This is a genomic window from Neobacillus mesonae (genome assembly GCF_001636315.1).
Classification (GTDB): domain Bacteria; phylum Bacillota; class Bacilli; order Bacillales; family Cytobacillaceae; genus Neobacillus; species Neobacillus mesonae.
The window spans coordinates 3,663,028-3,720,698 of record NZ_KV440949.1; the positions used below are offsets into that span (position 1 = coordinate 3,663,028).

The 57,671-nt window shown below is 40.5% G+C and carries 57 protein-coding genes and 3 pseudogenes (2 of these 60 only partly in view); 40 read left to right on the forward strand and 20 right to left on the reverse strand.

The window, feature by feature from the left end; all coding sequences use genetic code 11:
* From A6749_RS17015 to A6749_RS17060, 10 genes are all read left to right on the forward strand, one after another.
* Positions 1–126, forward strand: the 3' portion of a protein-coding gene (locus A6749_RS17015; RefSeq protein ID WP_084797879.1) for a helix-turn-helix domain-containing protein. It extends 1,206 nt beyond the left edge of the window; only the last 126 of its 1,332 coding nucleotides appear in the window; its start codon lies beyond the left edge, outside the window; the stop codon is at positions 124–126.
* A gap of 256 nt (positions 127–382) precedes the next feature.
* The gene (locus A6749_RS17020) at positions 383–901 is read left to right on the forward strand and encodes a flavin reductase family protein (protein WP_066392562.1); all 519 of its coding nucleotides are present in this window, start codon (positions 383–385) and stop codon (positions 899–901) included.
* Positions 902–970: 69 nt separating this feature from the next.
* Positions 971–2,434 carry a 4-hydroxyphenylacetate 3-hydroxylase family protein gene (locus tag A6749_RS17025; protein ID WP_066392564.1) on the forward strand — a complete coding sequence of 488 codons (1,464 nt, stop codon included), beginning with the start codon at positions 971–973 and terminating at the stop codon, positions 2,432–2,434.
* A 29-nt stretch (positions 2,435–2,463) separates the two neighbouring features.
* The gene (locus tag A6749_RS17030; protein WP_066392571.1) at positions 2,464–3,036 is read left to right on the forward strand and encodes an FAD synthetase family protein; all 573 of its coding nucleotides are present in this window, start codon (positions 2,464–2,466) and stop codon (positions 3,034–3,036) included.
* Between the two features lie 94 nt (positions 3,037–3,130).
* The gene (locus A6749_RS17035; protein WP_066392576.1) at positions 3,131–3,808 is read left to right on the forward strand and encodes a DUF1028 domain-containing protein; all 678 of its coding nucleotides are present in this window, start codon (positions 3,131–3,133) and stop codon (positions 3,806–3,808) included.
* A 55-nt stretch (positions 3,809–3,863) separates the two neighbouring features.
* Positions 3,864–5,138, forward strand: a complete 1,275-nt coding sequence (locus tag A6749_RS17040; protein WP_066392579.1) for a Zn-dependent hydrolase — start codon at positions 3,864–3,866, stop codon at positions 5,136–5,138.
* A gap of 216 nt (positions 5,139–5,354) precedes the next feature.
* A complete protein-coding gene (locus tag A6749_RS17045) occupies positions 5,355–6,794 on the forward strand; it encodes an amino acid permease (protein ID WP_066392582.1) in 1,440 nt (479 codons plus the stop codon).
* A gap of 203 nt (positions 6,795–6,997) precedes the next feature.
* The gene (locus tag A6749_RS17050; RefSeq protein ID WP_066392589.1) at positions 6,998–7,468 is read left to right on the forward strand and encodes a RidA family protein; all 471 of its coding nucleotides are present in this window, start codon (positions 6,998–7,000) and stop codon (positions 7,466–7,468) included.
* A gap of 128 nt (positions 7,469–7,596) precedes the next feature.
* Positions 7,597–8,169: a hypothetical protein gene (locus A6749_RS17055; RefSeq protein WP_066392593.1), complete on the forward strand. Its 573-nt coding sequence runs from the start codon at positions 7,597–7,599 to the stop codon at positions 8,167–8,169.
* A gap of 118 nt (positions 8,170–8,287) precedes the next feature.
* Positions 8,288–8,947: a hypothetical protein gene (locus A6749_RS17060; RefSeq protein ID WP_066392601.1), complete on the forward strand. Its 660-nt coding sequence runs from the start codon at positions 8,288–8,290 to the stop codon at positions 8,945–8,947.
* A gap of 85 nt (positions 8,948–9,032) precedes the next feature.
* Here the strand turns inward: A6749_RS17060 and A6749_RS17065 are convergent, their stop codons facing one another.
* Together A6749_RS17065 and A6749_RS17070 are read right to left on the reverse strand one after the other, a co-directional pair.
* A complete protein-coding gene (locus tag A6749_RS17065; protein ID WP_066392611.1) occupies positions 9,033–9,947 on the reverse strand; it encodes a phosphotransferase in 915 nt (304 codons plus the stop codon).
* Positions 9,948–10,595: 648 nt separating this feature from the next.
* The gene (locus tag A6749_RS17070; protein ID WP_066392617.1) at positions 10,596–11,579 is read right to left on the reverse strand and encodes a glycerophosphodiester phosphodiesterase family protein; all 984 of its coding nucleotides are present in this window, start codon (positions 11,577–11,579) and stop codon (positions 10,596–10,598) included.
* 517 nt (positions 11,580–12,096) lie between these two features.
* Between A6749_RS17070 and A6749_RS17075 the strand changes: the two genes are divergently transcribed.
* Together A6749_RS17075 and A6749_RS17080 are read left to right on the forward strand one after the other, a co-directional pair.
* Positions 12,097–13,392, forward strand: coding sequence for an ATP-binding protein (locus tag A6749_RS17075; RefSeq protein ID WP_066392621.1), 1,296 nt, complete (start codon positions 12,097–12,099; stop codon positions 13,390–13,392).
* A gap of 160 nt (positions 13,393–13,552) precedes the next feature.
* Positions 13,553–14,623 carry an LLM class flavin-dependent oxidoreductase gene (locus tag A6749_RS17080; protein WP_066392626.1) on the forward strand — a complete coding sequence of 357 codons (1,071 nt, stop codon included), beginning with the start codon at positions 13,553–13,555 and terminating at the stop codon, positions 14,621–14,623.
* Positions 14,624–14,701: 78 nt separating this feature from the next.
* On the opposite strand, the gene A6749_RS17085 is transcribed toward A6749_RS17080, so the two are convergent.
* The gene (locus tag A6749_RS17085; protein ID WP_066392635.1) at positions 14,702–15,781 is read right to left on the reverse strand and encodes a BMP family lipoprotein; all 1,080 of its coding nucleotides are present in this window, start codon (positions 15,779–15,781) and stop codon (positions 14,702–14,704) included.
* Positions 15,782–15,990: 209 nt separating this feature from the next.
* On the opposite strand from A6749_RS17085, the gene A6749_RS17090 reads away from it, so the two are divergent.
* A complete protein-coding gene (locus tag A6749_RS17090; protein WP_066392638.1) occupies positions 15,991–19,164 on the forward strand; it encodes a DEAD/DEAH box helicase in 3,174 nt (1,057 codons plus the stop codon).
* Between the two features lie 585 nt (positions 19,165–19,749).
* Here the strand turns inward: A6749_RS17090 and A6749_RS17095 are convergent.
* Complete coding sequence (locus tag A6749_RS17095) at positions 19,750–20,169, reverse strand: GNAT family N-acetyltransferase (RefSeq protein WP_066392642.1); 420 nt, start codon at positions 20,167–20,169, stop codon at positions 19,750–19,752.
* Positions 20,170–20,416: 247 nt separating this feature from the next.
* Positions 20,417–20,698, reverse strand: a complete 282-nt coding sequence (locus A6749_RS17100; RefSeq protein ID WP_066392652.1) for a YggT family protein — start codon at positions 20,696–20,698, stop codon at positions 20,417–20,419.
* 382 nt (positions 20,699–21,080) lie between these two features.
* Between A6749_RS17100 and A6749_RS17105 the strand changes: the two genes are divergently transcribed.
* On the forward strand, positions 21,081–21,671 hold the full coding sequence (locus tag A6749_RS17105; protein WP_066392654.1) for a VanZ family protein: 591 nt from the start codon (positions 21,081–21,083) through the stop codon (positions 21,669–21,671).
* 612 nt (positions 21,672–22,283) lie between these two features.
* Positions 22,284–22,637 carry a hypothetical protein gene (locus A6749_RS28150; protein WP_153043034.1) on the forward strand — a complete coding sequence of 118 codons (354 nt, stop codon included), beginning with the start codon at positions 22,284–22,286 and terminating at the stop codon, positions 22,635–22,637.
* 96 nt (positions 22,638–22,733) lie between these two features.
* Here the strand turns inward: A6749_RS28150 and A6749_RS17115 are convergent, their stop codons facing one another.
* The 6 genes from A6749_RS17115 to A6749_RS17140 form a co-directional block, all read right to left on the reverse strand.
* Entirely contained in the window at positions 22,734–23,249 is a 516-nt protein-coding gene (locus A6749_RS17115) for a type 1 glutamine amidotransferase domain-containing protein (RefSeq protein ID WP_066392658.1), read from the reverse strand.
* A gap of 169 nt (positions 23,250–23,418) precedes the next feature.
* Positions 23,419–23,952 carry a GNAT family N-acetyltransferase gene (locus tag A6749_RS17120; protein ID WP_066392665.1) on the reverse strand — a complete coding sequence of 178 codons (534 nt, stop codon included), beginning with the start codon at positions 23,950–23,952 and terminating at the stop codon, positions 23,419–23,421.
* A 2-nt stretch (positions 23,953–23,954) separates the two neighbouring features.
* Positions 23,955–24,539: an HAD-IA family hydrolase gene (locus tag A6749_RS17125; protein ID WP_066392671.1), complete on the reverse strand. Its 585-nt coding sequence runs from the start codon at positions 24,537–24,539 to the stop codon at positions 23,955–23,957.
* A gap of 263 nt (positions 24,540–24,802) precedes the next feature.
* Entirely contained in the window at positions 24,803–25,393 is a 591-nt protein-coding gene (locus tag A6749_RS17130) for a guanylate kinase (RefSeq protein ID WP_066392677.1), read from the reverse strand.
* A 340-nt stretch (positions 25,394–25,733) separates the two neighbouring features.
* A complete protein-coding gene (locus A6749_RS17135; RefSeq protein ID WP_066392684.1) occupies positions 25,734–26,312 on the reverse strand; it encodes a M15 family metallopeptidase in 579 nt (192 codons plus the stop codon).
* Positions 26,313–26,387: 75 nt separating this feature from the next.
* Complete coding sequence (locus A6749_RS17140; RefSeq protein ID WP_066392692.1) at positions 26,388–27,782, reverse strand: MATE family efflux transporter; 1,395 nt, start codon at positions 27,780–27,782, stop codon at positions 26,388–26,390.
* Positions 27,783–27,937: 155 nt separating this feature from the next.
* Here A6749_RS17140 and A6749_RS17145 point away from each other — a divergent pair, with 155 nt between their 5' ends.
* From A6749_RS17145 to A6749_RS17175, 8 genes are all read left to right on the forward strand, one after another.
* Positions 27,938–29,473 (forward strand): multicopper oxidase family protein, encoded by a 1,536-nt coding sequence (locus tag A6749_RS17145; protein ID WP_066392694.1) that lies wholly within the window; start codon positions 27,938–27,940, stop codon positions 29,471–29,473.
* Between the two features lie 102 nt (positions 29,474–29,575).
* A complete protein-coding gene (locus A6749_RS17150; RefSeq protein ID WP_066392695.1) occupies positions 29,576–31,123 on the forward strand; it encodes a spore germination protein in 1,548 nt (515 codons plus the stop codon).
* On the forward strand, positions 31,124–32,233 hold the full coding sequence (locus tag A6749_RS17155) for a GerAB/ArcD/ProY family transporter (RefSeq protein ID WP_066392697.1): 1,110 nt from the start codon (positions 31,124–31,126) through the stop codon (positions 32,231–32,233).
* Positions 32,208–33,446 carry a Ger(x)C family spore germination protein gene (locus tag A6749_RS17160; protein WP_066392699.1) on the forward strand — a complete coding sequence of 413 codons (1,239 nt, stop codon included), beginning with the start codon at positions 32,208–32,210 and terminating at the stop codon, positions 33,444–33,446. The genes A6749_RS17155 and A6749_RS17160 overlap by 26 nt, the downstream gene beginning before the upstream one ends.
* A 9-nt stretch (positions 33,447–33,455) precedes the next feature.
* Complete coding sequence (locus A6749_RS28445; protein ID WP_161487155.1) at positions 33,456–33,611, forward strand: hypothetical protein; 156 nt, start codon at positions 33,456–33,458, stop codon at positions 33,609–33,611.
* Between the two features lie 83 nt (positions 33,612–33,694).
* Complete coding sequence (locus A6749_RS17165; protein ID WP_066392705.1) at positions 33,695–34,120, forward strand: DUF1801 domain-containing protein; 426 nt, start codon at positions 33,695–33,697, stop codon at positions 34,118–34,120.
* A gap of 131 nt (positions 34,121–34,251) precedes the next feature.
* Positions 34,252–34,506: a YiaA/YiaB family inner membrane protein gene (locus A6749_RS17170; RefSeq protein WP_066392708.1), complete on the forward strand. Its 255-nt coding sequence runs from the start codon at positions 34,252–34,254 to the stop codon at positions 34,504–34,506.
* A gap of 153 nt (positions 34,507–34,659) precedes the next feature.
* Positions 34,660–36,255 (forward strand): FMN-binding glutamate synthase family protein, encoded by a 1,596-nt coding sequence (locus A6749_RS17175; RefSeq protein WP_066392711.1) that lies wholly within the window; start codon positions 34,660–34,662, stop codon positions 36,253–36,255.
* A 45-nt stretch (positions 36,256–36,300) separates the two neighbouring features.
* Here A6749_RS17175 and A6749_RS17180 read toward each other — a convergent pair whose 3' ends face one another.
* Complete coding sequence (locus A6749_RS17180; RefSeq protein ID WP_236719691.1) at positions 36,301–38,253, reverse strand: FUSC family protein; 1,953 nt, start codon at positions 38,251–38,253, stop codon at positions 36,301–36,303.
* Positions 38,254–38,446: 193 nt separating this feature from the next.
* Here A6749_RS17180 and A6749_RS28980 point away from each other — a divergent pair.
* The 5 genes and pseudogenes from A6749_RS28980 to A6749_RS17200 all read left to right on the forward strand — a co-directional run.
* Positions 38,447–38,536 (forward strand): annotated as a pseudogene (locus A6749_RS28980) (hypothetical protein); the annotation flags it as partial.
* Between the two features lie 17 nt (positions 38,537–38,553).
* On the forward strand, positions 38,554–39,741 hold the full coding sequence (locus A6749_RS17185; protein ID WP_066392719.1) for an amidohydrolase: 1,188 nt from the start codon (positions 38,554–38,556) through the stop codon (positions 39,739–39,741).
* 26 nt (positions 39,742–39,767) lie between these two features.
* Positions 39,768–40,955, forward strand: a complete 1,188-nt coding sequence (locus A6749_RS17190) for an amidohydrolase (protein ID WP_066392722.1) — start codon at positions 39,768–39,770, stop codon at positions 40,953–40,955.
* A 163-nt stretch (positions 40,956–41,118) separates the two neighbouring features.
* Positions 41,119–41,826: an MOSC domain-containing protein gene (locus tag A6749_RS17195; protein WP_066392725.1), complete on the forward strand. Its 708-nt coding sequence runs from the start codon at positions 41,119–41,121 to the stop codon at positions 41,824–41,826.
* Positions 41,827–41,857: 31 nt separating this feature from the next.
* The gene (locus tag A6749_RS17200) at positions 41,858–42,262 is read left to right on the forward strand and encodes a flavoprotein (RefSeq protein WP_066392736.1); all 405 of its coding nucleotides are present in this window, start codon (positions 41,858–41,860) and stop codon (positions 42,260–42,262) included.
* Positions 42,263–42,555: 293 nt separating this feature from the next.
* On the opposite strand, the pseudogene A6749_RS28985 reads toward A6749_RS17200, so the two are convergent.
* Positions 42,556–42,720: pseudogene (locus A6749_RS28985) on the reverse strand (DNA mismatch repair protein MutT); the annotation flags it as partial.
* Between the two features lie 165 nt (positions 42,721–42,885).
* Between A6749_RS28985 and A6749_RS17205 the strand changes: the two are divergent.
* The 8 genes from A6749_RS17205 to A6749_RS17240 all read left to right on the forward strand — a co-directional run bounded on the left by A6749_RS17205 (position 42,886) and on the right by A6749_RS17240 (position 49,254).
* The gene (locus A6749_RS17205) at positions 42,886–43,398 is read left to right on the forward strand and encodes a GNAT family N-acetyltransferase (protein WP_066392756.1); all 513 of its coding nucleotides are present in this window, start codon (positions 42,886–42,888) and stop codon (positions 43,396–43,398) included.
* 4 nt (positions 43,399–43,402) lie between these two features.
* Positions 43,403–43,744, forward strand: coding sequence for a hypothetical protein (locus A6749_RS17210; RefSeq protein ID WP_161487156.1), 342 nt, complete (start codon positions 43,403–43,405; stop codon positions 43,742–43,744).
* Between the two features lie 58 nt (positions 43,745–43,802).
* Positions 43,803–45,182 (forward strand): FAD-binding oxidoreductase, encoded by a 1,380-nt coding sequence (locus A6749_RS17215; protein ID WP_066392760.1) that lies wholly within the window; start codon positions 43,803–43,805, stop codon positions 45,180–45,182.
* A gap of 80 nt (positions 45,183–45,262) precedes the next feature.
* Positions 45,263–46,225, forward strand: coding sequence for a peptide-methionine (S)-S-oxide reductase MsrA (gene msrA / locus A6749_RS17220; protein ID WP_066392762.1), 963 nt, complete (start codon positions 45,263–45,265; stop codon positions 46,223–46,225).
* 780 nt (positions 46,226–47,005) lie between these two features.
* Positions 47,006–47,812, forward strand: coding sequence for a protein phosphatase 2C domain-containing protein (locus A6749_RS17225; RefSeq protein ID WP_066392765.1), 807 nt, complete (start codon positions 47,006–47,008; stop codon positions 47,810–47,812).
* Between the two features lie 16 nt (positions 47,813–47,828).
* Positions 47,829–48,488, forward strand: a complete 660-nt coding sequence (locus tag A6749_RS17230) for an alpha/beta family hydrolase (protein ID WP_066392767.1) — start codon at positions 47,829–47,831, stop codon at positions 48,486–48,488.
* 68 nt (positions 48,489–48,556) lie between these two features.
* Positions 48,557–48,985, forward strand: coding sequence for an SRPBCC domain-containing protein (locus A6749_RS17235; protein ID WP_066392770.1), 429 nt, complete (start codon positions 48,557–48,559; stop codon positions 48,983–48,985).
* Positions 48,986–49,047: 62 nt separating this feature from the next.
* Positions 49,048–49,254 (forward strand): bifunctional (p)ppGpp synthetase/guanosine-3',5'-bis(diphosphate) 3'-pyrophosphohydrolase, encoded by a 207-nt coding sequence (locus tag A6749_RS17240; RefSeq protein WP_066392772.1) that lies wholly within the window; start codon positions 49,048–49,050, stop codon positions 49,252–49,254.
* Between the two features lie 27 nt (positions 49,255–49,281).
* On the opposite strand, the pseudogene A6749_RS17245 reads toward A6749_RS17240, so the two are convergent.
* Positions 49,282–49,509, reverse strand: a pseudogene (locus tag A6749_RS17245) (HD domain-containing protein); the annotation flags it as partial.
* 47 nt (positions 49,510–49,556) lie between these two features.
* Between A6749_RS17245 and A6749_RS17250 the strand changes: the two are divergent.
* Both A6749_RS17250 and A6749_RS17255 read left to right on the forward strand, forming a co-directional pair.
* The gene (locus tag A6749_RS17250; RefSeq protein WP_066392787.1) at positions 49,557–49,937 is read left to right on the forward strand and encodes a TGS domain-containing protein; all 381 of its coding nucleotides are present in this window, start codon (positions 49,557–49,559) and stop codon (positions 49,935–49,937) included.
* Positions 49,938–50,032: 95 nt separating this feature from the next.
* Positions 50,033–50,743 (forward strand): YjjG family noncanonical pyrimidine nucleotidase, encoded by a 711-nt coding sequence (locus A6749_RS17255; RefSeq protein WP_066392792.1) that lies wholly within the window; start codon positions 50,033–50,035, stop codon positions 50,741–50,743.
* 58 nt (positions 50,744–50,801) lie between these two features.
* On the opposite strand, the gene A6749_RS17260 is transcribed toward A6749_RS17255, so the two are convergent.
* The 6 genes from A6749_RS17260 to A6749_RS17285 all read right to left on the reverse strand — a co-directional run bounded on the left by A6749_RS17260 (position 50,802) and on the right by A6749_RS17285 (position 55,248).
* Positions 50,802–51,728, reverse strand: coding sequence for an alpha/beta hydrolase family protein (locus tag A6749_RS17260; RefSeq protein WP_066392794.1), 927 nt, complete (start codon positions 51,726–51,728; stop codon positions 50,802–50,804).
* 44 nt (positions 51,729–51,772) lie between these two features.
* Positions 51,773–52,561, reverse strand: coding sequence for an ABC transporter permease (locus tag A6749_RS17265; RefSeq protein ID WP_066392810.1), 789 nt, complete (start codon positions 52,559–52,561; stop codon positions 51,773–51,775).
* On the reverse strand, positions 52,558–53,463 hold the full coding sequence (locus A6749_RS17270) for an ABC transporter ATP-binding protein (RefSeq protein WP_066392813.1): 906 nt from the start codon (positions 53,461–53,463) through the stop codon (positions 52,558–52,560). Before A6749_RS17270 ends, A6749_RS17265 begins: the two co-directional genes overlap by 4 nt.
* Complete coding sequence (locus A6749_RS17275) at positions 53,460–53,699, reverse strand: PLD nuclease N-terminal domain-containing protein (RefSeq protein WP_066392816.1); 240 nt, start codon at positions 53,697–53,699, stop codon at positions 53,460–53,462. The genes A6749_RS17270 and A6749_RS17275 overlap by 4 nt, the downstream gene beginning before the upstream one ends.
* Positions 53,700–53,761: 62 nt before the next feature.
* On the reverse strand, positions 53,762–54,853 hold the full coding sequence (locus A6749_RS17280; protein WP_066392827.1) for a DUF1648 domain-containing protein: 1,092 nt from the start codon (positions 54,851–54,853) through the stop codon (positions 53,762–53,764).
* Positions 54,854–54,861: 8 nt separating this feature from the next.
* The gene (locus tag A6749_RS17285) at positions 54,862–55,248 is read right to left on the reverse strand and encodes a GntR family transcriptional regulator (RefSeq protein ID WP_066392829.1); all 387 of its coding nucleotides are present in this window, start codon (positions 55,246–55,248) and stop codon (positions 54,862–54,864) included.
* A gap of 785 nt (positions 55,249–56,033) precedes the next feature.
* Between A6749_RS17285 and A6749_RS17290 the strand changes: the two genes are divergently transcribed.
* The gene (locus tag A6749_RS17290) at positions 56,034–56,816 is read left to right on the forward strand and encodes a FixH family protein (RefSeq protein WP_066392832.1); all 783 of its coding nucleotides are present in this window, start codon (positions 56,034–56,036) and stop codon (positions 56,814–56,816) included.
* Between the two features lie 69 nt (positions 56,817–56,885).
* Positions 56,886–57,671, forward strand: partial view of a YncE family protein gene (locus A6749_RS17295; protein WP_066392836.1) — the 5' portion only. The gene runs 186 nt beyond the window's last position; 786 of the gene's 972 nt are visible here — the first part of the coding sequence; it begins with the start codon at positions 56,886–56,888; its stop codon lies beyond the right edge, outside the window.

The following is a 57,671-nucleotide window of genomic DNA, read 5'->3' on the forward strand; positions in this document are numbered from 1 at the left end:
GATTTAACAAGAGTCGGCATTGCTGAAGAGGTAGGGGAAGAAGCCCCAACAACAAGAGGAAGACCACGAAAAATTTATCAGGTGGGCTTAAACTTTTTAGCTAGTATTCAATCATCTTCAGAGTGATTCTGAGGAGCATCCATTTTACATACGTAATTCAATATTGCGAAGCGGCAATTTCAATCCAGTTAATTCACTGGATGAAATAGCCGCTTTTTATTTCTTAAACCTCTTAGATTCCTCTATTAACCCCCTTTTTAGTTAATTCAAATAAGGATGAATTTTTAGAAAATTTTGTTGACATTTTAAAAAGGAATTTGTATAGTTTTAATTAAGGAATATAAAGAGAATAATTCCCTAATTAAAAGGAGGAATTTTTTAGATGAGTAACGTTTCTGCTGAAGAAAATAAGCCTAATCAATTAGTCAGTTCCGAAGAATTTAGAAATGTAATTGGCCACTTTGCCAGCGGAGTATCGATCATCACAGTAAGAGAAAGTGAAGTGAATTATGGGATTACAGCTAGTGCGGTGAGTTCAGTATCTCTTGAACCCCCAATGCTGCTCATTTGTGCCAATAAAAGTACAGGAACATGTCACGCCATTTCAAAAGCAGGTTCTTTTACTGTGAATATCCTTGCCGAGAACCAGATTGACCTGGCATTGCAGTTTGCCAGAGCTAATACAGATAAGTTTCAGGATATCAATATGTCTTACGGTGAACTTGGTAACCCAGTATTAAATGACACTCTTGCTCAAATTGAATGCCGGGTTGTGGAGGAAGTAATAGGCGGCACCCACTCTGTATTCCTTGCCGAGGTCCAAACAGCTAAAGCGGCAGAAAAGGACCCTTTAGTGTATTTCAGAGGGAAATTCGGCCAGTTCAATCAAACTAGCAGATAGTGAGAAAACTATTGGAGTAAGCCCTTAATAAAAAAATGAAGAATAATAGTTTATAAGGAGGAAACAGTTATGGCATTAAGGACAGGTAAAGAATATCGTGAATCATTGAATGACGGACGTGAAGTATATATCGATGGAGAGCGAGTCACAAATATTACGGAGCATCCCGCGTTTAAACCCATTATTGATGTGAAATCCAGAATGTATGACATGGCTTTTGAACCTCAATATAAGGATAAATTAACCGCAACATTAGAAGATGGCGAAGTGGTTTCCCGCGCTTATAAACCGCCTACAACAAAAGAAGATTTGAAAGCCATCCGTACTCACGTAGAAACAGTGCTGGATGATCTTGGCGGTGTGGTGTACCGAGTTGGTGACGAAACTATCGGTGAAATGTGGTCTTTATACGATGCGAAGGATCGATTAAATGAAATAGATCCTACCTATGCAAGGAATATTAATTATCACATCGACCGGATTGCAAGAGAAGACATCTTCCACGTTTCCGCGAACACGGATCCAAAAGGGGACCGCAGCAAATTATTCAGCGGTAAAGATGGCGGAACATTGCTTCATGTTGTAGAGGAAAATGATAAAGGGATTGTGGTGACAGGTGCAAAATTTGAAACAGCTGCGGCTTACGCGAACCAAGCCTTCGTAAAACCGACTATTTTGGACTGGGCTGCTGGAGCAGACAGCATGGCTCCATTTGCCTGTGGATTCATTGCAAATATGGGAGCGCCGGGATTAAAACACATTTGCCGCAGCTCTTTAGGAACAACTAACAATAAAACCGATTATCCAATTTCTACAAAATTCCAAGAGATTGATACTTTACTTGTTTTTGACAACGTGTTAATTCCTTGGGAAAACGTGTTATTCCATCGCTCTTTAGAATCTGCCGCTTATATTCGCGCGACAGTGCATCGCTATTCTGCTTTCAACTATACGCTTAGACTATTACGCAGAGCGGATTATTTACTTGGAACAGCTCTTTTGAATGTTGAGCAGACAGGTCTTACACAGCTTCAGGCAGTAAAAGAGAAAATTTCGCAGCTAATCAACTATAGAGAAGGGATAAATGCCCATTTAACGGCAGCTGTTGCCGAAGCTGAAGTCAGTGCAGGCGGCTTAATGATGCCAAATCAATCACTTCTTTATACCGGCCGTGTATTTGCCCTAGAAAACTTCCCTGCGATGGCTCATTTAACAAGAGAGCTGGTGGGCGGACAATTAGCAGTTTCACCTGACTCTGATACAATGGCCGATCCGGCAATTCAAAAATATATGGATAAGTACTATTCTGTGGGTCAGTGGACTCCGGAAGAGAGAGGGAAATTATTATACTTTGCAAGAGATCTCCTAAACTCTTCTTATGCCGGCCATTTAACAACCTTCGAATTGTTTGCGCAAAGCCCGCCTTTCGCGCAGCAAATGGCTGTCTTTAATAATTTTGATGCCGAAAAGCAGCGCGAATTAGTTCGTAAAGCTGCAGATCTTCAACAAAAAAAATCAGCAGTAACAGTGTAATTTTTTAAAATAGAAAGGGGAAGGTTTCATTGGAAATTCATACTCCAGGCACTTTAAAGCTTTCTGCATCTGTTCTGACAATCGGTGCACTTGACGGTATTCATAGGGGTCATCAGGCATTACTTTTAAAAGCAAAAGAACGAGCCGAACAGCTTGGAGTTCCTTTTGTAGTTTATACCTTTGATCCTCCTCCGAAAGTTTTTTTGCGAAACAGCCGGCAGCTAATGTCATTGGAAGAGAAGCTTCACCGCCTTATGGCCATCGGAGCGGACCATGTGATTGTAGGCTCATTTAATGAAGCTTTTATGAAACAGGAGGTTCCAGATTTTATTGCAGAATTACAAAAAATGAATCCTGTTGAAATCTGGGAAGGTCCTAATTTTTTGTTCGGGAAAAATCGGAAAGGGACAATCGAAGTGTTACGTAGGTTTTTTAAGGTTGAGATTTTGCAGCCTTTAACTTGCGAACAGGGTGAAATGATTTCTTCTACACGGATCCGTAAGCTTTTGCAGGAAGGCAACTACTCTCAAGCTCACAAGCTGTTGGGAGAGGATTATTTCACTTCATTCTTGGCAGCAAGTCCCTTTTCTTTACAAGCATAAATAAATTATTTTAAAAAAATTATATGACCGGAGCTGCAAAGATGAGAACAGTCATGTTTGTCGCTCCTTATTTTTTCTAAGGAGGAAATTTAAAATGACATTTTCAGTAGCAGGCCGATGTGCCAAGACAGGGGCATTAGGAGCAATCGTTACTTCCAGCAGTCCGTCCGTTGGAGCAAGATGCGCTTGGGTAAAGTCCGATGTAGGGGCAATCCTTACTCAGAACGTAACAGATCCCCGCCTTGCGGATATTGGGATTGGAACATTGCATCAAGGCTATGATGCAGAGTCAGCTATTCGGACAATGAAAGCCGCTTCGGAATATCCGGAATTTAGACAACTGGCTGTTGTAGATAGAAATGGCTCGTCAAGTGTATTTACAGGTGAAAGAGCGCTTGGTACAAATGGCGAATTTTACGCTCAAGATGTAGCCAGCATTGGCAATCTGTTAAGTGATCCTGCCATTCCCACAGCAATGGGCCAGCGTTTCCTTGAACTAAGCAATCTGTCATTGCCTGAACGTTTAATTGCGGCAATCGAGTGTGGATTTAATATGGGCGGAGAACTAGATCAAGAACATTCCATTGGTCTATTAGTTTATCATTCAGACGCATCCTTTGCTTTTGTGGACTTACGTGTGGATTACAGTGATGATCCTCTTGGAGATTTGAAAAAATTATGGGAAATTTACGGACCGCAGGCAAAAGATTATAAAACTAGAGCAATTGAACCAGAGTTAGCGCCTTCCTATGGAGTCAAAGGGGACGAATAAACAGTGATTTCGCAGGGCTTTACATACTACAGGCGAATGGAGGTGATCGTTCATCATGCATGTAAACATTCAACGATTAATGGCTGACATTGAAGAGTATGCTGAATATGGAAAGAACGATCAGGGAGGAATCACTAGGCCGAGTTTTTCTCCAGCTGATTATGAAGTACGGGAGCGCTTTATTAAAGAAATAGAAGATATGTGTTTAGAAGTTACCGTTGATGGGGCTGCTAATATATGGGGAAGACTCAAAGGGACGGGGAAAAAACAAGGCAGCCTCGTCATTGGCTCTCATTTGGATTCCGTTCCCAATGGCGGCAAATATGATGGGCCGCTAGGTGTTTTAATGGCGAAAGAAATTATTAAGACACTTATTGAAAATAATGTGACACTCGATCATGATATAGAGATTGTTTCCTTTACAGCGGAAGAGTCGAATGATTTTAATTTATCCACATTTGGCAGCCGTTCGTTTGTCGGCCGTTTGACCGCAGAGATGCTGGAGAATGCAAGTGATTCGATAGGAACAAGTCTTAATGCAGAACTAATGAAAGCGGGCGGGGGCTTGAACCTTTTTCCTTTGATGAAGGAAATGTGGAAAGAGAAACGGGCTTTTATTGAACTGCACATTGAACAGGGCCAGCGCTTAGAAAGTGCGGATATTGCAGTTGCGGTAATAGACAAGGTTGTTGGTACGTATCGCAGCAACGTGAGGGTAATCGGACAATCGAATCACTCTGGTACGACTATGATGGAACACAGGCAGGATGCTTTAACAGCAGCATCGGAAATGATCCTGGCAGTGGAGCGTCAATGCAAAGAATATAATAGCGGTGTTGTAGGAACGGTCGGTAAATTAAATGTCTCCCCAAACGCAGCCAATATTATTCCGGGGCAGGTTGATTTTGTCTTTGAAGTCAGGGGAGAATCAGAGGATAAAATTCAACAAACAATCGATGCTGTTCAGCAGGTTTGGAGTGAAATCGCTCAAAGAAGACGGGTAGAAGTAGAGCAGCAAACCTTCCTAGATCAAAAACCAGTTCTGTTAGATGAAGAGATTGTTCATCTTTTACAAGATACGGCCAAACAGATGAAAGAACCTTTTATGACTTTACCAAGCATGGCGGTGCATGATGCTGCCCATATGGCAAAAATCACAAAGTCAGCGATGGTATTCGTGAAGAGTATTGATGGAAAGAGCCATTGTCCAGAAGAATATAGTCTTCCTGAGGATATCGAAAAGGCAGGTAACTTAATCTTGCAGGGAATTATCAATATCGATCGGAAATTGTCTCAAAAACCACGTCTATCAAGGAAATCAAGAAAATAGTTCCAGTTAATATATGGGGTGCTGTTGTTTAATGTGAAGACCAGCACCCTGTTTTTATTAGTTAATTTGCTATACAAGGATAATATTTGTACTATTCCAAATATTATAAAAATATCGTTGACAATTTATTTTATGGAATGTATTATTCTTTTAAGGAATATTTAAGGATATATTCCATTTATTTCGGATTTCAAACAATATAAGGATGGTGGAAATATGGGAAATACTCATAAGCAGCAAGAACCCTCTACACAAGGTCAATTACAAAACACGCTGAAAAATCGGCATGTAACCATGATTGCCCTCGGCGGAATCATTGGGGCAGGGCTTTTCGTTGGAAGCGGGGCTGTGATTAACTCTACAGGACCTGCGGCGGTTGTTAGTTATGTTTTGTCTGGTACTCTTATGTTTTTAGTTATGCGAATGATTGGTGAAATGGCAGTGGCCAATCCAACAGCTGGTTCCATCTCTGAATATGCACGTGCAGGATTAGGAAACTGGGCAGGATTTAGTGTCGGCTGGCTTTATTGGTACATGTGGGTCATCGTTGCTGCAATTGAGGCGGTAGCAGGAGCTGGAATTCTAGTAAATTATTTTCCACATATACCACCTTGGTTTTTATGTCTAGTATTATTAGTGATACTTACGTTAACTAACCTATATTCGGTAAAGTCCTTTGCGGAAACTGAATTTTGGTTTGCTTCGATCAAGATATTTGCCATCATCTTCTTTATCGCCTTTGGGGCTATTTATCTTTTAGGTTTTTGGCCTGGTGAATCGTCTCCTGGTTTTTCAAATCTGTATACAACAGGCGGATTCTTCCCAAATGGGATTGTTGCAGCTTTAATTGGAAGCGTTACCGTGCTTTTCTCAATGGGCGGTGCAGAAATTGCTACCATTGCGGCCGCTGAATCCGACCAGCCAGCCAAGTATGCCGCAAAAGCTACCAATCAAGTGATGTATCGCATCTTTCTCTTTTATGTTGTCTCTGTCTTCGTTATTGTAGCAATTGTACCGTGGAATTTTGAGTTTGCCGGTGTTGCCATACAAAGTCCGTTTGCGATTGCACTTAAACAATTAGGTCTTCCTTTCGCCCCGTTCCTAATGGAGGTTGTTGTGCTTACCGCAGTACTCAGTTCGCTTAATTCATGCTTGTACATTACGTCTAGAAGTTTGTTTACTTTAACGAAGCAAGGAGACGCGCCCAAGTTTCTAGTAAAGCTGAATAAGAGAGGTGTCCCGGTAAGGGCAATATTGGCAGGGACAACCTTTGGATACGTAGGTGTTGTTTTAAACTACTTTTTCCCAGAGACCGTTTTTCTGTTTTTGATTAATTCGGCGGGAGCAACTATGCTGTTCTACTATTTAATCCTTGCTTTTGCTCAAATTCGTTTACGGCGCCGACTGGAAAAGGAGGCACCTGAGAAATTAAAGTTAAAAATGTGGCTCTTCCCTTACTTATCTTATGTAACCATACTTTGGATGTTCGGAGTCATCGCAGTGATGATTTGGATTCCTGGGACACGGTCGCAGGTCTATCTTAGCATAGTCAGTTTCGGGGCAATTCTTGCAGCTTATATGGTCCGATCTAAATATAGCAAACAGACACAAGAGGCGGTGGAATTTGTTGATCAGCCGCTTAAAGTAGTGAAATAATCACGGAAAATAAAAAGATGCTGTGTGCAAAGTCTGGACTTATAGGGCTCATAGGCATACAAGCATCTATTTATTTCTGAAAATTTAAAACGTTAAAATAATATTGACTTTTGTGTAAAGTGATTGTATATTAAATTTAAGGAACAGTTAAGGATAAATTCCTTAATTGGTTAAAAAATAGAATATAGGAGGATTCAATTACGATGACAGTACAAGAAGATATTAAAAAGGGCCCGCCAATTAAGAGAATTAGAAAGTTCAAGACAGATCAATATTATCCATCCCATCTAGGAAAACCCGAGCATCATATTAAAAACGAGCTAAGCATGGCAGTACGCGCTGGAAATCGAATCTTTTTAAGAGGCCAAACAGGCTTTGATTTAGAAGGTAACTTCCATGGAATCGGAGATGTAGCAGCGCAAACTCACCAAGCATGTAAGTGTGTGAAGCAGCTGCTTGAAGAAGCAGGCGGCTCCGTAAAAGATATTTGTAAAATGACAGTTTATATACTTAATAGAGAAGACCGCAGCAAGGTTTATCCGGTATTGGCAGAGCATTTTAAAGATGTCTATCCTTGCAGCACTGGTTTGATTGTCAGTGGATTTGCAATGCCAGAAATGTTAATGGAAATTGATATTGAAGCTGTAATTAGCGAAGAAAGTACCGAAGAATAATGGCCAGTATTTGATATAAGCAGTTAACAAAATCGCAAATCTTTGAAACATGAAGATTTGCGATTTTTTAAATTTCCTATAAAGGGATTTCCGATTTTAATAAAAATTTAATACGGGGAGCTATTGTTATGACTTTAGTGCAAGAAGTAAATGTGGAACAGATTCGATCCCATGTGGAGTCCATTAAGGAATTTCAAACCTTTGCTAAAGAACTGTTTGTATCTGTTGGGGAAGAGGCAAAACGCAGACTTTCTTTGCGGTATGAGGGAGTTGGCTATAAATATCAGTTAGCACGGCTGCCAGAGGTAAGTGCAAAATTTGAGAAAGAATATGGCGTGGCACCTATTATTGGCTGGGTGGCGATGTCCTTTGCGGGCCACGACCAACCTCAAGTACATATTGGCACATTGTTCAATTATGGGACATGGCCGATTACCTATACCGTTGGCTTTCATTTACTTGAAGATGAATACCAGCAGGTAACGACAGAAGTTCATAGGGTGGACTGGGATGAATTGGTCGGTTTGCAAACGACGTACCAATATTCAAAACCAAACGGTGAGCATATGTTTAATAGTCAAGATATTGAGCTAGACCTTCAATCGTTAACTGAGAGCAAGGAAAAAATGGTTGAGCAAATCGTCAAATATTATGAGCAGGGGGTTCCTATTGTGGAAAAGCTGAAAACAAGGGATAGGTAGGATTTTAATAATATTAGAAAATGCGAAAGAGATAGATTCTTAAAATGTTTTACTATCTAATCGCAAACTGTTAAAGGTACAATAGAAGATATGAATTTTTTCTTCTAGGAGTAGACAAATGGATATTAAAGAACAAGCATTATTAAAGCATTACTACGATAAACTATGTGACGGAACATTTGATGAAAAGGACGGCTATGCCTTTTTGCTGCTAATCCGCAGCCAATGTCATAAAAATAGCTGTATTCGGGAACTTGCGGATTTTGTCATGCAGCGGGACCGGTACAATGGCCATATTAAGGAGCATATTTTTGCATCAAGAAAAAAATTCGAACAAATAGGAAAAACAAAAGCTGCCATTCGAATTAACGATGTATTTACCTTTAAAGAAATAAAAAGCGAACTCAATAAAACACTGGCGGACTGTCAATTAGCGGTCTTGAACAACGAGCAAATCAATGTATTTATCACCTGCCTCATTTCGATTCTGCAACAGGTAAAAATTATGGTGAACGAGGACGGTTCTGCTGCCTCACGGGAAATTGGGAAACTATTTTTTGCCGTTTCCCAAAAACAAATCATTCTAATGGCGGAAATCGAAGTCTCCCAAAATTTCTTGAAGAAAACAAATGTAGTCTTCCCGGTTTTAACGGCCAACAATAACTATTCAGATATTAAAAAGCAAGACCGCTTTGATACTCCATATCTATTTGTTGACGAGGTCGTGGAGATTATGAATCATGAAGGGAAGCTGGAGATTAGTATTCCGGGAGAATAAGATATTTTGACTAACTTGATGCAGGTGAGACTATGTTCACCTGCATCAAGTTTTAATGGCCAAAAAGAGGGAGATGAACCCAAATTTAATCTGACAATGCCACATGTAGTGATAATTGAGCTTCCTTGATTAATTCTTCGTCCTTTAGGTCTTCAGCATATAAAAGAAGAACAAGAATAGAATAAACTGCTTTAAACTTCGCGAGCTTTTTAACCTCAGGTTCAACCTCCCCATATAATTTGAAAAAATGTTCTCTGCCTGATGCCGGAAGAAAGCTATATATAATGGATAAGTCTATTGCCGGATGGCCGATGTGCATATCACCCCAGTCAATAATGGCTGAAATTCCTCCTGTTTCGTTCACCAGAAAATTTCGGATATGCAGGTCACCGTGAACAAGGGTTTGTGTCCTGTCTTTTATAGGTTCCGTTATGGTTGCAAGAAATGTGTACAGTGATTCCACAAGATTTTGATTTAGTAAACCATGCTCGCGAGCTCTTTCTATATTTGTTTCCAGCATGGGTTTTCTTTTTAGGATATTGATACGACCCAGCTGGTCATATGGGATTTGCAGCTTTTTCGCTTCTTCTAACGGAAAATCGTGGAGCGTTCTTAAAAAATGCGCCAATGGTTCAACTGACAGCATTCGTTGTTCGTGGGATAACGCAGCTGCAGTTTTTCCTGGTAAAATTTCATAACCTCCAAATGGCCACGGATAATCAGCTACCGGTTTTCCGATAAACAGCGGATTGGGGACGGGTATAGGCAGTAATGGTGCCAGCGCCGGAAGAGCCCGATTTTCGGTTTGCATTAACTTTGCGGCAATTTCCCGTCGAGGGAATCGGAAGACAAATTGCTTATTTACAAGGAAAACGGAATTATCAAAGCCTTCCCCTAATATTTCCATGGTTACTGGTTTAAGCATAGGGAATTGTTTCCCAATCATTTCGGCGGCTTTTTGATCTGATATTAGTTTCTCTGGTGACCAAGGCTGATTCATGCTCGATAACCTCCTGTCCATATTTAAAATTTTGCCATATTATTCAAGATGATGCTATATGGAATTCTTATAGAGCGCGTGTCCTGTAATTTTATTGGAAAAGGCGAACTAAGAACCATTCATAGAGCGCGAAAGGAGGCCTAATTTAAGAATCTGCGTCCTATGAGGGTCTTATAATGCGCGAAAGGCTGCCTAATTTAAGAATCCGCGTCCTATGAGGGTCTTATAATGCGCGAAGGATGTGATTTTTAGGGAAAAGACGCACTAAGAACCATTCATAGAGCGCGAAAGCAAGCTAATTTAAAGCAATCGCGTCTTATGAAGGTCTTATAGAGCGCGTGTCCAGTGATTTATTCGGAAAAGGCGTCCTATGAACCATTCATAGAGCGGGAAAGGCTGCCTAATTTAAGAATCCGCGTCCTATGAGGGGCTTATAGTACGCGTAGCCTGGGATTTATTCGGAGAAGGCGAACTAAGAACCATTTATAGAGCGCGAAAGGAAGCCAATTTAAAGCAATCGCGTCTTATGAAGGTCTTATAGTGCGGGTGTCCAGTGATTTTACAGGAATAAACGCACTATGAATCTCATAAGGGCGAGGAGGGTTTTCACTTTTTAAGACAGTATAATAAAGAAGGTAACTCACTTTATTAATCTCCTTTTTTCAGCAGAGGGGCAATAACATCAATCCGATTCGTCCAAATCCCGCCGTTATAATTTTGAGGAAGACGTTTTAAATCCTGTGTAGAATCAAAGCCTTCCGACCATCCTCCATCACCTGCCACCAGAATGACACGGGTATTCACGCTGTCCATACGATTTAAAAACTTGTTCGGAAATCCCCACAACAATGGTGCATATTTTTCCGGAATATGTAATTGAGTGTTCCTGCAAGCACCTGGAATAATTCCTGTCCAGCCAATCCCTATATATGGAAGTAAACAGCTTTTTAAGGAAGCCATTGACATCACACGCAGGTCAGGTAATTGTTTTTTAACGGAGCTTACAGGGCTATCGTCTCCATACACGGTTAGCTGTTCAAGGTGATTTTTAGGCAGCTTGGAAAGATAGCTGGCTAACTGAACACCTTCGTCCTCATCGGTGCTCTTGATATGAATGAGGAATGATCCTTCAGGAAAATGCTTCAATACTTCATCGAGCGAGGGCATCAGCCCAATTCCTTTTCCTCGGAAAGGGAATGTTTTTCCATTATCCGCCGTATACCCATACCCAATATCCATTTTCTTTAGTTCGGCCATTGTATAGTCCTTGACCATTCCATCTGCGTTTGTCCGGCAATCGAGCGTCCAGTCATGAAAAACTGCGAATTGACCGTCCTTGGTTGGCTTGATATCTAATTCCACGATGTCTGCCCCAGCTTGAAAAGCGGCTTCCATCGAAGGAATCGTATTTTCTAAATAGGGATGTTCCGGTGGGTAAATTCTTTCGGCGGTGCAGGTATCATTCATGATTCCTTCCATTGGAAAAGTTTGCGCCATGCCGCGGTGCGCTAACAGCAAGGGAGATTGGTTTCTCGTTTTAGTGAACAGAGAGCTGTTATTGAGATACAGGAAAGTCGGTAAAATGAATAAAAAGATAAAGACCCTTTTGATGTATCGTTTAAACTTCATCATTATTTCCTCCGGTTGATAGGTTTAACGGTTCACTTTTAAATAGTTTAGCATAGAAGAACAAATTTTAATTATGGTAGCTAGCTGCATTGCTCGAAACGAGGTGATATATCAAAATTTGGTCAATGGAAGAGGGGGGCACTGCCCAAAACGAGGTGATTCATCAAAATTTGGTTAATGGAAGAGGGGTGCATTGCCCAAAACGAGGTGATTCATCAAAATTTGGTTAATGGAAGAGGGTTGCATTGCCCAAAACGAGGTGATATATCAAAATTCGGTCAATGGAAGTAGGTTGCATTGCCCAAAACGAGGTGATATATCGAAATTTGGTCAATGGAAGCCAGATTGCATTGCCCGAAACCTAAAATGCATCCGGTTCTAGTCAATGGGCCACTTGGTGCCTGACACCAAATTACTTTTTCTAGAAATTGCGAATAGACATTTATTGTAAAGTGGTTCAAAATAGATTTAATCAGTGTGGCTAGACTATGATTTTTATAGATTTAAAAAGGAGAACCAGATGAACAAGCAAAATGTACTTTTTAAAATAGAGGAAATGGACCGGGATACACTCCCTTATTATTACGACTATGGGAAAGTGGTTTCTGTGATTCAGGAGAAGCTGTTTGAAGAAATCGGAATGGAGTTCGATATGTATTCGGACGAGGATACATCCAATGAGATTTGGGAAATCCTTGAGGAGGATTTGAAAGAGAAGTCTGAGGAGGTCAGGCTAATTGGTCACATTTATAACGAAGCTGAAACGAAGACGATTTCGTCAAATCATAATGATAAAGTGCAAGAATTTATTGTAAAGCCAAGGGTTATGAATGGTCTTTTTTATTATCCACAATATCAGGTAGCATTGGCAAAGGTGATAACCTTTCAAAATGCCGGAGAAATGCTTAGAGATCTGATTTTTGCCAAAGATGATGCCTGCTTAGTTTCCTTTTTGCAATACGTCCTCAAACGAAAAAGAGACTATATCAAGAATTATGTAACGGTCTTCACGGATACAGAACATGGTGTGGAAACAGAAATCGAAAGCATCACAACCATGGTGAGAAGAGAGGATGTCTTTTTAGAAGATTCGATGAAAAAGGAAATCTACCGTTCGATTGATGAGTTTTTTCAGGAAGGCAGAGAATTTTTTAAAACGTATAATATTCCGTACAAGCGCGGGATTCTCTTATACGGTAAACCAGGGAATGGAAAAACAACGCTGGTAAAATCAATCGCCAGCAGTATCCTGGCCCCTGTTGCCTATTGGCAGATTACGGAGTTTACATCAAGCTATACCATTAAAGAAGTGTTTTCGTCTGTTTTAAAACTGGCGCCAATGGTATTGGTAATTGAGGATATTGACTCAATGCCTGCGGATGTCCGTTCGGTTTTTCTGAATACCCTAGACGGGGCGACTTCTAAAGAGGGAATTTTCCTAATCGGAACGACGAACTATCCGGAAAAAATAGACCCTGCTTTGATGAACCGATCAGGCCGATTCGACCGGGCCTATGAAATAAAATTGCCAACGAAGGAGCTTCGTTATCAATATTTACTCAACAAAAAAATCGAGCGGATTCTTTCGCAGGAAGAAATTGAAGAGGTTATTGAAGCAACAAAGGATTTCTCCTATGCACAGCTGAATGAACTCTACACTTCCATTGCGTTGGAATGGCATTATGAGCAGCAGGTAGATGTCACACGGCTATGCGGCGAGCTTAAATCCCTTAAGCAAAAGCAGGTAAAACACGCATGGGACGAGTCGAACTCATATGGGGCCATCGGATTTGCCGGATTTAGGGATGAATACTAGAGAATTACAATTAGAATGCCCTTCTCAAATGAGGAGGGCTTTTTCAATATGTCAATGTCGGCTAACCTTGGCAAATTTGTGTGCCAATAAGCGGAGTCGCTGATTATGATAAAGTACACCAAAGGCAAATGATGAACCTACTTTGATAAGGGGGGAGAGGATGAAAAAAGAATCAGGGGAAGAACCCTCGGGAATTGAAATTGGTGTGTACACTTTAGCGGATTTAGAACCGGATCCTCATACGGATAAAACCATCAGTGCCAGACAGCGGTTGGAAGAAATTATCGAGGCGGCTAAGATAGCGGATGCAGCTGGACTCGATGTGTTCGGGGTGGGGGAACATCATCGTTTGGACTATGCTGTTTCTGCTCCGTCGGTTGTCTTGGCGGCAATTTCACAAGTGACGAAAAGGATAAAACTGACTAGTGCCACCACGATATTAAATACAGTCGACCCGGTCCGATTATTTGAAGAATTTGCGACCCTTGATCTTTTATCAAAAGGGCGGGCCGAAATTATGGCTGGCCGAGGGGCTTTTAAAGAATCATTTCCATTGTTTGGTTTTGATGTTAAGGATGATCATCAGTTGTTTGAAGAAAATTTAGCCCTTTTAATGAAGCTGAATGAGCAGGAAAAAATAAGCTGGAAGGGACGATATCGCGCAGCATTACAAGAAGCTGAAATTGCACCAAGACCTATGCAGAAAAGTCTTCCAATCTGGGTAGGAGTTGGCGGTTCACTTGAAAGTGCAAAAAGAGCCGGAAGATTAGGGGCAGGCCTAGCACTGGCTATACTTGGCGGGGAGCCGAAGGGATATAAACCGCTTGTCGCCGCCTACAGAGAAGCCGGTAAACACGCTGGATACGCTGCTTTTGATTTGAAGGTAGCGGTAACCGGGCACGCTTTTATAGGTAAAACCACAGAAGAAGCAAAGGATCAATTCTATCCTTATCACGCCAATTATTGGGAATACCTAAATCGCCAGCAAGGCAGGACCCGGCAGATTTCTAGAGCCGAGTTCGACAGGGTTGCTGAACCGGACACGTCATTATTTGTTGGCAATTCTCAAGATATTATCGAAAAAATCCTTAAACAATATGAGCTTTTTGGACATCAACGGTTTATGGCACAAATGGATATTGGCGGTATGCCGTTTAAATATGTAGCACAAAACATTGAACGTTTAGCAGTCGAGATTGCTCCAATTGTAAGGCGTGAAACGAAAAAATGAATCATCTGTATCTGAATTAAAGAGGCTTTATTTTTATCTAATAGAAAAGAACCGGGCTTCACCCGGTTCTCTGTTTCATTATTTCTTTGGATTAAATGATTTTACCTCATCACGAGTTTCAGGAACTTTTATGTCGCCTGATTTAATTTTGTCAGTCCATTCTTTTACTGCAGTTTCAATTGCTGCTTTGTTTGCCGCTTTCTCATTGATTGGTGCTAAGCCAACTCCATCATCATGCAAGCCATATAAAATAACCTTGCCGCCTTGGAAATCCCCTTTACTTGCTTTCGTTGCTAAATCTTTAACAGCAACATCTACGCGTTTTAAAGCGGATGTAAGAACAACATCTGGACCCATTTCATTTTGGTCACGGTCTACCCCAATTACCCAAAAGTCTTTATTAGGTTCTTTTTTCTTACGGTCATTGGCTTCTTTAAATATTCCGTTACCAGTGTTTCCCGCTGCATGGAAGATTACATCCGCCCCAGTAGAATACATTTTAGAAGCGATGGCTTGGCCAAGCTCAGCCTTATCAAATGCTCCTGCATATTGTGAGTCAACTTTTACCTCTGGTTTAGCAGCCTTAACACCTGCTAAAAAGCCAGCCTCAAAATGTTCAGGAGCAGGGATTTTCATGCCCCCAATAAATCCAACATGATTCGTTTTGGTCGTAAGAGCAGCCGCTACCCCTGCAAGGAATCCCGCTTCTTGCTCTTTGAACAGAATGCTGGCAACGTTTGGCTGTTTTACTTCTGCATCAACAATGGCAAATTTAGCATCTTTATTTTGTGAAGCCACTTGCTCAAGAGCTGCCGGCATTAAGAAACCGATAGCGTATATTAAATCAAAATCTCGATGAACGAGTGTATTTAAGTTAGTTGCATAATCAGCATCTGATGTAGATTGGAGGTAATCATATCCGCCTTTACCTTTTTCTAATCCATTTTCTTTACCGTAGTTGACAAGTCCTTCCCAAGAAGATTGGTTAAAAGATTTATCATCAACACCACCAATGTCCGTAACCATTCCCACTGAGAACCCTTTATTGTTTCCGTTACCTTTTGTTGTATCATTGTTATTGCTTTTTCCACAAGCACCTAAAAGTGTACCTGCTGCAAGTACAAGTGATAGCGCCAATCCTATTTTACGTTTTTTCAAGATGTATGGCCTCCTAGATTAAGTTTGTTAAACAACTGTTTAGTGTTGAAACACATGTTTAATTATATTTGTGAAAAAAATATAAGTCAACTTAATATTATTTTCCTTATTTTTTTGAAAAACATTCAGCAAAATACTTACGATAATGGGTCTATGCTTCCTTTTTGCTATAATGAGAAGAAAGCTGTTCTAGGAAGGAGATGGTCCACGTGAACATAAACCTAACTCATAAACGGATAAAAGAAATGTGCGGAACTGTCTCCTTCAAACGGGGAGATTATTTTTACCACGCAAATAAAGTGAAATTTGAAGAATATAGCTCAGGTCGCTGCCAGGCAATGGTTATTGGAGAGGAAAAGTTTCATGTGACGATTGAAGCAGGAGCAGGCGGGGAGATCTTTGCTGAATGTACATGTCCCAAGCTCGCTTCCTTTGACAAGGATTGCCAGCATATTGCAGCCGTGTTAATCGCGATTTATGAGCAGCAGCGGAAGGGCATAACACCGGAGATAACAAATAAGAATCTAACACAGGACCTGTTTGTGCTTTTTGATGAAAAACCGGTGCGCTCAAGCGGGCATCAGCTTCATTTTGAAAAGAGAGCAGTGCTGGATGTTGTGTTTTCTTGCAAACCAGTCCCCGCCGGCGATGGGCGGAACATTATCGGGATCAAAATGAATGTGGCGGACACAGAGGTCGACCCTATTCGTCCATTTCTTGAACATGTGAAAAACGGGACCAGGGCCGCACTGACAAATTCTTTTACCTATGACACAAGCCAGCATTGCTTTCAAATTGAAACGGATTCGGTAATTCAGCAGCTAATCCAAGTGATGCAGGATGAAAAGCTCTATGGCCAAGCTGGGCAGGGACAAATGCTGCAGATTCCCTCAACTTCATGGGAACGGATCCTGCCGTTACTGCTAAGGGCGCCATATGTAAAACTGAAATACGATGGACAAACATATGAAGGACTTCGGGTGACAGACGATGCGCTGCCATTACAATTTGAATTTACCGGAATCGAAGGAAAAGGGTATCAACTACACGTGTCCGGCTTTGATCGATTACTGATCTTAGAGTCCTATAACTCTGTTTTATATGATGGAAAAATTAGCAGGCTGGAAGACCAGGACTGCCGGCGGCTTTTGGAACTGAAAAAAATGATGGAGGTTTCACAGGCGGAGCAAATTTCCATTCCAAACGAGCAAATTCGTTTTTTTCTTGAAAAAGTCGCACCAGGGTTAAAAAGACTGGGGCAGGTTCATTTTTCCGAAACGATTCGGAAGCAATTGATGCGCACGCCTTTAACGGCCAAGCTTTATTTGGACCGGGTGAAAAACCGCCTTCTAGCCGGCCTTGAGTTTCACTATGAAAACTTTATCATCAATCCGTTGGAAGGCAGGGAGCTTTCCGGCGGTTCCTTGGTCATCAGGGATGTGAATAAAGAAAATGACATTCTAGAGTTAATGGAGGAAAGTGGATTCGCCAAGACGGATGGCGGTTATTTTTTGCATAACGAAGAGTTAGAATATGAGTTTCTCTATCATATAGTGCCGAAACTTCAAAACCTGGTGCAAATTTATGCCACTACGGCTGTGAGGAACCGTATTGTAAGAGGCGGTCTCCATCCCCAGGTAAGGGTAAAGGTGAAGAAGGAACGAACAAATTGGCTGGAATTTAAATTTGAAATGGATGGCATTAATGAACAGCAGATACGTGATGTCCTGGCAGCTTTAGAGGAGAAGCGGAAATATTACCGTTTGCCGAATGGTTCTCTGCTCTCGCTCCAGACAAGGGAGTTCGAAGAGATTCAGCGTTTTCTCCGCTCGCCGTTTGTGAAGCCTAAGGATTTGGAGAACGGGCTCGACTTGCCGATTGAACAATGCTTGGAGCTGCTTGATACTGTTGAGGTAAGTGATACGTTTAAGCTGGAGGAATCGTTTCGCGAGTTTTTGCAGCATCTTCATCATCCCGAAAGCCTTGAATTCGACGTACCGAACAGTTTGGACCCCATCCTCAAAGATTATCAAAAGATCGGCTTTAAATGGATGAAAACCTTGGCCTATTATGGCTTTGGCGGGATTCTGGCTGATGATATGGGCCTTGGAAAAACGATTCAGAGCATTGCCTTTATGGTGTCGGTGCTTCCAGATATTCGTCGGGAAAAACAGCCAGCTTTAGTTGTTTGCCCGTCATCTTTGACTTATAACTGGCTTAGTGAGTTCCGTAAATTTGTTGGATCCGAGCTGAGAGCCGTGGTGATCGATGGGACTAAGGCGGAGCGTGAACAGCAGTTGAAAGTGGTATCGGGTGCCGATGTGGTCATCATCTCTTACCCGTTATTACGGCGGGAGATTGGCTGGTTTGAAAAACAAACCTTTCATACCGTGTTTTTTGATGAGGCTCAGGCCTTTAAAAATCCATTAACGCAGACGTCACGGGCGGTGAAGCGGATAAAGGCTCGTCATCGGTTCGCCCTTACTGGTACACCGGTGGAAAATTCCTCCGAGGAGCTGTGGTCGATTTTTCACATTGTTTTTCCTGAGCTTTTCCTCGGCTTGAAGGAATACAGTAAGCTTTCTAGTAAACATATAGCCAGAAGAATTCGTCCGTTTTTGCTGCGACGCTTGAAGGAGGATGTTCTGTCCGAGCTGCCGGAAAAAATTGATTCGCTGGAAACGGTGGAATTGCTTCCTGAACAAAAAAGGCTTTATGCAGCCTATTTGGCGAAGCTGCGGCATGATACGCTGAAGCGTCTTGATAAAGACACGATTCGGAAAAATCGAATCAGAATATTAGCAGGTTTAACCCGTTTGCGTCAAATCTGCTGCCACCCAGGTTTGTTTGTGGATGGTTATAGAGGGAGCTCCGCGAAGTTTGAGCAGCTGATGCAGATCCTTGAAGAAGCTAAGCTTTCCGGGAGAAGGGTCTTAATTTTTTCCCAGTTTACAAAAATGCTTGATTTGATCGGCCAAGCGTTGACACGGAAAGGGAGGCCGTACTTTTATCTAGATGGCCAAACTCCTTCGGAAGAACGAGTGGCGATTTGTGAAAGGTTTAATCGCGGAGAACGGGATTTATTCCTGATATCCTTAAAAGCTGGGGGGACAGGACTGAATCTGATGAGTGCTGACACCGTGATTCTATATGACACATGGTGGAATCCGGCGGTGGAGGAGCAGGCGGCCGACCGTGCTCACCGCATGGGACAGAAAAATACCGTCCAGGTCATCAAGCTCGTTGCCCGTGGCACAATTGAAGAAAAAATGAACGAGCTCCAGGACAAAAAGCGGCATCTTGTGGAGGAAATCATTGATTCCGATGAAAAGGTGATGGGGACATTGACAGAAGATGATATTCGGGAGATTTTGATGGTGTAGTTTATATGTTTTTCAGGTTCTAGCTGGTGTCCGAGAGAGTTTTTTACGTTTAGAGAGTAGCTAGAAGACTTCTAGCTGTTGTCTAAATGGATTTTTTGTGGTTAGAGAGCAGTTAGAAGGGTTCTAGCTGGTGTCAGAATGGAATTTTTATGGTTTAGAGACCAGTTAGAAGGGTTCTAGCTGGTGTCAGAATGGAATTTTTGTGGTTAGAGAGCAGCTAGAAGCGGTCTAGCTGGTGTCAGAATGGATTTTTTGTGGTTTAGAGAGCAGTTAGAAGGGTTCTAGCTGGTGTCAGAATGGAATTTTTGTGATTTAGAGAGCAGTTAGAAGGGTTCTAGCTGTTGTCAGAATGAAATTTTTGTGATTAGAGAGTAGTTAGAAGGTGTCTAGCTGGTGTCAGAATGGATTTTTTATGGTTTAGAGACCAGTTAGAAGGGTTCTAGCTACGATAATTAGCATAAAAAATGCTCAGAGCAAAACTCTGGGCATTTTTTTATTACCTATTCAGCTCACCCGTTAGAATAAGGAAAAAGTTTACTCGGAGAACAATTGATTTAATGTTTATTGATTGCCAAATTATTATGTCTATTTTTTTGAAATGACAGTGAACATCCCTGTCATGTTAGGTGAGTAATCTTTAAAATCATATTTTTCATAGAACGACCCATTACCTTCCGATGCAAACAAACCAACAAAGGACTTATCTGGGGCATTCGTGTTTAAGTAGTCAACCAAAAGATTCATTATCTCTTTCCCAATACCGTTTTTTTGATAATCTGGATGAACGATTATATCTTGGATGTAGAAATAAATAGCCCCATCGCCAACTATTCTCCCCATACCAACAATTTGTTCAGAGTCCTTGACCGAGACGCAGTGAATAGAACGACTTAGTGATGTTTCCGCCGCTTCAAAATTCATAAAATCAGTCCATCCTACAGACTCACACAAATATTTGTATTCTTCCAATGTAGGTATATTATTTTCAATCTTATATTTTTTCAAAAAATTACCTCCGCTCTTTTTCCTCAGCTAAACTGCGGTGTTAATTGAATAATCTACTGCCTTAATTTTATCATAAATATCCAGATATCCTTTATTTTGGTTTTGAAAAATAAAAAAGATATAAATCAAAAAATAGCACATATTTTAGCAAAAGATACAGCCCAATTCAATTGCGAATTGGACTGTCCATTGTCGTACTATTTACTGTTTGTACTTCAAAACACGTTAATGTAAATTAGCTGCGTTTTTAAATTCCAATGACATTCAACGATTGGCGAAGACCTTCGAGAGCGAATACTCCGACATATCTTAAAGCAAGTAATGCGATGATTGGTGAAAAATCAATTGGACCGAGCGGCGGGATGAATTTCCTGAAGAAACCCAAATAAGGCTCCACAAGTTTCCTAATCCATATCCCAACTTTTGATTCATGAAATCGAGGGAACCAGGAACCAAAAATAGCGATTAAAATGAGCCAATAATAAACTTCAAAAACATAGTGTCCAATTTGTAAAATGGTTGCACCCAATTTTATATCTCCTGCCTATATTTTTTTTATAGTATACTCATCTTTGTGATGATATTAACATATACGATTTAACTTTAATAAGGTTTCAAAAAAGATAGAAATGGTCTTTTTGTAGATAACCGGTGAAAAAATGTTGATATCCATATAACTAGTGTAGATATTGTCACATTTGGTGTAGATTTCCTCTCAAAAAGTGTAGATATTGTCACAATTAGTGTAGATATCTCATATTAAAAAGAACTAGCATTCCATAAAGTGGATTTCTATTCAAAATCGTAGATATCGCCAAAATTCCTGTAGATATACGCCGTAAAAATAAAGGGATGAAACTATAACCAACAATTTCTCGTCTGATAGATTAAATTATTTAGTGGGGGTAGACATGAAAAATCACACTCTTTGGCTTTCAAGCGGTTTATCCCAGATTTTATTCGTTGCACTTTTGCCCGTTTGGCTGCGGCTTTTGAACTATCTGCATCCAGTTGTTCTTGCAGTTGTATGGATGTGCCTGACAGTCTTTGTTTTTTTCGTAGTTTATTTTATCCGCAAACAAACGATCCATGTTTCGAAAAATATCATAAAAATCATTTTGATTATTTATAGCATTGGACTGCTGATTCTGTTATTCATGCGTCCGGCAAATCAAAACTATAGTCAAATTAACTATATCCCGTTCAAAACCATCATTGGATTTCTAGGGGGAAATGGTAATTTTCTTGTTGCATTTTACAATATCACGGCTAATATTTTGCTTTTTGTTCCCTTTGGTATTGCTGCGTTGATGTTATCTAAAAATCCATCACGCCTGCGTTTAATGATTGTTCCTACTGTAGCAATCGCACTTATCGAAATCACACAGCATCTTACCAAACGCGGCAGCATGGATATAGATGATCTGATCTTGAACCTGTTCGGTGTCGTTATTGGCTATTGGCTGCATCCGTTGATTGAAAAAGTGTTTAAAGTAAGGTAGAGGGGAAGTGACTTAAAGAAGCTGCCTAATGTGGATTTTCTAGTAAATGTTACGGGAGCATGTGAGAATTGTACAGTCTCATGTGCCTTGTCTCCAGCAGACGCGGGTAGATGCCTGTTAACCTCTCCTGAAGTGACAATTCCGGCTGAAATCATACCAGTTGGCCCAGGCGTAACACCCGTAACCGCCATTGTATTTATTCAAAGTTGTCCAATTACTGTAACTGTAACGGTTACTTGTCTGGATGAATTTGGAGGAATCGTATGTACGGATTTAGCAGAATGTACAATTAGTAGTTGTGTTGCCTAAACTGCGGGCATGTGTGCCAAGTATTAAAATGTATTCTGTCACTAATAACGGAAAACACGCTAAATGAAACCTAGCGTGTTTTTAATTATAATTCACAAAAAGTCGATTTAATTTCTTGAGTAACGAATAACTCTGATCATTTTTCGTCTTCATATAGATAATAATCAAGGCTGCTGCCATTCAGTATTCTTATTTGCTTGATGCGGTATATTTTCCTTTAAAGGACAAGCGTCGGTACATTCTTTCTTTATGTAAAATAATATATTACGAAAATTAAAAAACTTACCGAAAGGAATGAAAAAAATGGGACTTAGATGTGAATGTGATGTTTCAGTGTATGCTTGTCCGGCATTTGGAATTTTGGGTGAGGTCAATCGTGTTAGTTTCATTGTAAATGTTACGGGGCTCTGTAAGAATTGTACAGCTACATGTGCTTTGTCTCCAGCAGACTTTGGTACTTGCCTGTTAACATCTTCTGATGTGACAACCCCTGCTGAAACTATACCAGTCGGACCAGGTGAAACATATGTAACTGCCGAAGTGACTCTTCGAAATTGTCCAATTACTGTGACTGTAACAGTAACTTGTATAGACGATTTTGGAAGAATCACTTGTACGGATTCAGCAGAATGTACCATTAGAATATGCGATGGCTAAACTAGCTGCCGGCATGGACGATTAATAACGAAAAACACGCTGAATGTACGCAGCGTGTTTTTATTATTTTTTGGCTCCATCAATCAACAAAAAGTATTACTCTAATACTCGTAAAGATTCTCGTACAAAGGCAGGTATATCATCCGGCTGTCTGCTGGTAACCAGCTGATTTTGGCATACAACGACTTCCTTATCATGCAAGTTAGCACCGGCATTCTTTAAATCTACATGAATGGATTTATACCCCGTTACATCACGATCTTTCAACGTTTCAGCTGTAATAAGCAGCTGGGGCCCATGGCAAATAGCGAACACCGGCTTTTGGGCATCCATAAATTCTTTGGTGAAACGAACGAAACGTTCATCAGCACGGAGAATATCTGGTGAAAATCCTCCTGGAATGAAGAGTGCGTCAAAATCTTCAGGAGAGACATCGTCAATGCTTTCATCAATGACAACCTCGCTCTTGCCCTGCTTTCCCTTGACTGTTTTCCCCTTTTTCATTTCAATGGCGCTTACCTCATGGTTCTTTTCCTTAAAGGCTTGCACTGGTTCGGTGTACTCGGAATCCTCGAAGTAATCTGTCACTAACACAGCAATTTTTTTACTCATATAGATCCACTCCTAATTAAGACTACAGGTTATAAAATACCCTTATTTCCAATCGTTAAACTCGATTAAATATTCAAGATTAATGAATAATTAGGGAATCCTCGCCGGGAATTAAAAAAGAGGCTGTCCACAAAAACAATGATTCGCGGCAGCCTCTTTTTTATTATGGTTATTCCGAAAAAGCCTCGGAATAATGAACGACACCCTGTACATTTTCAAGTGAATTCTCAGTTAATTCCAGCGCCATAAATAGTTCATCAGGCACCTGAAATGGGGCGCTGATGTTCCATAAGCTGGCTGGTTTAAACCCAAACTTTGGATAATAATCTTTATGTCCTAAAACAATAACGGAACAAAATCCGAGCTCTTTCGCTTTCTTTAATGCGGTGTGAATTAATCGGCTCCCAACACCTTTTTTCTGATACTCAGGTACAACCGATACCGGAGCAAGTGCCAAAGATTCAACAGCGTCATTGCCTTCTGCAATTTTTATTTTTGACAAAAGAATATGGCCGATAATGTCTTTGGCTTGATTTAGTGCAACCAATGAAAGCTCTGGAATAAATGCATCTGATTTTCTAATTTTATTTACAAGGAAGTGTTCTTTCTTGTCACTAAATGCTTCCTTTACAAAGGCTCTTTTCACAACTTCTTCTGTTGAAGGATAGTCTTCTGCAGTCTCTTGTCTAATTAAAAACTCCATTTTTAGACTCCAGTTCTTTTAAGCGGCTTTAAGACAACCTGAATAAAATCTGCATAGCTATCAACATGAAAATCCGCTTCAATGTGTTGATTTTGAAAAGCGGCGGTTTTAATCTTTAATTCTCTTGCAGGAATAAGGTCTAAGTCACGGTCGCCAACGACTAAATCTATTTGATGCCGTTCTAGGACATATTCATATGAAGAACAATGGGGCTTCCTTTGAAAACCTTGTTCTTCTACGGCAACAATTTCTTTAAAATACTGGGCCAATTGATATTTTTCTAGAAGAAAAATGGTTGATGCCTGGTCGCGATGTGTCACGATAATGTTAGTTTCGGCGGCTGATAATGCATCCTTCAAGTGCTCAAATGGCTTGCTTACTTTTGAATACTCACTATTTAACCGTTGAAACTCTTCTCTCTGATTCTCGCTGATTCCAAAGTGTTTAAAGGCTGTTTTCGAATCGATCTTCAGCCATTTTAATACCTCACCGCGGCTGAGTTCCTGCCCGCTTAGCTTTATAAATCCTTCGACCATGGCCGGATACGTATCAAAAAGCGTGCCGTCGAAGTCCCATAATATGTTCATACAAGTCTCCCTTTCATCTACTAAACGTTATTATGATTGAAAAAGGAACAACTTGCAATAAAGCAATAAAGCAGTATTGGCTCCGCCTACGCCAGATACCATGGCAGCCACGCGCGCTGCCCCCTCTACTTTGAAGTATATATCCCGATTATTAATAAACTATGAACTGATTGTTAATCATTGGTTAATTGTCCTAAAAGGATTTTGTAAGAAAAAGGCAATTGGTGCCTGTCACCAATTGCCTTTTTTTTCCTTGATAAATCCTAATAATCCGTAACAGTTAGGTTTCGGTCTAAGTAGGTTTCGATTAGTTCGCTGACTTGGAATGCGACTTGCGGGGAGTCGAAGTTTTCAAAGGCGTGTTCGCATTTGTCCTTGTATGCCATGGTTTCGTCATAGTGGCTCATATGGCGCTCGATGACATCTTCGGAATCTTGACGGTCGCGCTGTCTTTTAATAACGGTATCGCGGTCGGCATAGACAAATATGCGAATGACTCTTTCACCGTATAATGCTTTTAATTTTTCTGTCCCTTCAGGATTAAGAGTTAAGTAGACAAGGTCATGGTTTTGGAATGCTTCGACGATATCTTGTTCACGAATGCCGTAATGGATGCCATCAATTTCAACGCTTTCAAGAAATACTTGCTGTGCTTCCATTTGTTTGAAGGTTTCTTCGGTCACAAAGTGGTAGTCTTCGCCATCTTTTTCGTAATGTCGAGGAGAACGGGTGGTGTAAGAGAGAACGGTTTCCATATCAAATGCGCTGGCTGTCATTTTGGCAATGGTTTTTCTTCCAGAGCCATCAGGACCTGTGTAAACGAATATTTTTTCTTTTCCTTTGATTTGGTACATAGATGATCCTCCTTTTATTTGTGTAATGTCCCTTATTCTGTGAGGACTGTTACTGGGAATGAAGTGGGGTTACTATTATTATATCAAAATTTTTTTAAAATAGGAATATATGGTTTTATAGGTATAAATATCTAATTAGAATAAGGCAGGGGCGATGTTTATGGGCAAAGAAGGATACAAAAAGGCATTAAAATAACAAGGCGAATCATGAACTCCTTCATGAAATCCACTCCTTTTAGGATTTTATAATCCCAGTATAAGTGCCATTTATTAATTCTATTTAGTGAAATTGTAAATTTTTTGTCAAAATAAAAAGGCAAATAGTATAGTACTATTCGCCTTAATTGGTATCCGCCACCAGTGAGGAATCGCCGGGCGGCCGCTCTCCCTGCTGCAACTCGGCAATCGTCAATCCAAAATCCATTTGCAGATGGGGGTAGTCCTTAAACTGTGCCCAGTCACCGCCCCATTCAAACCCCAAGGTTTTGGCCATCTGCACAACCTCAGCCCAATCCGCTTTGCCATTTTGATTGCCATCATACTGCATATCCCAAATGACATTTCCTGACTGGGTTTTTAAAGCAAAATCCACCGCGAGGCCAAAATTGTGATAGGACTCTCCGCCTTTTGCATAGGTTACAACGTCTCCCCCAGCAGTACGACCTTTTTCATATAGCCGATTCTGTTCCTCGGCACTTCGAAATCCGTCGGTAATCACAATGACAATTCCTTTTTTTGCTGCCTGCTGGATTAATTTTTGGCTCCGTTCCTCGACAACGGGATGGAGATTCGCCGGTAAAGGAACAGCCGAATTTATATTAGAATCTGTAAAAAGACCGAATTCTTTAATAAAGAAAAGTATTATGAATAGCAGGAGAGCAAGTAAATAAACAGAACTCCCAATCTTTTTTCGCTTCAAGGCTACGTATTCCTTTCTCTAGTTTCATAATCTATGACGAAATCTTCTCCCTAAAAGTTTCATAGCTAATGGCTGCTAGGCCCTTTTCGCCTGCTGAAACTCCAGCGTTGGAGAATTTTTAGCCAAGATTTTTTTAAACTGAACGGCAAATACGGTAACAGTCACTGCAACGGCAAGAAAGTCGGATACCGGTTCAGCAAGAAACACGGCAAACTCCTTATCAATAAAGAAGTTTGGCAGAGTATAAATCAATGGAATCAAAAGAATGATTTTTCGCAAAACAGCAAGGAACAGTGACGTCTTGGCCTGCCCAATGGCAATAAATGTTTGCTGACAGGCAAGCTGTGCACCCATCACAAACACGACTGCCATATATGTTTTCATTGCCCACACAGTCGTCTCAACCAGTTTCGGATCATTGCTGAACAGCGAAACAAAGAACCTTGGGAAAATCGTCATCAACAGCCAGAATGTAACAGAGAAGCTTAACGAAGAGATGATCAGTAATTTAAATGTCCGACTCACCCGTTCATTGTTTTTGGCTCCGTAATTATAGCTGATAATCGGCTGTGAGCCCTGTGTTAAACCCATAATTGGTAAAATCATTATTTGCATTAAGCTTGATAGAATGGTCATGGCGCCGACCGCCATATCACCGGAATAGTTTTTCAAAGATGAATTAAATGAAATATTTAATAGACTCTCAGTGCTTTGCATAATAAAAGGGGACACCCCCAGCAAAAGAACTGGAACAATCACCGATTTTTGGAGCTTCATATTTTTTTTACGGATTTTCAGCTTGGTTCTTTTTCCAAATAGAAAGTATAACGTCCATAGTGCTGATACAGCTTGAGCGATGACATTAGCAAGGGCGGCGCCTTTAACTCCCATGCCCAAGGTGAAAATAAAGATTGGATCAAGGATGATACTAAGAACGGCCCCAATGATGACGGTCATCATACTTATCCTTGCGAAGCCTTGTGTGGAAATAAAGGTGTTTAATCCTAAGGCAATTTGAACAAAAATCGTGCCGGATACATAAACCTGAAAGAAGTCTTTTGCATACGGAAGTGTTTCCGTTCCCGCCCCGAACATTAAGAGAAGTTTTTCACCCGAAAATAAAAAAACAACGGTTAAAATAACCGATATTCCAAGTAATGCAACAAAGCAGCTGCCTAAAATTTGTTCGGCCTCGTCATGTTTTCCCTGCCCGAGCTTAATAGCGGCCCTAGGAGCACCGCCCATCCCAATCAGCGAACTGAATGCTGCAATAATCATAATTATGGGAAAGGTTACCCCAACACCTGTTAAGGCTGCTGCCCCGATGTCTGGAATATGGCCAATGTAAATTCGGTCTACGATATTATAAAGCATATTGACAAACTGGGCGGTGATTGCCGGCAATGCCAGGCTTACCAGCAATTTTCCGATTCTCTCAGTACCCAATCTGTCGACACTTGCTTGAATCATGTTGAAACTTCCTTCCTTTTTCATGTAAATACTTTATTCCTTTATTGTAAAAAAGACAATGCCTTTATTTTAGCATAAAAAGAGTATTTTAGTGTGGTGATACTAATGGCTTTTTAGACATAAAGTGGTATCAAATGTTAAGAAGGAGCAACTATATGAATCTCACAAAATTTGTAGATAAACTGCCTATTCCTCCTGTAATAAAACCGCTTCGGAAAGATTTTAACCACACGTATTATGAAGCAACAATGACGGAGTTCAAACAATCCCTGCATCGCGACCTGCCGGAGACAACGGTTTGGGGATTTGAAGGGGGTTATCCTGGCCCTACGTTTGAGGTGGAAAGCGGAGAAAAAGTATTCGTGAAGTGGATCAATAATCTGCCAGCAAAGCATTTGCTTCCGATAGACCACACAATTCATGGGGCTCATACGGATGCTCCGGATGTAAGAACGGTCATCCATCTCCACGGCGCAAGTGTGGAGTGGGAAAGTGACGGCTATCCGGAGGCTTGGTTCACGAATGGATTTCAGCAAACAGGGCCTTATTTTTCAAAGGAAATCTATCGATATGATAATTACATGCCTGCCTGTACCCTCTGGTATCATGACCATACACTCGGGATTACCCGTCTCAATGTGTATGCAGGCCTAGCGGGGTTTTATCTAATTCGCGATCAGCGGGAACGTGAATTAAATTTACCTAGCGGGCGCTTTGATATCCCGTTGATTATCCAAGATAAGTCCTTTAATCCGGATGGCTCGCTACTTTATCCGAGGCAGCAGGAAAAACCAGTACCCGGACTAGAAACCTCGATTGTGCCTGAATTTTTTGGAGATACGATTTTGGTGAATGGGAAAGTGTGGCCTTACTTAAATGTAGAGCCACGCAAGTACAGATTTCGGCTGTTAAATGCTTCTAATTCACGTTTTTACCGGCTGCGGCTCGATTCGGGGCAGTTATTCTATCAAATAGCGACCGATAGCGGCTTAACGGGGTCACCGATCGGACTTCATGAGGTTATTTTAGCGCCTGCCGAGCGGTCCGAAGTCATTGTTGACTTTACTAATCTTGAAGGGAATAGAATTATAATGACCAATGATGCACCGGCGCCGTATCCAAATGGTGAGCCTATTAATTCCGACACGGTTGGGCAAGTGATGGAATTTAGAGTAGTAGAGCCGTTATCCAGCATAGATACGAGTACGATTCCTGCCTTTATGGTGCCGTTTCCGAAGAGACGGGTACAGGAAGCATCTAAGGTTCGGTTTCTCGGTTTAACAAGAAAAAAGGATCAGTATGGCCGTGAAGTTATGCTGCTTGATGATAAAGATTGGGATGCTCCCATCAGTGAAAATCCGAAATTAGGGCAGACTGAAGTTTGGTATTTAATCAACCTAACGAATGAGGTACACCCCATACACCTTCATTTAGTTGATTTCCAAGTCATCGACCGCAGAAATTTTGATGTAGAAAAATATAAGCAAAAGGGGGTTCTTGAATATACCGGACCGGCAATCCCTCCTATTCCACAGGAAAGAGGGCGGAAGGATACCGTGATCGCCTACGCCCGCCAGGTTACCCGAATTATTATGAAATTCGGACCGTACACAGGGTTGTATGTGTGGAACTGCCATATTCTGGAACATGAAGATTATGTCATGATGAGGCCATTTATGGTGATTCCATAATGGTCTTTCTTTTTGTACATGAAAAAGCACGGCCGGTACTTAAATTCATACATAAACAGCCCTTAATATGGAAAACTATAAAAAAATTGGGGGTGGTTCATAATGAAAAAGGGAATATTCAAGTCGCTTATCAAACTCATTAATACAGAACCACACTTCCAAGAACAGTCCAATCTTCAGACGATTGAATTAAAAAAGCAAGATATAGGAAGTCATTATGAACAAAATTTAGCGACCTTTAAAGCAATTTTTAGCGTACCCAAAAATATTGATGTTAAAACACGTGAGTTGACCATTCGGGCACTCAATCGTCGTGCCTTTATTATGTATATTGGTACCATAGTAGACCCTGATCAGATTCAAAGAAGTATTGTGGAACCGCTCATTGAAAACGCACAGCCTTCAAGCGGGATACGAGATATTGTTTCGTTTCCGGTCGAAAAGACTGCTTCAAATATTGGTGAAATTACTGAATACATAACAAGCGGCAATACCGCACTCTTTGTTGAAGGCGATCATCAATGCTATGTGTTTGAAACGACCAAAATTCAAGGGCGCAGCATTGAGAAATCTGATAATGAAGTGATTGTAAAAGGACCAAAAGAGGCATTTAACGAAAAGATTGTCGATAATATGGCGTTAATTCGTAAAAAGATTAAAAATGAAAATCTAATTATTGAATCTCATGTTATTTCTAAACGCTCAAGGAACGATTTATTGCTGGTTTATGAAAAAGATTTAGTAAATGACGAATTGCTTCAAAAAATAAATAGCCGGCTTTCTTCAATTGATAAGGATAGCATTTCTGATTTAAATATTTTGGAGCAATTTCTCGAGGAACGGCCAAGGTCCCTTTTTCCTACTATCTTAAACACGGAACGTCCTGACAGGGCGGTTTCCTTCATTGAAGAGGGACATATTGTTTTATTAATGTCAAATTCACCAAGCTGTCTAATTTTGCCGGCAACCTTTTGGTCATTATTTCATTCACCGGAAGATCATTATCTGCGTGCGCCGTATGGTAATTTCATTAGGATATTGCGGTTCATTGCTTTATTTATTTCTGTTTTTGCCTCCTCCTTTTACATCGCGGTGACAAACTACCATGTAGGAATGATTCCGCCTGATTTATTAATGGCGATCGCAGGTACGAGAGAACGTGTCCCGTTGCCTTCCATATTTGAAATTCTGATGATGGAGTTTGCCTTTGAACTGATTCGCGAGGCCGGGCTGCGCGTGCCATCCCCAATTGGTCCGACAATTGGAATTGTTGGTGCGCTAATTTTGGGACAGGCTGCTGTTCAAGCAAATGTCATTAGTCCCATTGTCATCATTGTCATCGCCTTAAGCGGCTTAAGCTCTTTTATCATTAGTGATGTGAGCATGAATTTTGCAATTCGCATGACCCGGTTTTTGTTTATTTTTGCCGCAGGCTTTCTCGGCGCTTATGGAGCTGCCACGTTATTTATGGCCGGTCTCTTTTATTTGGTTTCATTAAAATCATTTGGTACACCTTACTTTGCACCGATGACGCCGCATTTCTTCTCAAGCAAGGATTTAATAATCCGTCATGTGCCCATGAAAGAACGATTTCGCCCGGGATATTTAAAGCCAAAAGATGTAGTTAAGCAAGGAAAGGAATCCACATAGATGAAGCAGCAGCTTGGAAAACTTGGTATTCGAGAATATGTGTCAATTGCTGTATTAATGGTTGGCGCGAAGGGAATGGAAGATACACCCGCTATGCTGTTTAAACAAGTACAAAACGCAGCGTGGATGGTTCCGATCCTCTCAGGGGCACTCTTCTTCATCCCGGTCTTTTTATTATTGAAGACCCTGTCCGTATTTCAGAACAAGAACCTGTTTTCGGTCATTCAACTGTTACTTGGAAGATTTATTGGATTTTTTGTTTGTCTTCTGATATTTGGCATTTTTTCTTGCGCCATATCAGTCGATACAAGAACATATGTAAATATTATTAATACTTATTATTTTACTACTACACCTAATTTGCTTATCTATGCCATTTTAATGGCTGTTTGTGCCTATGGGGCTAAAAAAGGAATTCAACATGTTGGGTCGGTTGCTTATTTGCTTGTTTTCTATGCCGCTTTTTCAATGGCACTGGCCTTATTTTTAAGCACGAAGGATAGCAATCTTCAAGCCATGCTGCCAATTTGGGGGGCGGGAAAACTTGAAATTTTGAAGAATAGTTCAATTAGAGTCTCGACCTTTTCAGAATTTTTCCTGCTTGGAATGATAATTCCATACCTCAAATTGAACAAAGAATTTCGAAAGGGCACATGGATTGCTTATGTTACAGTCAGCATTCAAATCAGTGTTTCGACTCTCATTTTTATCTGTATGTTTGATGATACCTTAAGGGGAATTAGCTTCCCATTTCATACGGCTATTCGTTATATTTCGCTGGGAAGTTATATTCCGAATATCGAGATATTCTTTTTTGTCATTTGGATTTTGGCGGCAATTATTCGGTTTACAGCACTTTTGTATATCCTTGCGATGATGTTTGGTCATATATTTAAAATAAAAGACTTTGAATATTTAATTCCGTCACTTGCGGCGATATATTTATTGATTGGAAGTATTCCGGAAAGCTTTATTGAAGTTACCCTAAATTTAAAACAATATATAAAATACACTATTGGTCCCATGTTCACTTCCATCGCTATTATGTTATGGCTGGCTGCTCTGTTAAAAGGAGAATTTAAACATGCAAAAAACAAGAATAGTACGTAAATTATTATTACTCTTTATTGTTGTTTTTTCCTTAACCGGCTGCTGGGATCGAAATGAACTTGAAGATAAATCGTATGTGATTGGGCTCGGACTTGACCATTCTAAGAAAGAAGGAAAAATCAAGGTGACAATGCTGCTCGCCAATCCCGAAGTAGGGAGCATGCAAGGCGGCGGTGGTTCAACTGAAAAGCCGCGGGAAATTATCTCGTTTGATACGAATGATTTCATTGCAGCGAAAGGGACAGCCAATGCCATTATTTCGAGGATTATTACGTATGATTTATTAAAGATCATTGTCGTTTCCGAGGAATTGGCCAAAGATCCAAATTTCATTAATATGATTTACGATGTGGTAAATGATAAAGAAATTCGTATGAATTGTTACTTAGCCGTCTCAAAAGAAAAGGCAAGTGAATATTTCCTGCAAAACCGTCCAAGAATGGAAACAAGACCACATAAGTACTTTCAATATATGATTGATCATGGAATTGAAAATGGGCTGATTCCAGATTCCACTCTTTTTCGTTTTTTTAAAACAACAGAAAGGGGAACAGACCTTTTTTTAGCTATGTCCACAACAGCCATTCGGGACAAATACCCGGAAATTAAAGGGGAAGATGAATACATGGCTGGGCAGCTGAATGCTTCCGGAGAGTTTGATGATACCCAATTTATTGGGTCTGCGGTTTTTAGAAATGGAGTGATGATTGGTAAGCTTAATGGGCGGGATACACGTTCTATTAATATTCTTGATGATACAACAAACATCAGTGACTTATTATTGGATATCCCCAACCCATTTTCAGATCAACATCACCCATTTGCCGCCAGAATCATGAAAACAGAAAACAACAAGGTAAAAATGAATCTAAAGGGTGTTAGACCTAAGATTTTTATTACCGTCCCATTGAAAATAGAAATAATGACAAACCCTTCAATGGTCAACTTTGTAAAGGAAAAGAATCGGCAGATCCTAAAAAAGCAAATTACCCATCATTTCGAAAAAGTGAATGAGGACCTGCTAAAAAAAACACAAGCTGAGCTAAAAGGTGTACCATACCCGTTATCACTTGATGCCCGGAAATATTTTGGAACTATTCAGGAATATAAAAAATTTAATTGGTCAAAATCCTTTCTTAAAGCAGACATAATCGTTAAAGCAGATATTGAGATTGTTAATTATGGGAAAATATTAAAAAAACCTAAAAGGTAAAGGAGTAAAATGAAATATTTAACCATCATCGCGCTGCTTGTGATTGCTATATATACCTTTGGATTTGCTGTTGCGTTATGGAAAGAGAAACAAAAAATAGGAGCAATGGCCGTTATCGTTTTAGTTGTTGTGATTATGGTTCTGCCGTTTTTTTCGGTCTTTTAAAATTTTGACTAAATTAATGCAGGGAAATCTGTGTTGAAAGAGTATAGATAACTAAACGACAAAACAGAATGGGAGAGATTCTAATGGCCTATCAGCAAAAAACCAAAGAAACAGATCATAGTGTGGTTGAGTTTATTGAGAGTGTGGAGAACCCGAAAAAACGTGATGATGCTTATAATCTGGTTGATATTTTTTCAGACGCAACAGGATATCATGCAAAGATGTGGGGGCCAAGCATTATCGGCTTTGGTTCCTACCATTATAAATACGAATCAGGACATGAAGGGGATGCCCCATTAGTTGGATTTTCACCCAGAAAGGCAAAGATTAGCTTATACTTTGCTCCAGGAGATCCAAACCGCGAAGAACTACTAAAGCACCTCGGAAAACACACAACTGGAAAAGGCTGCGTCTACATAAACAAACTTGCAGACATAGAAATTGACGTATTAAAAAAGCTCATTACGCAATCTGTTCAATATTTGCAAGAAAAATATCCTGGTGCCTGACACCATTTCCTAGATTATTTCCCATCATAGTAAGACTATATAAAATTCACATCTGTAAAATGTTTACTTATCCGCCTGTTTTTTCATATAATAAGAATATTGACGTATGAGAAAAGCAGGGGGTATTGCATATGAAACACAAAAGGAGAAATACGATAGCGTTCACGTTTTTGGCGTATTTTACGCTTTTTGCAGGGGTCTTGTTATTTGCGATCGGCTTGTACAACGCGAATCTGGAATTGAATGAAAAGGGGTATTATATTGCCGTTATGCTGTTAGTCATTGTTGGGTCAATCCTAACACAAAAAGTGGTTAGAGATAATGCAGAGGATGATGAAATCATCGCTGAACAGCAGCGCAAAATGGAAAGAAATGAACAATTATAATAAAGTCTTTCATACTATTATTCTTTAACAACGCTTGGATGATTTATCATCCAAGCGTTGTTTAGTTTTTTAAATTCGCTCCCTGCATAAATCTCCCAAGATTTGCAAAACTTAAGCTATATCAAATCTAGACCTTGATAGGAGCTATTGGGAATGGAAATTGCAGATACTTTGGTTACGATTGAATTTGTTTTTATTGCAATTGTACTGCTGGTTATTTTGTTATTTATTGGTTACTTATTAATATTTGACCGACAACAAAAGCAGCATTCGATTTTAAGAAATTATCCCGCATTGGGCCGGATCCGCTATTTTTTCGAAAAAATTGGACCGGAAATGCGGCAATATTGGTTTAATAGCGATACGGAAGGCAAGCCTTTTTCAAGAGATGATTATGAGCATATCGTAAAGAGCGCGAAATATAAGCGGGATGTCGTCGGGTTTGGCTCCAAGCGCGATTTTGACGAAGAAGGTTTTTTTGTGCGGAATTCTATGTTTCCTAAACTGACGGAAGAACTAAAAATGGATCAGGAGACAATGGTGAATACGAAAAAATATATTTTGCTCAAAGACCCGCTGTTTACCGACCGGAAGGAAAAGTGGGAAATTGACAACGCGCTTGCTAACCTGCTGCATGATGATGATGCCGTCGTTATCGGTCCGAAAACGAAATACCCTTTCGTTGTCAAAAGTTTAATCGGTATGTCAGCAATGAGTTATGGGGCATTGGGGAAAAACGCTATTACTGCATTATCAAAAGGCCTGGCTCTATCAAAAGGAACCTGGATGAATACTGGAGAAGGAGGTTTGTCTCCGTATCATTTGGAGGGCGGCGTTGACATCATTATGCAGATAGGCCCAGGATTGTTTGGAATTCGCGATAAAGATGGCGGTGTCGATTGGGATGAATTGAAACGAAAAAGCGAGATTCCTCAAGTAAAGGCATTTGAGCTTAAGCTGGCGCAAGGGGCGAAAACGCGCGGAGGCCATATTGATGCCGAAAAGGTTAACCCCGAGATCGCCGCGATCCGAAAAGTGGAGCCCTATAAATCTGTAGACAGTCCCAATCGTTTTAAACAACTTGACGATATTGCTTCGATGTTCGATTTTATTGAAAAAATCCGAGAGCATACCGGCAAGCCAGTTGGGATGAAGATTGTCATCGGCAGTCCCGACAGCGCTGAGGAACTGGCAAAATATATGAAGGAATCGGGGAAAGGTCCCGATTTCATTACCGTCGATGGCGGTGAAGGAGGAACAGGGGCATCCTACCAGGAATTAATTGACAGCGTCGGACTGCCGATTAAATCAGCCCTCCCAATTTTACATTTAACGTTGAAGAAATATGGAGTTCGTGACCGTGTGAAAATCATTGCATCCGGTAAACTGTTCACGCCAGACCGGATTGCGATTGCTTTGTCGATGGGCGCTGACTTGGTCAATATTGCCCGTGGGTTCATGATTACGGTCGGTTGTATTCAAACTTTAAAGTGCCACTCCAATGCATGTCCTGTCGGTGTTGCCACAACTGACCCTGACCTGCAAAAGGCGCTTGTAATCGATGAGAAGAAATATCGGGTCGTCAATTATCTTTTGACATTAAGACAGGGGTTGTTTCGGATTGCAGCGGCAGCCGGACTGGAATCTCCGGTCCATTTTGAGCCTAAACATATTTGCTACAAGGATGATAAGGGCGTTGTTGTTTCGTTGGAGAATATCCTTAAGGAAATGGAACAGCAGATTAGCTAATTTTTAAGGGGGGAGAGGCCCCCTTTTTTATGTTAAATTAATTCCTCATTTGGTCCTCAAAGCATTTTGTAAATCTACTATCTCTTTATGAATTTCCGGAAAATCCGTTATTTCCGGAACCGTTTTTTTCACCACTGATTGTTTGCGTTCCACAGCATTTGCCATTGCTTCAAACACCAATAATAATTGTGCAAGGCTTTCATCCGGAAGAATGGTCCGTGCACTATTTTTTAAACAGGAATCAAGATGGTAACCCAGCTGTTCAAGGGAGTGAATGGCAGGCCAAAGTGACTCTAACGCTGTTCGATTATTGGAAAGTTCCCCGAGGGCTGTCGAATAAATAATTTTTAAGTTTGTCAAATTCGTGTGCATTTTACCATGTGCAGGGTTTTGTTCGGATAAAGGGTGTTGGCTTTGTGTTGAAAATAACGAGTGCAAGTATTGCATTTGACTACGAATGGTTTTAGCGAGTACATGCGGCAGCCTGCTCGAAGCCGTTCTTCTTCCAGTCAAATAAGTACCAATCAACCCAATAAGGCACCCGATGATTACATCGACTATTCTTGCAGAAGCAAAGACAGAGATTTTGTGTAAATGGGTTGAGCTTTCAGCAATTAACAAGGCATTGGGAGTAATAAACATGGCAGCAAGTGCGTAATTTCTAACAATAAATAGCTCTGTTAAAGTTGTTAGTGTAAATATAATAAATACAATAAAAATGCCTTGAGGTTTTACTGAAAGAATAATACTTGCAGCAAGAATACCGATAATGGTTCCAAATGTTCGTTGTATAGCCCGATGAAAGGTAGAAATAATAGTAGAACCAAGCATCACGGCGGCACAGGACAAAGGGATCCAATACGAACGATAGAAGTCAAAGGAATAAGCAGTCATTGCCGCAATCATAAGAATGACTCCGTACCGAACAGCAGAAATAAACACAATAGAATTCTTATCAAACGCTCCGCCGAATAAAGTTCCTAGCGATCGCTTAGGGACCGTAATTTCACGGTTAATTTTTGAAATAGGTTCATTCATTATTGCATCAGCATCAAAAATTTTGCGGAATAATTCATTTAGATCCTTATCCATTTTTTCAGGTAGACGAAATTGCAATCTTGTGTTCATTTTATGATCAATGGTCCCTACAATTCCTCTAAGAGCTTTCACTGCTTCAACCGGCATTTTTTGTTTATGACCGGGAAATCGTTCCATAACATATAAAAATATGTCATTGGCGTGATTACTCAATAAAATCAACCTTTTGTATAAATCGGTGGTCCTCCAGGAGATATATCCAGCCTTTAATACATCTTCTGTATCCTTCATCTGTATCACTGCTTGATGTCTAGCAAGGTTCGTTTGTTCAGTGCCAATCGAATCCAAATAGCTAGCTAATTTTAAATAGACTTTTTTCACTGACCTGATTTCGGGTTCGTAAGGCCTATGCAGCCAGCCTGCCATCCCGATTAACCATGAAAGCAAGCCGCCTAATAACACTAACCCCGCTCTTATTGGAGCAAGTGCTGGATTAATCGGCATACCAGAGGTCATGGAAAAGCATAATATGAAAAATATAGCTGCCGGGCCGGGGATTTGCAGGGCGCCAAAAATAAATGTCCCAACAGCACCAATTACGCCCAACATTAATGCAGAAAATATCGGGAATGGAGCGAGAATCGTTCCTACACCAACAGACAAACTTAGTCCAATCATTACCCAAAATAGCTTTTTGGCCCTTTGTGCGTAGGGTTCATTAAATACATATAGAAAAGTAAATGTGCCAATTCCTGCCTGCATGCCGTAAGCTAAGTTCCCTGTAAGGAGCCCAATTAAGGATGGAATCGCGGCGCAACTTCCAGCACAGACTGCCTTTGTCCAAGGCAAAGGGTTCTTTTTAATTTTAAACGCCTGTTTTATCAAGCTAAACCAGGCTGCTGAATTCATTCTTTTCAAAACCCATACCTCTTTCTTGGCAAGTTTTGTTTTAGTATACACAAAATGATCCTCCGTCATTTTGCTAGGGAATGAAAATAATTAGAGATGTAAACGAGATAGGAGTTAGCCGTCATGACTATTAAGAAATAGATATAAGAATAGAGGCGGTATTGTAGTCTAATACTATTTTTTAGAATTCATTTATTTTTAATTAAGATAACGGTTAGCAATTAAATCATATAGGGGGTTCTCCATGGAGACAGGCTATAAAGGCACCAATAAACTGATAACTGGTATTGTCTTTGGTGTTATTACGTTTTGGCTGTTTGCTCAGGCAATAATTAAAGGGAGATTGTGAACATGAGAAAAGAATTACTGAGAATGTTAGAATCCCGTAAGGATGAAATGATTCAAATTCGCCGTTATTTACATGAACACCCTGAGTTATCCTTCAAAGAAGAAAAAACCGCTCAATATATTGCCGATTTTTACAAAGGGAAGAATGTTGAGGTTCTAAGAAATGTGGGGAATGGTAACGGAATTATTGTGTCGATAAAGGGTGGAAATCCAGGTAAGACTATTGCGCTTCGTGCCGATTTCGATGCCCTTCCTATTTTGGAGGAGACAGATGTCCCATTCAAATCAAAAAATGAAGGTGTCATGCACGCTTGCGGTCATGATGCTCATACAGCCTACTTACTCATTCTTGCTGATTGTCTCATCCAATTAAAGGATTCACTTGCTGGTACGATTAAAATTATTCATCAGCACGCTGAGGAAGCCCCTCCTGGAGGCGCAAAAAGTATTGTTGAATCTGGTGTACTGGACGATGTAGAGAATATATTTGGTATTCACATCTTTCCTACTCATCCAGCAGGATTTGTTGGCTATCATAGTGGTTTTTCACTTGCTGGAAGATCCTTTTTCAAATTGGTTATACAAGGTGTTGGCGGCCATGGTTCTTCCCCGCATATGGCTAATGATGCAATAGTCGCTGCCGCTCATTTTGTTACGGCCGTCCAAACAGTCATCAGCCGCCGGCTCAATCCGTTCGATCACGGTGTGATTACAATTGGTTCATTCGACGGAAAAGGGACCTTCAACGTGATTAAAGATAGTGTAGAGCTTGAGGGTGATGTTCGTTATATGACAGTGGAAAATCAAAAGTTAATTTCCAATGAGGTACACCGGATTGTTAAGGGGATTGAAGCAGAATTTGACGTTCAATGCGAGCTTACCTATACAGCTGATTACCCGCCATTATACAACGATCCGAAAGTTACCGCAGATATCGTAGAAAGCCTAAAGAGCATGGATGACCCTGACATTAAAGAAGTTGCGGAATATCCTATGCTCTCTGGCTCTGAGGATTTTGCGTACTATCTTGAAAAAATTCCTGGTTGTTTCTTTTTCATCGGCTGTAAACCAAAAGGGGTAGAATCTGCTTATTTCAATCATCATCCGAAATTTGATATTGATGAGGATTGTCTACTCGTTGCGGCAAAATCTGTTGGACAAGTTGTCTGCAGCTATTACGGGTTGGAGTAATAGTTCTAGAAAGGAAGGTACTTACCATGAGAAAACAATTAATGGACATGTTGGAATCCCGTACTGAAGAAATGATTCAAATTCGTCGCTATTTGCATGAGAATCCTGAATTATCCTTTAAAGAAGACAAAACGGCTCAATATATTTTAGATTTTTATAAGGGGAAGGATGTTGAAATTCAGTCGAATGTTGGGAATGGTCATGGGATTATCGTGACGATTAAGGGAGGGAAGCCGGGAAAAACGATTGGTCTTCGTGCCGACTTTGATGCCCTTCCTATATTGGAAGAAACAGGGCTTCCCTTTAAGTCGAAAAATGAAGGTGTTATGCATGCTTGCGGTCACGATGGCCATACCGCATATTTATTAGTGCTTGCTGACTGCCTTATTCAATTAAAGGATGAGATACCTGGTACAATCAAAATCATTCACCAGCACGCAGAAGAAGTACCGCCAGGCGGTGCCAAAAGCATTGTAGAATCAGGAGCACTTGATGACCTTAATAATATTTTTGGAATTCATTTGCTTCCATTTAATTCAGCTGGTGTTGTTGGATATCACAGCGGCTTTTCAATGGCAGGCAGATCCTATGTTGAATTGGGAATTCAAGGTGTTGGCGGTCATGGCTCTTCACCGCATATGGCAAACGATGCAATTGTCGCCGGCTCTTATTTTGTTACAGCAGTACAAACCATCATTAGCCGTCGTTTAAATCCTTTTGATATGGGAGTTATCACGATTGGATCCTTTGACGGCAAAGGTACCTTTAATGTCATAAAAGATCGTGTGGAGCTAGAAGGGGATATCCGCTATATGAATATGGATTCAAAAGCAATCATTGAGAAAGAAGTGCGACGCATTGTCAGCGGAATCGAGGCCGAGTTTGATGTTAAATGCGACTTAACCTATACCTCTGATTATCCTCCTCTATATAATAACCCAGAGGTTACAGCAGATGTGAAAACAAGCTTAGAAGGTGCGAATGACCCAGATATTAAAGAAGTAATTGAATATCCGATGATGTCACCTTCCGATGATTTTGCCTATTATTTAGAAAAAATTCCAGGCTGTTACTTTTTCGTAGGAAGTAAACCAAAAGGAGTAGAAAAACCTTATTTCAACCATCATCCGAAATATGATATCGACGAAGATGCCCTAATCGTTGCCGCAAAATCAGTCGGCTATGTTGTTTGCGGGTACTATGGTTTAGAGTAAAAGACATGATGTCAGGCACCTGCATAAAAGACCTATCCTTTCATTAATAAATTGAAAGGTAGGTCTTTTTTTGTCCCCACTATTTTTTTATCCGGAACAGGTTGCAGAGAAATGTCAAAGGATTGATAATATTTGTAAAGGGAAAAACTAGAGGAGAGTTAAAATGGATATCTTTCTGAAACAAGTTTTTGCAGGCTTGCCAAAAACAGTCGGAGATAAAGAGGCGGCTCATTTAATGGACCGTGAGTGGACAAGTGCAATTTTTAAAGAGCCGGTTTTTGGACCGGTTTGGATGGGCAAAACTGGTTTGACTGGTGATGGGCAGGCGGATACCGAGCATCATGGCGGGCCGGAAAAAGCCGTGTTTGCGTATGCTGATGAGCATTATACATATTGGCAAAAAGAGCTTGGGGTGAGTAGCATCGGACCCGGCGGAATGGGTGAGAACTTTGTAATGGAGCATGTACTTGAGGACGGGATTTCAATCGGCGATACGTTTCAAATCGGTGAAGCTGTCGTCCAAGTATCACAGCCAAGGCAGCCATGCTGGAAGCCGGCTCGCCGTTTTAGGGTGAAAACATTAGCATTGCAGCTGCAAAATACAGGCAGAACTGGCTGGTATTTTCGTGTGTTACAGGAAGGATTTGTTGAAGACGGGCAGACATTTTCCTTAATTGAACGGTCGTATCCACAATGGACCATTCAAAGGTGCAATGAAATTATCCATGCGAAACAGCCGAATTTTGATTTGATGAGGGAGCTGGCTGCATGTGAGCTGCTCGCCCCAAAATTACGAGATACGCTGGAAACGCGGATTGAAAACGGAGGAACCGCAGATATACGGAAACGGGTATTTGGGCCGAATGAATGAGTGTAGATTTTTTTAAGAATGGAGGATCGTAATGGAAGCAGATTTCAGACAATTCCTAGATCAGTTTTTGGAAATTTGGCGAAATTCATCATTGCCGGGAATGGAGAAAATTATTTCCGAGGACTATCAAGCCAGAGAAATAGCTGATGGGAAAATAATTGACTTTGGCTATAATGAGTCAATCAGCGGCTGGAAACAAGGGTTTAACTTTGTGCTGGAAAACAGAGCTCAATGGGACTTAAGGGAGTTGGCGATTCTGCCTATTAATAAACATGAAACGATGGCCATTATATTTGCCTCCCTAATTATTAACGGTAAAAAAACAGAAACCGGTAATTTATTCTTTGAGACTTTCAAAACTGAGGACCAGAAAACTTGGAAACTGGTAAGAAGTTATATTGAGGCTGGGGTGACTTCAGCGTTACTTGATAAATGATTTTTTTAATAACCTAACCGGTTGATTAAAACGCTTGGAATATTTTCTATCTCCAAGCGTTTCTTTTATAGGATTTTATTTTGACTGCCTGGCGATCCCCATCAAGAGGGAAGAACGGTAAAAATCAAAGGTTGATATTGCCCGAGGACCCCATTCAAAAGGGAGTAACGGTAAAATCATAGTTTGATTTTGCCCACGGAGCCGTGCCAAGAGGTGCGAACGGTAAAAAGCCCGTTCCCATTTTCAAAAGCCTAAATTTTTTTAACCGATTCTATTAACATGATCTGATTTTCCTAATCCCACATCTCATAGATCTCAAATGTTCCTTTTTCAAAAAAGAACGGGAAGCGCCGCTTAAACCATGGCTGCATTGGCAAATTTAAAGCTTCATTTATTGAAATCCAGGCACATTCTCCTTCCGGGGGATTTTCTAACAATTCTCCTTCATAGGATGAACTAGGAAATTGACTTTAAAAAGCATATATAAAAACCCAGGATTGATCGTATTGTTACATATCATCTTTTAAACAATTGCACTTTTTTATTGTTTGAGGTTAAAATTGGAAATAAAAGTTATTGGAAATATTTTATCAAAATTGGCTGATTAGTTAGGGGGATGGGACATGAAAATTAGAGAAGTGGATATATCAGATGCAGAAAACCTAGTCAATCTAATTCTTCAGGTAGAAAAAGAATCCGAATATATGCTGATGGAACCCAGCGAACGACAATTGACCGTGGAGCAGCAAGCCCAAAGAATTGAGTCGTTTCAAAAAAGTCATAACTCTACTATTTTTGTTGCGGAGAAGGACAGTCAACTGGTCGGATACTTGTTTGTTGTTCGCGGTTCGGCTAGGAGAACTGCCCATTCCGTTTATTTAGTGATTGGTATTTTAAAAGATTTTAGAGGGCTTGGAATCGGGACAAAGCTATTTCAACAGCTTGAAGAGTGGGCGGTTGTACATAACATTCATCGTTTGGAGCTGACGGTGGTCACTCGGAACGAAGCCGGAGTCGGACTTTATAAAAAAATGGGCTTTGAAATAGAAGGAAGAAAACAGCATTCTTTATTAATTAATGGTGAGTTTGTCGATGAATATTATATGGCGAAGCTAATTTTAGGGGGACAAGTATGAAAAAATGGGTTACGAATGGACAGGAGTTATAAAAAAACTGAATGAACATGCTACGAAAAGGAAGGTAAATGACATGGGGTATCTTTTTATCGCTATATTAATAGTTTTCTTTGGAGTCACAATCTTAAATAAATTGAATAGAATTGAGCAGCAATTAACAGGGACCAAAAAAATAACGCTGGAAAAAAATCAAAATCAAATCGAGTATGACGAACCACTGCTGCGAGATGAGGTAAGACAGCTTTTACTAGAAGGTAAAAAAATTAAAGCTGTTAAAAGAGTGAGAGAAAGAACGGGTATTTCGTTAGTTGAGGCGAAACAATATGTGGATCAATTTGAGTTATAATGTTTGACAAATTTCAAAATAGTAAGAAAATGTAGTTAAAAAAGAAACAGGTGAAAGTATCTTGCCAACAACAGAAGAATTGCTTATAGCTCTCAAGGGGATTCTGTCTCAGGACCAAGTAACTATTAATCAAACCATTTTAGAACAGCACAGTAAAGATGAATCCTATCATACTCCAAGCTTGCCGGATATTGTTGTCTTTCCGGCGACGACCGAAGAAGTTTCCAACATCCTGAAATTAGCGAGCGGATTCAAAGTACCGGTTATTCCATTTGGAAGGGGAACGAGCTTGGAAGGCCATGTTATTCCATACAACAAAGGGATCACGATTGATTTTTCCTTAATGAATAAAGTGTTAGAAATTCGTGAGCAGGATTTCTTGGTGAAGGTCCAGCCCGGAGTGACCCGCACACAGTTAAATAAAGAATTGAAGAAATATGGTTTATTTTTCTCAGTGGATCCGGGGGCTGATGCAACCCTTGGCGGCATGGCAGCGACCAACGCGAGTGGGACTACATCTGTCCGATATGGAGTAATGCGAGATCAGGTTCGTGATTTAGAGGTTGTGCTCGCGGATGGTACGGTCATCCATACGGGTAGTTTAGCGGAAAAGTCGTCATCAGGCATTCATTTAAATGGATTATTTGTCGGGTCTGAAGGAACGCTTGGCTGCTTTACCGAATTGACGTTGCGTGTCTATGGAATCCCAGAATATATAATGGCTGCCAGGGCTTCCTTTCCGACGGTCCACGATGCTGTTTCCGCGGTAGTTGGCATTTTATCAGCGGGGATTCCAATTGCCAGGGTTGAGCTTGTAGACGAACAGTCAATGAAACAGGTCAATTTATTCAGCGATACAGATTATCAGGTGAAACCTACCCTATTCTTAGAATTTCATGGGAATGAGGCTGGTCTCAAGCAAGATGTTGAATTTATGAAGGAAATTGTAGCTGATTGCCAATGTGAAGGCATAGAGTTTGAAACGGATCAGGCCGCACTCAATCGCTTATGGGAAGCGCGTCATAACTTAGCTTACGCCTATATTCACGGCTATCCGGGTAAAAAAATGATGACAACCGATGTTTGTCTTCCAATATCCGAGTTAGCTGGGGCGATTGAACATGCGAGGGAGGAACTTAATAAGCTTGGTCTTACAGGCGGAATCGTTGGCCACGTGGGTGATGGTAATTTTCATACGGTTTTAATGATTGATACGAAAAATTCGGAGGAAATTAAAAAAGCTGAAGAATTTAATGAATCGATTGTCTTGCATGCGCTGGAGCGCGGCGGTACTTGTACAGGCGAGCACGGTGTCGGTGTGGGTAAACAAAAATATCAGGAGAAAGAACATGGAGAAGCGCTTAAGGTGATGGAAAAGATTAAAATGGCGCTCGACCCGGAAAATCTTATGAATCCGAATAAAATTATGAAATTCTAATTAAGAATAAAGGCGGCTTTTTAAAAGTACGCCTTTATTTGTTATTATGTATCAAAGGATTTTGAAGGAGATGAGGAACAATGTCCCAATCATTTGAAGTGGCCACGTTTGCCGGGGGATGTTTTTGGTGTATGGTATCCCCGTTTGATGAACAGCCAGGGATTGTTAAAATCGTTTCAGGCTACACAGGCGGTCATACAGTGGCCCCGACCTATGAAGAGGTGTGCTCCAATACAACTGGGCACTATGAGGCAGTCCAGATTACATTTGACCCAGCGATTTTTCCTTATGAAAAATTGCTGCAGGTATTTTGGCAGCAAATCGACCCGACCGATGCGGGGGGCCAATTTAGCGACCGCGGCTCATCGTACCGGACGGCTATTTTTTACCATAATGAAGAACAACAGAAGTTAGCTGTGGCTTCAAAGGCAGAGCTTGCTGCGAGTGAACGCTTTGAAAAACCGATTGTAACGGAAATCTTGCCGGCTGCTCCGTTTTATCCGGCAGAGGAAAAACATCAGCATTATTATAAAAAAATCCCTTTCCATTATAATCACTATTTCGAAGGTTCCGGCCGGGCAAAATTCATTCGTGAAAACTGGAAAAAACGCAAAACTGATGGAGAGCTGCGGCAGGTATTGACCCCGTTGCAATATGAAGTAACAAGGAACAATGCCACCGAACCGCCATTTGAAAATGAGTATTGGGATTATTCCGAAGAAGGGATTTATGTGGATATCATTTCTGGAGAGCCGCTGTTTAGCTCAACTGATAAATACGATGCAGGTTGCGGGTGGCCAAGTTTTACAAAACCGTTAAGGCGGATTGAGCTTGAAGAAAAATTTGATACCTCGCATGGACTGCGGCGGATTGAGGTACGTGCAAAGACTTCCGATTCCCATCTTGGCCACGTATTCGATGACGGCCCAGGCCCTGACCGCGCCCGTTACTGTATCAATTCAGCCGCACTTCGGTTTGTACCAAAGGAAAAGCTGGAAGAGGAGGGTTATGGGGTGTTTAGGAAATTGTTTGAGGGGAAATGACCGGCCACATAAGGGTCCATAGTGCGCGAACTCTCCGGGATATTTTAAATTCGCGCACTAAAGAAGGTTCATAGAGCGCGAACATAAGGGAAATTTCCAAGAACGCGCACTATAGAAGGTTCATAGAGCGCGGACTGAAGGGGAAATGTCAAAAACGCGTACTATAAAGAGTTCATAGAGCGCGAACCTGAGGGAGATTTCCAAAAACGCGCACTATAGAAGGTTCAAAGAGCGCGAACCTGAGGGGAAACTCCAAAAACGCGCACTATAAAGAGTTCATAGAGCGCGAACTTGAGAGAAAACTCTAAAAACGCGCACTAAAGAAGGTTCATAGAGCGCGAACCTGAGGGGAATTTCCAAGAACGCGCACTAAAGAAGGTTCATAGAGCGCGGACTGAAGGGGAAATGTCAAAAACGCGCACTATAGAGGGTTCATAGAGCGCGGACTGAAGGGGAAATGCCAAAAACGCGTACTATAAAGAGTTCATAGAGCGCGGACTGAAGGGGAAATGCCAAAAACGCGTACTATAAAGAGTTCATAGAGCGTGGACTGAAGGGGAAATGCCAAAAACGCGTACTATAAAGAGTTCATAGAGCGCGAACCTGAGGGAGATTTCCAAAAACGCGCACTATAGAAGGTTCAAAGAGCGCGAACATGAGGGGAAACTCCAAAAACGAGCACTATAAAGAGTTCATAGAGCGCGAACATGAAGGAAAACTCCAAACTCGCGTACTATAAAAGGTCCATAGCGGGAAAATAAATAAACAGGAGGGACCTGTTTGAATTCAAACGTGAACTACTCAAAACTGTTATGGGCAGGTGACGAAGACCCATGCCTTGACCAAATCAAAATAGACGACTGCGAGGAAATGGTTTTAGGAAGGTATGGCGGAAACCGACATGCCGGTGCTTATAAAAATGAAGACGGAGCGATGTTGGTTAAGGGGGAGGACTGGGAATTCGCAATGATTCTCGATGGGCACAATAGCTCCGAAAGTGTTCAATTAGTTTTAAAAACCATTGATGATGAATTTGATAGATTAGCAATTATCTTAAACGAACCTGTAGAAACAGCCTTTCGATCATTTGAAACTAGCATTCTTTCTATTTTTAAATCACAGGAATTTCTTGACGCTTGTAAAAAAGTAAAAGGCGAAACAGCCTGTTTATTATGTGTTAGAAAAGCGAATTATTTATGGTGGCTTTCCATTGGTGATTGCTTAATTTACCTTTTTTATGAAGAGCTCCATAAGTTAGGTCAATATGTGCTAAACCAGCGGCAGTTTTTCGAATGGATTGGCGAGGTTAATACGTTCTCATTACCGGTGCCGTGCTATTCTTCTGGGATTCGGGAATTAAGAACGGGAAATAATCGGATTTTGCTGCTAACCGATGGGGTTGTGGAATGCGGCGGGCGGTATTATGAAAATGCTAACCACCTATATTTGGATTGCTATGGCCATTCCGTAAAAAATTCAGTAAACCAAGTTTTGCAGTTTGTCCTTAAGAGTTTAGGTCGGGATAGTGCGACTATTATTTCCTGGGATTACCACAACCAGTTTTCCTGCACTTATCCTAGTAATTAACCAAGAGGTGAAGATAATGGCTCAAATTATTAATGGTCAAATAGAAAGAAATGAATACTCCTCAATTCCCTATACTTGGATTCGCGGGGGGCAGCCGAATAAAAGCATCTGCATTATGCTGCCGGGACTGGGTTACACCACACAGCGTCCGCTTTTCCATTACGCAACTAACATATGTGTTAATCATAATATCGATATTCTTCATATTAACTATCAATATAGTCAAAATGAACATTTTAAAAAGCTCTCAGAACCTGAGCAGGATCAGTGGATGTATGATGATGTCATGGCGACTGCCCACGAGGTTTTAAAGGAACAAGAATATGAGCAAAGTTTTCTGCTAAGCAAATCACTTGGGACAATCCCGATGGCTAAAGAATGGACAGATAGAAGTTTGGAAAATACTGTGTCCGGAATTTGGTTAACACCACTTTTAAAAGATAACAATGTTTATCAGGCAATATTGAATACTGAATTGCCTTCCCTGGTAGTGATTGGAGACAAGGACCCTCACTTTATTGACGACAGGGTCGCTACATTAAAACATAACCAGCTTGTTAGTATAGTGGTGATCCCAAATGCCGACCATAGTTTGGAGTTAAAAGGCGATATCACAGCCACAATGGATGCCATAAAGGAAGTCACTTTGAAAATTCAAGAATTTATCCAAAGATGAATTTTACATCAAGCTTTAGTAAATAAAGTAATAAATTGATGTGCATCCGTAAGAAGGAGAGAAAAATAATGAATAATAATCGAATTGAACAGGAAATTTTCATTAAAGCGCCTTTGCATAAGGCATGGCCGCTGCTTAGCCAGCCAGCTTGGTGGGTTGGACCAGAGGGGCCAGACCAACTGGATTTTGATGGCCCGCGGGTGGTGGCGGACATCATTTACGGCAAGTTTACTGTATTGTATGAACGGAATGAGGAGCCCAATTATATAGCCTGTCGCTGGGCAAGTTCGTTTCCTGGAGAAGAGCCGAGTGAAGGTAATTCCACTTTGATTGAGTTTTTCTTGAAATCAGAAACAGATGGAACTAGGCTGCGTGTAGTAGAGAGTGGTTTTGCCAGTTTAGACATAACAGAAGAAGCACGGCAGAAGGCGTTTGAAGAAAATACCAAGGGATGGGATGTCCAGCTCAATAAGTTACGGAAGCGTGCGGAGCAGTAGATGCCGTCAGTGGAATAAAATTTAATTGCTATTACTATTAAATAAAGGGTGGAGGCGGTGCTATGGTAAGTAAAATCAAAGAAGAACTGCTTAGTAAGACTGTCTATTTAACAAGCCATGAAAAGGAATGCTTAATAAAAGCACTCCAAAATGCGGAAGCAGCCCATTTCGGTCAAAGAAGAGCCACAGGGGAGCCTTATATTATTCATCCAATTGCTGTATGCGGGATTCTCGCACATTACAATGCAGACATCACAACCTTAATTTAAGCACTGCTGCAGTTTTGAACCGCCCGCATATTTCGGGGGATTAAGATATTGAAACGCCAGCTCCTCTAACTCCTCCTGAATATGATATAATCCTAATTTCTTAGCAAGCGGCGAAAAGAAGATAATGGTTTCATTGGCGTAGGGTACCTTCTTTTCAATTCTTTTTACCGAAAGGGTTCTCATATTATGAAGACGGTCCGCCAATTTAATAATCGTGACTCTGATGTCGGCAGCCGCAGTGGACAGCAGTTTTTGAACCAGGGATTTTTAGCTTATTAAAGAAACATCCATCAAGCGAAGAAATGAGACTGCTTAGCACCGAACTGTTAAAAGACTCAATAAAATCAGTGCAGGCCGTTTCTAATAATCCAATTGAATTCCACGATTTAATCACTTACGAATTACTGCACAAAGAAATGACTATTTTCACCCCGAAAATGGATGTCATTTTGCTGCCGGAAGGGGCAACGGTAATAGACTTTGCATTTTCTTTAAACCCAGAATTAGCTAAAAAAATGTCTTATGTAAAAATAAATGGCCAGACAAAATCGATTACAACTGCTCTTAACAATATGGATATAGTAGAAATTATTGCTTTAAAAAGGAATACTGTACACGCTGACTGGCTAAATCATGCCCAAACATCTAAAGCAATGAAAACAATCCAAGATTCTTTGCAGTAATAACACCAGCCAAAATCTACAATTAACGTAAAAAGATAAAAAATGTTAAAATAGTTTTAAAGTAATTAAGTTAGTAAGGAACAGAGGGGACAGCGATGAAATACGAAACAATCATATTCGATATAGATGATACATTGTTTGATTTTGGCAAGGCAGAGGATTATGCACTCCAAAAGGTTTTTCAAGAGTTCGGCATGCCTTCTGGGGCGGAGCAGTACCAGGAAAGCTATGAAAAATGTAATAAACCTTTATGGAGAGAACTCGAGCAGGGGCTTATTACATTGGAAGAATTGAAGGTTGAACGATTCAGACGGCTTTTCCTTCATGAGGGATTGAAAATCGACGCAGCTGAGTTTTCACGTGTGTTTTTAGAACTTTTAGGTCAAGGTACCTACCTTGTCCCAGGAGCCGTGGAATTGATTAGCAATCTCAAAGACTTTCAGTTAGCTGTGATTACGAACGGTTTCGGAGAGGTGCAGAAATCAAGAATCGCAGGATCGCCGCTTGCACATGCCTTTAAGCAAATTATTGTCTCAGAGGATGCGGGGATGCAAAAGCCGGAAAAGGGTATTTTTGAGTACGCTTTTTCAAAACTGGGGATTTCAAGTAAAGACAAGGTGTTAATGGTGGGAGACTCTCTTACTTCGGACATTACAGGCGGGGTTAATTTCGGCATCGATACCTGCTGGTTCAATCCGCACGAAAAGAACAATACAAATGGCGTTAAGCCAACTTATGAAATCCGTGATTTGCTGGAGCTATTAAAAATTGTTGAAAGCTCTGAGCCTGTCTTAAGCCTGTCTTAATAATATTCTATTAAAGCAACAAAAAAGAAAGCCCATTTATCGCGGGCTTTCTAACTTTTTAAACCGATAAAATCCACTCAGCAATATCATTAATCACTTGTTGATCCACATGCTGCGGAACCTTATATTCCTTTTTCGCTTTAAGAATCTTCCCATAAACAGAAGGCATAAACAAATGGTTCAAGTTCGGATAAAGTTTATATGTTACATTCTGATTATCACCTAATAATTGTTTGTAACCCTCAAAGTCTTTTTCTATTGTTGCTTGGAAATCTTTTTCTCCTTGCAAAATGAAAACTGGTTTTTCCAACTCTTGTAGATAATTAGCTGATGGATGTTCGCCCATTTCTTTCAAGTAGTACGCTCTGACGTATTTCCCCAAAACCTTCGTTGATTTTGCTTCCTCGTCGTTTAAGTTATAGATGTTGTCAAACTTGGATGATAGGGAGGCTATTTGTTTCTTGGCAATCAATTTCAAAAAAGGATTCAACGAGTTTAACACTTCGTCGTTTTGACTCATCATGATTTCTTCTAATTTACGCGGAGAACCGGCCATAATAATGATCCCGGCAAAATTCCCGCCTTCTGCGTCAATGCGGGGAGCCAGCATTCCTCCCATACTATGACCAATGATAAAGATTTTGTTTGGATCAATGCGGGAATCTTGGCGTAAGAAATCAGCAGCAAGGATGGCATCCTCAATCGTCTCTTCTTTGACTGATAATCCCGTATCGTTTTTCATTTCTTTACCGTATACGAAGGTTCTCTTATCATAACGCAGTACGGCAATACCTTTTTCCGTCAAACCATCCGCAATGTCTTTAAAAGGGCGATTATCTCCGTTTTTTTCGTCCATATCACTTGGGCCAGAGCCGTGGACTAAAATAACTGAAGGGACCAACCCATTTATTTTATTAGGAATGGTCAATATTCCGTTTAGTGGATATTTTGTTTCGGTACCTATCACAATCTTTTCATCAGCCATTGTATGTTCCTCCTTGAATTGAAAGCCAATTAGATAAACAATACCTATTCATTACTATATTTCTTTTTAGAAATCCATTTATTTGCAGCCATTAAGGTTAGAGCAGATAACAATATAGTGGATATTAAACCCCATATAACGTCAGGATTGACTGTTCCTAAAACGAGGATGTCCATGCCGTATTTACTCATGCTTGCTGGATTTATCCTGTCTATGACGGGACTTAAACCAACTATAACTCTGCAAACAAGTAAAAAAACAATGGAAATTAACGCAATTATTCCCTGACTATTGAAAATCGTGCTAATCATCGTTGTAAACGAAACAATAAACAAAACCCACAACAGATAAAACAGTAAAGCGGCTAAGAAATCAATAAAATGAATACTAGTAAATAATAAATAAACATATAGATAGGAAACCAGGTATCCTATCGTTACACTAAAAGTGACGAACAGATAGTTTGAAATGATTTTTCCGTAAATATATGAACTTACCTTAACGGGTCTTGTAAGAATAAAAGCTAGCATTCCATTTGCTTTGTCAGACTGGATAATCCCCATGATCGAAACGATAATGATCATTATTCCAAGTTGATCAAATTGAGACCCTAATGTACTAGCGAGTACCTCGCCGCCATTTTGGGCCGCCATACTTGGATCAATCGTAATACCTTGCCCTCCGCCAACTGCTTTTAATATGTCAGGTAAATAATATGTGACAACCGGTTGAGTAATCCCCAAAAAAATAAATACAAGCGGCAGCCAAATAATTTTATATTCGCGTACCATTTGAGCAACTTCCTTTTTTGCTAATACAATAAAAGTGCTCATTCCTCCACCACCAATTTTAAGAATATCTCTTCCAGTGTATCGTTATTAATTTCGAACCTTACAATATCAACATTATGGTCTAAAGCACTTGCCAGCAGCATATTTTTGTTCATTTTTAAATTTTCTACTTCTATTTTTATATTTTTTCCAAGTACCTCAATACCTTTTACATAGGTTAAGTTTTTAACAAAGTCAATCCATTTTTGACTTTTTTCGGCCATTTCAATACTAATCCTATTTCCACTATTCTTATTTAGAAGTTCTGCCCTCGTTGTATCTTCAATCTTTTGTCCATTCTTTATAATGACAAATCTCTCACATATTTCTTCTGCATCCCCTAAAATATGGGTTGATAAAAGAATAGTCGTATCTTTCTTTATTTCTTTAATGATATTCAATACTTCTCTTCTTCCGATTGGGTCTAATGCTGACACGGGTTCATCCATGACAATTAGAGACGGTTTATGAAGCAATGCTTGGGCAATGCCCAGTCTCTGTTTCATGCCGCCCGAAAAAGTTCTAACTTTGGAATTTTCTTCTCCACTTAAACCGACCTTCGCCATAATTTCCGGAATTGCCCTTGTTAATTCCTCTTTTCGTAACCCTGATAATTGTCCCATAAAAGTTAGCGTTTCTTTAGCAGTCATCCATTGAAAAAAATTCGGGTATTGAGGTAAATAACCTATTTCTTTCTTCACTTCGGAAATTTTTTTACCATCTAGTAAAACTACTCCCTGACTCGGATCCATAATATCTGAAATTATCTTTATTAAGGTCGATTTACCAGCACCATTAGGTCCAATTAATCCAACACATTGACCCGACTGAATCTCCATTGAAAAATGATCAACAGCCGTTTTCTCCTTAAACTTTTTGGTCACATTTTTAATTTCTAATTTCATCTTCCGTCCCTATCCTTTCTGCCGATAACAAAATACAGGATTGGACCAATGGTATTAACAAAAATTATGACGAGGGTCCACAGAAAAACATTTTTTCTAGCTTTTCGATTTCTATATAAATCTATTAATGCGATTAGAAGTAAAATGAGTTCAATGATTAAAATAGGTAAAATTAGTGGCAAAAAAGACATAATATCTATATCTGATAAATCGTTCACACCATAATGTAATTTCATACCCATCACTCCCCAAATTGTTTAAGCCAAAATTAGCAGCTGCGGTGTTGTAGGATATTTAATTATCCGAGCAGCATAGGAAGACCGACAGCTAGAAGAATTACCACGATAATGAAAACCCATGACAGGGGATGGGCCCAGTTATTGGTCCAGCCAATCCCAAAGCGTTTTTCTAAAAAGATTGCCGGGTCTTTCGGGTTAAAATAGAACATTCCAAGCTTCCAATAGCGATCGTCGTCTCGGTCGATCACTTTTCCAGCATCGCTGAGAGCCTTTTGGGATACCCGGCTGCCGCCTTGGCCGGTTGTGATAGATAAAATAATGGTTCCCGCACAAACTACAACGACATATACGAGTGGAACGTAAAGCTGCAGCTGACGATTAATCGGATAAATCATTGAAAGCTGTGGCAGCATGAGTAAAGCAATTAAACCAGTGCCCATTAATATCATGAAAAGCGACCATCTTCTTCTAAAAATAATGTTTTGTCTTAGTGACTCTTCCGGGTTAGCTGCAGACACCTGCTGCTTGGCTTTTGAAATGACGATATTGATAAAGAGAAACAGAAGCGTCAGATAGATTTGCATAATCGGCATCAGCAGAACAGACCGGTAAGATTTTGTTGCCCAATTGGTCACTTCTCCGCTGAAATTGTATTGCATCGGAAACCGTTCGGGAATTTGTTGATAGTTTGCAAGAGTAAAGGCAATGGTTGCAATTGAAATCAAAAATGGAATCACAAACCAATAATTGGAGTAAGTTAGTTTTTTACTGCGAAACTGAGTATTAACCGTGATGACCTGCGGCTTTTTTGTCCAATCAGGGTGTTGTTTTTTTATGTTTTTCATTTGGTTGTGAAAAATCAGGTACACAATAAAGCTGGCAACAATGTAGACTGCGATTAAGATAGAATACAAGATTGCGATAGAGTCTTCATCACGTCCGCTTGCTGACATTGCAAGTACGGCGGTGACTATGACCGCAAGCACACCGGTAATCCATGCATAGGATTTGCGCATTTTTTTAAGATCAGGGCGCTGATAGGCTTCCTCAGGAATGGACACCCCAAAGCTTTCCGTTTTCCGTGTCCAATATGGAATAAAGATGAGAGGAATATACATCGGGATCATTAAAATAATTAAAAACATTAACATCTTTGAATTCACTCCTTTGGTTGAAATTCCGTATAAATTTGACTGCATAGTTTTTGAAAATCTTCTTTAGTGACATCGCGGCAAACCGCCTCCGCAATCAATGGGCGAAGTTTGACTGTTAAATCCGTCCAGTAAACGTCATCCGCTTTTGCTACCCCGTCCGGATTAATCACAACCCCCTTTTGGCGATGGATGAGAATAAATCCCTCTTGCTTTAACTGCTGGTAGGATTTATTGACAGTATGGAGGTTAATTCCGAGATCAGAAGCAAGCGATCGTACTGATGGAAGTGCTTCACCCGGACTTAATTCTTTTTTAGCAATCCCTGCGATAATTTGATGTTTTAATTGTGTATAAATCGGCTCCTCGGATTCGAGGTCAAGTGTAATGAACACATGAACCGCCCTCCTTTGTGTTAGCTGTTATATTTATAGTATAACAGCTATAACGAGTGGTCAATAGGCTTTTGAAAAATTTTGTAAAAAATGGTTGACGGCAGCGGTCTACGTGCCCGAACGGCCGAAAAAAAGAAGAGGAGGGTAACGTAGAGGGTGTCTAGGTGCCCGAACGGCCGAAAAAAGAAGAGGAGGGTAACGTAGAGGGTGTCTAGGTGCCCGAACGGCCGAAGAAAAGAAGAGGAGGGTAACGTAGAAGCAGTCTACGTGCCCGAACGGTCGAAAAAAAGAAGAGGAGGGTAACGTAGAGGGTGTCTACGTGCCCGAACGGCCGAAAAAAAGAAGAGGAGGGTAACGTAGAGGGTGTCTAGGTGCCCGAACGGCCGAAGAAAAGATGAGCAGGGTAACGTAGAAGCAGTCTACGTGTCCGAACGGTCGAAAAAAAGAAGAGGAGGGTAACGTAGAAGCAGTCTACGTGCCCGAACGGTCGAAGAAAAGAAGAGGAGGGTAACGTAGAGGGTGTCTAGGTGTCCGAACGGTCGAAGAAAAGATGAGTTAGGTAACGTAGAAGCAGTCTACGTGCCCGAATCGCAAAAAAAAATTCTTCAGCAGGGTAATGTAAAGCGCTGTCTCCTTCTAAATAGAATTTGGAAAACACCATGTAAAAAGGTAAAATAAATGACAATCTTATTTCACAAGGATTTCACATTTGTGTTTTATACTCAATTCATGAACGAGGTTGCTCCACAACGGAGTAAAGATCAAAAAAGATAAGGGTGGAAAAGATGAAACATAAATCTTTACTGATGCTTTTTGTAGTATCTATCATGGTGATTGCCGCAGGCTGCGGAACCAGTAAAGAAAAAGACACAAGCAGTCAAAATCAACAGCTGCCGGCAATGATTGACGTTGCCTTAAAAATCAATCCGGAAAATCCACAGCTAAATAAAGAGGTTACGTTCAGTGCAACGGTGACTCAAGGTAAAGAAAAAGTGGATGATGCAGATGAAATGACCTTTGAGATTTGGAAGGATGGCAAAGAAAAACACGAAAAGATTCAAGGGAAGCACAAAGGTGATGGCGTCTACTCCATTACAAAAAGCTTTCCGGAAGCAGGAAAGTATTTTGTGATTTCGCACGTAACTGCTCGTGACATGCATAATATGCCGCAAAAGGAATTTACCGTCGGGGATGCAAGTGCTACTAATGATCAAGCCCAGAAAGCCGAACATCATGAAGAAGGCCATGATTCCGATCACCACGATCACCATGATGCAGCTGGTGTTTCCATGCATTTTATGGTTGCCAAAGATGTAAAAGCGAATGCAAAAACAACCTTAACGGTACACCTGCAAAAGGATAATTCTGCTTTAACTGGCGCTAGAGTGAGATTTGAAGTTTGGAAGGCCAATGAGGAAAAACATGAATTTATCGAAACGAAGGAAAATAAAGCCGGAGAATATGCAGCAGAGACTAATTTTCCAACCACTGGAGAATACACAGTCAAAGTCCATGTAGAAAAGGGCGAAATTCATACACACGAGGAAAACACTATAACTGTTCACTAATTGTTTACGCCTGATTTCAACATCAGGCGTATTTTCCATTGAGTTTTCAATAATGAGAGGGGGATTAGGATGAAAAAGCTCGGCCCATTTTTACTTATCTTATTTCTTTTAGCAGGCTGTCAAACAGAGAAAATTTCAGTCCCTCCATCGATGAAAGACACTCTCATCGTTTCTAATTTGAAAAAGCAGGAGATTTCCTTTGTTGATTTACAAACAGGAAAAATAACCGCGAGCGACTTAAACTTTCGAATTACTTCTATGGAAAAAATCAATCCTAATACGATTATTCTAGCGGGGGAAAACAACGATTCGCTTTATCGACTGCAATTAAAAGAGGGGACGCTGACAAAATCAGCACAGACCGGTAAAGGTGTTAACGAGATGTTATATCGCCAAAAGGACCACCTACTCTTTTGGTCAAATGGAATAAAAAACACCGTAGGATTTTATGATGTTCAAAAAGATAAAGTCATAGCAGAAATCAACACCGATAATTTTCCGGTTTCTATGGCACTTAACGAAAGTAAGAACTTGTTATATGTTGTGAATGTAAAAGGGGCATCGCTCTCTGTCATCGATATAAAGACAAAGAAAGAAATTACTCATTTTCCTATCGTCGAGCGGCCGAAGGGGATTTTCTTTGATGGCAAATATGTTTGGGTTGGCGGCCATGGACCATATGGCTCGCTGAACGAAAACATTTATGTATATGATCCGGAAACGGGAAAAGAGGTGGACAGGGTAAAAGTTGGGGTAATGCCGGTCGATTTTTATGGAGACACCTCAAGTCCATATGTGTATGCGATTTGCCACGGCTCTAGCAGCGTATATAAAATAGATAGTAAGAACAGGTCT

Coding starts and splice junctions, on each gene's coding strand:
- A6749_RS17190 (WP_066392722.1), top strand. CDS start 39,768: ATGAGAAAACAATTAATGGACATGTTGGAATCCCGTACTGAAGAAATG.
- A6749_RS17065 (WP_066392611.1), bottom strand. CDS start 9,947: ATGAATCAGCCTTGGTCACCAGAGAAACTAATATCAGATCAAAAAGCC.
- A6749_RS17265 (WP_066392810.1), bottom strand. CDS start 52,561: ATGAGCACTTTTATTGTATTAGCAAAAAAGGAAGTTGCTCAAATGGTA.
- A6749_RS17205 (WP_066392756.1), top strand. CDS start 42,886: ATGAAAATTAGAGAAGTGGATATATCAGATGCAGAAAACCTAGTCAAT.
- A6749_RS17210 (WP_161487156.1), top strand. CDS start 43,403: ATGGGTTACGAATGGACAGGAGTTATAAAAAAACTGAATGAACATGCT.
- A6749_RS17155 (WP_066392697.1), top strand. CDS start 31,124: ATGAAGCAGCAGCTTGGAAAACTTGGTATTCGAGAATATGTGTCAATT.
- A6749_RS17290 (WP_066392832.1), top strand. CDS start 56,034: ATGAAACATAAATCTTTACTGATGCTTTTTGTAGTATCTATCATGGTG.
- A6749_RS17145 (WP_066392694.1), top strand. CDS start 27,938: ATGAATCTCACAAAATTTGTAGATAAACTGCCTATTCCTCCTGTAATA.
- A6749_RS17060 (WP_066392601.1), top strand. CDS start 8,288: ATGGATATTAAAGAACAAGCATTATTAAAGCATTACTACGATAAACTA.
- A6749_RS17175 (WP_066392711.1), top strand. CDS start 34,660: ATGGAAATTGCAGATACTTTGGTTACGATTGAATTTGTTTTTATTGCA.
- A6749_RS17105 (WP_066392654.1), top strand. CDS start 21,081: ATGAAAAATCACACTCTTTGGCTTTCAAGCGGTTTATCCCAGATTTTA.
- A6749_RS17025 (WP_066392564.1), top strand. CDS start 971: ATGGCATTAAGGACAGGTAAAGAATATCGTGAATCATTGAATGACGGA.
- A6749_RS17150 (WP_066392695.1), top strand. CDS start 29,576: ATGAAAAAGGGAATATTCAAGTCGCTTATCAAACTCATTAATACAGAA.
- A6749_RS17160 (WP_066392699.1), top strand. CDS start 32,208: ATGCAAAAAACAAGAATAGTACGTAAATTATTATTACTCTTTATTGTT.
- A6749_RS17195 (WP_066392725.1), top strand. CDS start 41,119: ATGGATATCTTTCTGAAACAAGTTTTTGCAGGCTTGCCAAAAACAGTC.
- A6749_RS17115 (WP_066392658.1), bottom strand. CDS start 23,249: ATGAGTAAAAAAATTGCTGTGTTAGTGACAGATTACTTCGAGGATTCC.
- A6749_RS17170 (WP_066392708.1), top strand. CDS start 34,252: ATGAAACACAAAAGGAGAAATACGATAGCGTTCACGTTTTTGGCGTAT.
- A6749_RS17040 (WP_066392579.1), top strand. CDS start 3,864: ATGCATGTAAACATTCAACGATTAATGGCTGACATTGAAGAGTATGCT.
- A6749_RS17185 (WP_066392719.1), top strand. CDS start 38,554: ATGAGAAAAGAATTACTGAGAATGTTAGAATCCCGTAAGGATGAAATG.
- A6749_RS17280 (WP_066392827.1), bottom strand. CDS start 54,853: ATGTTAATGTTTTTAATTATTTTAATGATCCCGATGTATATTCCTCTC.
- A6749_RS28445 (WP_161487155.1), top strand. CDS start 33,456: ATGAAATATTTAACCATCATCGCGCTGCTTGTGATTGCTATATATACC.
- A6749_RS17240 (WP_066392772.1), top strand. CDS start 49,048: ATGGTAAGTAAAATCAAAGAAGAACTGCTTAGTAAGACTGTCTATTTA.
- A6749_RS17260 (WP_066392794.1), bottom strand. CDS start 51,728: ATGGCTGATGAAAAGATTGTGATAGGTACCGAAACAAAATATCCACTA.
- A6749_RS17070 (WP_066392617.1), bottom strand. CDS start 11,579: ATGATGAAGTTTAAACGATACATCAAAAGGGTCTTTATCTTTTTATTC.
- A6749_RS28150 (WP_153043034.1), top strand. CDS start 22,284: ATGGGACTTAGATGTGAATGTGATGTTTCAGTGTATGCTTGTCCGGCA.
- A6749_RS17275 (WP_066392816.1), bottom strand. CDS start 53,699: ATGAAATTACATTATGGTGTGAACGATTTATCAGATATAGATATTATG.
- A6749_RS17140 (WP_066392692.1), bottom strand. CDS start 27,782: ATGATTCAAGCAAGTGTCGACAGATTGGGTACTGAGAGAATCGGAAAA.
- A6749_RS17125 (WP_066392671.1), bottom strand. CDS start 24,539: ATGAACATATTATGGGACTTCGACGGCACGCTTTTTGATACGTATCCG.
- A6749_RS17250 (WP_066392787.1), top strand. CDS start 49,557: ATGAGACTGCTTAGCACCGAACTGTTAAAAGACTCAATAAAATCAGTG.
- A6749_RS17255 (WP_066392792.1), top strand. CDS start 50,033: ATGAAATACGAAACAATCATATTCGATATAGATGATACATTGTTTGAT.
- A6749_RS17020 (WP_066392562.1), top strand. CDS start 383: ATGAGTAACGTTTCTGCTGAAGAAAATAAGCCTAATCAATTAGTCAGT.
- A6749_RS17080 (WP_066392626.1), top strand. CDS start 13,553: ATGAAAAAAGAATCAGGGGAAGAACCCTCGGGAATTGAAATTGGTGTG.
- A6749_RS17165 (WP_066392705.1), top strand. CDS start 33,695: ATGGCCTATCAGCAAAAAACCAAAGAAACAGATCATAGTGTGGTTGAG.
- A6749_RS17075 (WP_066392621.1), top strand. CDS start 12,097: ATGAACAAGCAAAATGTACTTTTTAAAATAGAGGAAATGGACCGGGAT.
- A6749_RS17235 (WP_066392770.1), top strand. CDS start 48,557: ATGAATAATAATCGAATTGAACAGGAAATTTTCATTAAAGCGCCTTTG.
- A6749_RS17035 (WP_066392576.1), top strand. CDS start 3,131: ATGACATTTTCAGTAGCAGGCCGATGTGCCAAGACAGGGGCATTAGGA.
- A6749_RS17270 (WP_066392813.1), bottom strand. CDS start 53,463: ATGAAATTAGAAATTAAAAATGTGACCAAAAAGTTTAAGGAGAAAACG.
- A6749_RS17230 (WP_066392767.1), top strand. CDS start 47,829: ATGGCTCAAATTATTAATGGTCAAATAGAAAGAAATGAATACTCCTCA.
- A6749_RS17050 (WP_066392589.1), top strand. CDS start 6,998: ATGACAGTACAAGAAGATATTAAAAAGGGCCCGCCAATTAAGAGAATT.
- A6749_RS17045 (WP_066392582.1), top strand. CDS start 5,355: ATGGGAAATACTCATAAGCAGCAAGAACCCTCTACACAAGGTCAATTA.
- A6749_RS17200 (WP_066392736.1), top strand. CDS start 41,858: ATGGAAGCAGATTTCAGACAATTCCTAGATCAGTTTTTGGAAATTTGG.
- A6749_RS17055 (WP_066392593.1), top strand. CDS start 7,597: ATGACTTTAGTGCAAGAAGTAAATGTGGAACAGATTCGATCCCATGTG.
- msrA (WP_066392762.1), top strand. CDS start 45,263: ATGTCCCAATCATTTGAAGTGGCCACGTTTGCCGGGGGATGTTTTTGG.
- A6749_RS17130 (WP_066392677.1), bottom strand. CDS start 25,393: ATGTACCAAATCAAAGGAAAAGAAAAAATATTCGTTTACACAGGTCCT.
- A6749_RS17120 (WP_066392665.1), bottom strand. CDS start 23,952: ATGGAGTTTTTAATTAGACAAGAGACTGCAGAAGACTATCCTTCAACA.